We start from the raw sequence: 56,761 nt of genomic DNA on the forward strand, positions 1-56,761 counted from the left end.
ATCGTCGCCCAGCGCCGCCCGGCCCGCCTCGAGGCGGGCGACCGGGATGCGGTAGGGCGAGCAGGAGACGTAGTCGAGCCCGGCGTCGTGGAAGAAACGCACCGAGCCGGGGTCGCCCCCGTGTTCGCCGCAGACCCCCAGCGGGAGACCCGGCCGGGTGCGGCGGCCCGCGGCGGCGGCCATCCGGACGAGAGACCCCACCCCGTCGCGGTCCAGCGACTCGAACGGCGACACCGTGAACACGCCCTGCTCCAGATAGCTGGCGAAGATCTCGGCCTCGACGTCGTCCCGGGAGAAACCCCAGGTCGTCTGGGTCAGGTCGTTGGTTCCGAAGGAGAAGAACTCGGCGGCCTCGGCGATCCGGTCAGCGGTCAGCGCCGCCCGCGGCAGCTCGATCATCGTGCCGACCGGGATGTCGAGGGCCACCCCCGCGCGCTCGGCGACCTCGGCGATGACGCCATCGATCTCGCCGCGGACCAGGTGCAGCTCCATCACCGAGGCCACCAGCGGCACCATGATCTCCACCCGCGGCCGCCCGCCTGCGGCGATGCGCGCCGCGGCGGCCTCGGCGATCGCGCGCACCTGCATCGCGAACAGGCCGGGCACGACCAGCGCGAGCCGGACCGCGCGCAGCCCGAGCATGGGGTTGGACTCGTGCCGGCGCTGGACGGCGCCGAGCAGCCGCTCGTCCTGCGGATCGACCGTGCCCCCGGTCGCCTCGGCGACGGCGACCCGCACGGCGAGCTCGGTGCGGTCGGGCAGGAACTCGTGCAGCGGGGCGTCGAGCAGCCGGATCGTGGTCGGCAACCCGTCCATCGCGGTGAGCAGTTCGAGGAAGTCGTCGCGCTGCAGGGTCAGCAGGGCGGCGAGCGCCTCGGCGTGAGCGTCGGCCGATTCGGCGAGGACCAGTCGCTCGATGAGCACCCGGCGCTCGCCGAGGAACATGTGCTCGGTGCGGCACAGACCGATGCCCTGCGCACCGAGCCGCCGCGCGCGGGCGGCGTCCTCGGCGGTGTCGGCGTTGGCCCGTACCGCCAGCCGCCGGGTCTCGTCCGCATGCCGCAACAACCGGTCGACCGCGCGCACCAGGTCCGCGGCGTCGGCGTCGAGGCCCTCGACCGCGGTGTCGAGGCCGTGCTCGAGGTAGGTCACCACGGGAGAGGGGACCACGGGCCGCTCGCCGGCGAAGACCTCGCCGGTCGAGCCGTCGATCGACACGACGTCCCCCTCCGCGATCACGACATCGCCGACGCGCAGGACGCGCTGCTCGGCGTCGATGTCGATCTCCTCGGCGCCGCAGACACAGGTCCGGCCCATCCCGCGGGCCACCACCGCGGCATGCGAGGTCTTGCCGCCCCGGCTGGTGAGCACCCCGGCCGCGGCGATCATGCCCTCGAGATCGTCGGGGCTGGTCTCGCGCCGGCACAGCAGCACCCGCGCGCCGGCCGCCGCCCTGCTGATCGCCGTCGCCGAGTCGAACACCACCTCGCCCACCGCCGCGCCCGGCGACGCCGCCATCCCCCTGGTGAGCAGGGTGCCGGCGGCGCCGGGATCGAACTGCGGAAACATCAGCTGCGCCAGCTGATCGCCGGTCACCCGGGTGAGGGCCTCGTCCAGGGTGATGACGTGCTCGTCGACGAGATGGGCGGCGATGCGGAACGCCGCGGCCGCGGTGCGCTTGCCGATCCGGGTCTGCAGCATCCACAGTTTCCCGCGCTCGACCGTGAACTCGACATCGCACAGGTCCCGGTAGTGCGCCTCCAACCGGCGCATGATGCGCATCAGCTCGGCGTGCGACGCCGGGTCCTGCCTCGCCAGGTCCTGCAGCGACATCGTGTTGCGGATCCCTGCGACGACGTCCTCACCCTGCGCGTTGGCCAGATAGTCGCCGTAGCCGCCGGGGCGCCCGGTGGCCGGGTCGCGGGTGAACGCGACGCCGGTACCGGAGGTCTCGCCGAGGTTGCCGAAGACCATCGCGCAGACGTTCACCGCGGTGCCCAGATCGTGCGGGATGCGTTCGCGCCTGCGGTAGATCCGGGCCCGCTCGGTGTTCCAGGAGTCGAACACCGAGCGGATGGCCAGATCGAGCTGTTCGCGCGGATCCTGTGGGAACTCGCGCCCCGATTCGGTGGCGACGATGTGCTTGAACGTCTCGACCAGATCGCGCAGCCCGGTCGCAGGCACCTCCACGTCGGTCGCCACCCCGGCCCGGGCCTTCGCGGCCGTCAACGCGTCGTCGAAGAGCCCCCCGCGGATACCCAGCACAGTCCTGCCGAACATCTGGACCAGCCTGCGGTAGGAGTCCCAGGCGAAGCGCTCGTCCTGCGCCGCCGCCGCGAGTCCCTTGACCGAATGGTCGTTGAGGCCGACGTTGAGGATCGTGTCCATCATCCCCGGCATCGAGACCTTCGCCCCGGACCGCACGGACACCAGCAACGGCTCCTCGGCGTCGCCGAGCCTGCGGCCGAGCCTGTCCTCCAACCTGCGCAGCGCCGCCGTCACCTGCTCGCGCAGCGTCGGCGGTTCCGTGCCGCGGGCCAGATAGTGCCGGCAGGCCTCGGTGGTCACCGTGAAACCGGGCGGCACCGGCAGACCCAGCCTGGTCATCTCCGCGAGATTGGCGCCCTTGCCGCCGAGCAGGTCGGCCTGGGTGCGGTCACCCTCGGCGAAGTCGAACACCAACTGTGCAGCCCGAGACAGCGACGTCGCGGTCATCGGCGCACCACCGGACCGTGCATCCCCATGTGCGAGCCTCCCCCACTGCGACTGCCGTGACGGAATCACTCAACACCAGTACCGCGCGTTTCGGGTAGCAGATCTACTCCCGCCCCGGCGGCGACCGCAGGACGCCGCTCGACACCGAAGGCCCCAGCAGGCCGGCCGCGTTGTCCCACAGCACCGACCTGGTGGCTGCCCGGTCGAGGCCGAGGGTGCGCACCGTCTCCAGCGGGTTGCGGTCACCGAGCTCGAAGGGGTGGTCGGTGCCCAGCAGGACGTGGTCGGCCCCGACGTCCTCGATCAGCCTGCGCAGCAGCGTCGAGGAGAACACCGCGGTGTCGTAGTACAGGCGCTCGGTCAGCTCGCTGGGCGGGACCGCGGTGGTCCGCGCCACGTCCTTGCGTTCCCACCCGAGGTCGAGCCGGCCGCGCAGCGACGGCAGGCACCCGCCACCGTGCGCGAGGCAGAGCAGCAGCCCGTAGCGCTCCAGTACCCGGCCGAAGATCAGCCGGGCCACCGCGAGGGCGGTCTCCATCGGGTAGCCGACGAGCTGGGGCAGCCAGAAGTCCCGCTGGCGGTGCGGGTCCGGAATCCCGCTCGGATGCAGGAAGACGAGCACCCGCCGCTGCGCGAGGAACGACCACAGCTCGTCGTTGACCGCGTCGTCGAGCTCCCGGCCCGCGCCCCGGCTGCCGATCGCGATACCGGCCGTACCGAGCTCGTCCAGACACCGCCGGGCCTCGTCGGCCGCTCCCGGCCACCCCAGAGGCACCGAACCGAGGCCGCACAGCCGATCCGCGGCGCCGGTCACGTACACCGTGAGCTCGTCGTTGCCATGGCGCACGATGTCGGAGACGAATTGCGGCTCGTCCGCGGTCGAGCAGAACAGGAAGGGCGGGAGTGAGACGGCGTGGTTGATGACCCCCGCGTCGTCCATCTCGGCCAGTCGCGCCGCGACGTCGTACTGTGACCGGGCCAGCGGCAGCGGAGTCCCGGCGGCAACTCCGCTCACCCGCGGGTCCAGCCGCAGCACCGCGGCGGACACCCCGGACAGGTCCGCGAGGCCCCGGTCGGCGAGGCGTTCCAGCAGCGGCATCGGCATCGCGTGGGCGTGCACGTCCAGCGCCGTTCCCGGCCGCGTCGTCATGGTCGCCCTCGAGCCTCGGCACCGAACCCGCGAGCCGACATCAAGCCCTCCCGTCCTACCCGAGTTGATCAGTCACTGTGGCCCCGGTGAGCGGGCCGGGCCAGCGGCTCTCACTGGTCGGAAGCCCGACTGCCGACGCAGCGCGGTCACCCCGATGGGTGGGAGACTGTTGGCCGAAGATCCATTGGTGGGGACGCCGGCATCGGGTGGAAGTGGGCGACGCCGATGAGCCTCTATCAGCTGCACCGGTGCGTATACGACTGGGTGCGGGTCGGTGAGGTGGGCAGCGCGGCCGGCGGTGGCCGGGCGGCCTTCGACACGGCGGGCTACCAGCTGACCGACGAGGAGCGAGCGGCGTTCGAATCGCAGGATGTCGCGGCGATGTACCGGTTGGGGCTGCACCCGGTGCTGCTCAACCGTTACTGCCGGGCAGCGGGGTATGCCCGGGACGACTACCGGAAGATCCTGGAGCCGTTCGGGGTCCCACAGCAGCGGAGGGGCCGATGGCAGAGATAGTCCTGGCCTACTGCTCCTCGCACGCGCCGATGATGTCCTCGGCGCGGATGGCCGCTCCCGAGGAGCAGCGGAACAACTTCTTCGCGGCCCTCGACCAGCTGCGTGACGAGGCCGCCGCCCGCGGGGTCCAGGTCTGTGTCGTGCTGTCCAACGAGCACTTCACCAACTTCTTCCTGGAGAACTTCCCGCAGATCTGCATCGGTGTCGGCGAGCGGAACTGGGGCCCGACCGAGGAGTGGCTGCCGATCGAGAAGGTGTGGATCCCGGGGCATCCGGGGCTGGCGACGCACATCGCCGAGCACACCCTGGCGTCGGGTTTCGACCCGGCGTTCTCCCACCAGCTCGAGCTCGACCACGGGATCATGACCGTGTACCACGAGCTGGATCCCCGGATGACGCTGCCGCTGGTCCCGATCGTGCAGAACTGTGCGGTGCCGCCGCTGATGCCGGTGCGCCGGGCCTACGAGTTCGGCCGGGCGGTCGGCGATGCGATCCGCTCCTATCCCGGGCAGACCAGGGTCGCGGTGATCGGTGCCGGCGGGCTGTCGCACTGGATCGGCACCCCACGCGTCGGCGATATCGACGAGGAGTTCGACCGCTGGTTCCTCGGGCGCCTGGAGCGCGGGGAGCTGGAGCAGGTGCTGGACATGCCGGACAGCGAGATCGAGCTGGCCGGCAACGGCAGCCATGAGATCCGAAGCTGGGTCGCGGTGGCGGGGGCCGTCGAGCCGGTCCGGGCCCACACGCTAGCCTACGAACCCATCCATCCGTGGATCACCGGCATGGCCGTGGCGCACTGGGAGACACCGCGCTGACCGGCACGGGGAGGAGCGCAGCGGCGGATGGCCGGGTCACCCCCCGACTACGGCGGCGTGGCGTTCGCCGTCGGCGCCTACACCCTCTGGGGTCTGTTCCCGGCGTTCTGGCCGCTGCTGGAACCAACCGGGCCGGTGGAGGTGCTGGGTCACCGGATCGCCTGGACGCTGGTGCTGATGGCGGTCGTGCTGACCGCGGTCCGCGGCTGGTCCGAGCTGCGGAAGCTGAGCGGCCGCGGCTGGCTGCTGATCACGGCGGCGGCCGTCCTCATCGCCGCCAACTGGGGCACTTTCATCTATGGCGTGGCCATCGACCACGTCGTCGACGTCGCACTGGGCTATTACGTGAGCCCACTGGTCAGCGTCCTGCTCGGGGTGACGGTACTGGGCGAACGGCTGCGTCGCGCGCAGTGGGCGGCGCTGGCGGCGGCGCTGGCGGCCGTCCTGGTGATCAGCGTGGGGAGCGGCGTGGTGCCCTGGCTGTCGCTCGTGCTGGCCGGGACGTTCGGTCTCTACGGGCTGCTCAAGAAGACCGTCCCGCTCAGCGGGCGCGCCGGTTTGACGGCGGAGGGAATGCTCCTCGGGCCGTTGGCGATCGGTTGGCTGCTCTGGCTCGGAGCCACCGGCAGCGGGAGCTTCGGCGACCACGGTCTCGGGCACGCGCTGCTGCTGATGGCGTCCGGTCCGGTGACCGCGGTGCCGCTGCTGCTGTTCGCGGCGGGCGCCCGGCGGATCCCGCTCAGCACGATCGGGGTGCTGCAGTACCTCACGCCCACCCTCCAGTTCATCTGGGGAGTGGCGGTGGTCCGCGAGCCGATGTCGCCGTCCCGGTGGATCGGGTTCGGCCTGGTGTGGCTCGCCCTGATGATCTTCACCGCCGATCTGGTGCGGCAGGCAGGCGCGGGCCGAGGCGCCGGGGCGGGGGCCGACCTCCCGGCGGTCGCCGCCGACGCGCATTGAGCGCCGCGAGGCCGGCAACCTACAGCACAGCGATCGCCTCGATCTCGATCAGCCACTCCGGCCGGCCGAGCGCGCTGACCGCCACCTGCGTGGCGGCCGGTGTCTTCGGACCGAAGAATTCCTCGCGGATCGGGATCAGCTCCGTCCGGTAGCGGATGTCGGTGAGGTAGGTGGTGAGTTTGACGATGTCACGAAGCGTGCCGCCGCCCGCCTCGACCTGGGCCTGCAGTGCCCGGAAGACCGATCTGGCCTGGGCGGCGAAGTCCCGCCCGTGGGCAGGCTCGCCGTCGTCGTCGTAGGCGACCTGCCCGGAGACGAACAGGATCGTCCGGGCTCCGGTGACCTTGACGGCCTGGGCGTAGGACGGCGGGTCGTAGACGCCGGGTGCGGCATATTCCTCGACGGTGGCCATGTCTTCGCTCCTCGGTCGGGTGTTCCGGACGCCGAGCGTCGCCCCGCGACCCGTCGCTTCGCGCCGGGAGGGTACCCAGCGGTGCCCGGCGCCGAACTCAGCGTTTGCGTCGTCCCCGCTGCGGCGGACGAGGCAGCGGACCGGCGGCCGCTCCACTGGATGGAACTGTCCCGCCGCGAGCTAGGTGTTCCCCGGGTACCCGGCGACCCTGTTCACACCGTGTACTTCGAAGGAGGTCGGAATGACGCTGACAACGGCTTCCGGGCTCGACGCCCGGCGCCGCCGCACCGTGGCATGGGTCGTGGGTCTGGCGACGATAGGGCTGATCTTCGACGGCTACGACCTCGTCGTCTACGGCACGGTGGTCTCGACCTTCCTCCGCAACCCGGACGAGATCGGCACCGTGACCCCCGCGGTCGCCGGGGCGCTCGGCAGCTACGCGCTGATCGGAGTCCTGGTCGGGGCACTGCTCGCCGGGAGCGTCGGCGACATCATCGGCAGGCGGAAGGTGATGCTCGCCTCTTACGCCTGGTTCTCCGTCGGGATGGGTCTCACCGCGCTGACAGCCAGCACGACGCTGTTCGGGCTGATGCGGTTCCTGACCGGCCTCGCCATCGGCGCTCTGGTGGCCACGACCGGAGCCATCGTGTCCGAGTACGCTCCCGCGGGGCGGAAGAACCAGGCCAACGCGATCACCTACTCCGGGGTGCCGCTGGGCAGCCTGCTGGCCGCGCTGCTGGCCATCCTGCTGCTGGGCGTGATCGGGTGGCGCGGCATGTTCTGGATCGGAGCGTTGCCGCTGGTCACGCTGCTGCCACTGGCCTACTTCAAGATGCCCGAATCGGTGGCCTGGCTGGCCGCCCGTGGCCGTCTCGAGGAGGCCCGCGCGATCGCCGAGCGGACCGGTGTGCCGGTTCCCGAGGAGGTTCCTGCGGTCGCCGCGCAGGCCGCACCCGCGGCCGGCACCGGGCGTGCCGGGTTCGCGGGGCTCTTCCGTCCCCCGTACCTGTTGCCCACCCTGGTGCTCGGCCTGGTGAGTGCCACCGGCCTGCTACTGGTCTACTCGCTGAACACCTGGCTACCCGAACTCATGCTCCGTGCGGGCTTCAACGCGAAGGGTTCGCTGTCGTTCCTGCTGGTGCTCAACGGCGGGGCGGTACTCGGCGCGTTGGCCGGTTCCCGGGTGGCCGACCGGTTCGGGCCCAAGCCGGTGGTCGCGGCCGCCTTCCTGATCGGCGCGGTGTCCATCGCCCTGCTCACCCTGAACGTCCCGCTCGGGGTGCTCCTGCTCATCGTGGCGATCGTCGGGCTGGGCACGAGCGGCACCCAGACGCTGATCTACGGCTTCGTGGCCAACTACTACCGGACCAACGTCCGGGGCGCCGGGGTGGCATGGTGCGCCGGGTTCGGCAGGTTGGGCGGTGTCGGCGGCCCGCTGCTCGGCGGCTTCCTGCTCGCCGCCGGCCTTGCCCTGAACTCGATCTTCTACATCCTCGCCGTGCTGGGCGTGCTGGGTCTGGTCCTGACCCTGCTGGTGCCGGTCGCCCGGGCCCCGCGTGAGCTGCGTACGACCCGAATCGAGCCGACACCGCTCGTGCCGGCCGCTACCACCGGGCCCACCACCACGTGACGGAAGGGGGAGCGAGATGTACGACCGGATCCTCGTGGCGATCGACGCGACGCCCACCGAGGAGAACAGGTCCGCCCTGCAGCGCACCGAGCAGATCGGCAAGCTGACCGGGGCAACCGTGTACGTGCTGCACGTCGCGCGGGAACACATCGTCCCCGGCGACATCACCGGCGGGTCGGGTCTCGGGGTGCGGACCGCCGACGACGACATCGAAACCGTGAACCGCCAAGCCGTGCAGCAGCTGATCGACCGGCTCTGCGCCGTCGGCATCAACGCCCACGGGGAGATCGTGGGCGCGACCGAGCACGATATCGCCGAGGTCATCCTGCAGCGCGCGAAGGAACACGACGTGGACCTCATCGTGCTCGGGCATCAGCACCATCGCGGACCGGGCAACGCATTCCGGTCCAGCGTCGCCGAGCACGTGATCCGGCACCGCCCGCCGTGCTCGATCCTGCTGGCGCGGCCGCCGCAGTAGACCCGGCCGTCAGCGCCCGACGGCCGGGACGGGGCGGCAGGAGATGAGGCCACGCGGCGCGCTCCGGGAGTACCTCCGCGGATCGTTGTCGGTGCTGCCGGTCCTCGGGGCGCTCGTCGCCGTGCTGGCCGGCTCGCTGCTGTCGCTCGTCGACGTCGGGCCCCGTTTCCCGCTGGCCTTCCAGGGAACGGCAGACGACGCCCGCGCGCTGCTGACCGGCATCGTCTCGACGATGGTGACCGTCATCGCGGTGCTGCTCGGCCTGACCGTGGTCGCGTTGCAGATGGCGTCCACCCAGTTTTCGCCGCGGCTGCTGCGCAACTTCCTCCGTGACCGGCCCAACCAGCTGGTGCTCGCCGTCTTCGTCGGGACCTTCGTCTACAGCGCGGCCGGGCTGTTCACCGTCGGGGTCTCCGCCGGAGAGCGCACCGGCGATTACCCCCGGCTCGCGGTGACCGGGGCGATCGCGCTGATGTTCGCCAGCCTCACCCTGCTCGTCTTCTTCGCCAACCATCTCGCGCACTCGATCCAGATCGACACGATCATGCGGACGATCGAGGGGCACACCCTCGCGGTGATCCGAGGCGGGCTACTGCCGGGTGGGGGAGCGGTGCCGACGGTGCCGACGGTGCCGAACAGGGCCACCCCGGTCGCCGCCCGACGCTCCGGGTACGTGCAGGTGGTCGACGTCGCGGGGCTGCTGGCGCAGGCCGGGCGGCGCCGGGTCACCGTGCGGCTGCGGCCGCGGGTGGGCGACCATGTGGTGGCCGGGACCACCCTGGCGTGGGTCTGGACGGACGGGGCGGGGGCCAGGACGTCCGACGGCGTCGAGTTCGAGCCGATCCTGGACGAGACGGTGCGGATCGGCTTCGAGCGGACCTTCGAGCAGGACGCCGGATTCGGCTGCCGCCAGCTCGTCGATATCGCCTGCAAGGCGCTGTCCTCGGCGATCAACGACCCGTACACCGCGATCCAGGCGATCGACCATCTCGCCGTCGTCTTCAGCGCACTGGCCACGGCCCCGGTCGGCGATCACGTCGCGCACGCCGCCGGCGGGACGGTCGTCGTGCCCGGCCGGCGGTTCGGTTCCTACCTTGCCCTCGGCTGCGGCCTGATCCGGCGGTGTGGGATGCGGGAGCCGACCGTCGCGCACGCGATGCTGCGCATGCTGACCGCGTGCGCCGCCCGGTCCGCCGACGAGCCGGACCGGTTCACGGCGATCCGGCACGAGGCCGAGCTGATCGTCGCCGACTGCGACCGGGCCGGTCACCGGACCGGTGACCTCGCCGAGGTGCACGCCGAGGCCCGGTCGTTGCAGGCCCTGCTGGGTGCCCGCATGGCGGCTTCCGCCACCCGCGGTGCTGCGACGACATCGCCGGGCCCGGCGCCGGGGTGATCAGGGTCCGTCGGGCTGCGGCCCGGCGAGCTGGACCACGGCCGCGTCGGCCGGGAACAGGTGCTCGACGCGCGGCCGGCCGACGGTGAACTCCTTCGCCGCCTCCTCGACCGCCCGGTCGGCGCCGGTGAGCCGGCCCTCGTGCTGGCGCAGGTGCTCGGCCCAGGTCGGATACAGCGAGACCTCGACGAACCGGCTGGTGTCCGCTCCGTCCCGGTAGAGCGCGCAGCTGGTGGCGCCGGTGCGCAGCCGGGACCGGCGGACGCCCGTCCACGCCGCGAGGAACCTGTCGACGTGGTCCGCCGTCACGGTGAAGGTGCGGGTGACGAGCACCGGGCCGTCCTCGAGCGCGGGGTCGAACTCCAGGTGCGGCTGCGGCCAGTACACCGCCGGATCCCGGTTGAGACCGCTGGTGTCGTTCAGCGGCAGGACGAGGACGGAGACCGCTCCGGCGGCCAGCAGCACCCCGGCGGCCAGTAGCGCCGGGGGCAGGCCCCACAGTTGGGCGACGACGCCCCAGACGATCGAGCCGATCGCCTGCCCGCCGGCGAATGCCATCTGGTAGATCGACAGGCCGCGGGCCCGGACCCAGACCGGCAGGAACATCTGCAGGATCCCATTGAGGCTGGCGAGGACGGCGAGCCAGGCGAGACCGGCGAACACCAGGACGACCACCACGACGGCCACGTTGCGCACCAGCACACTGACCGCGGTGGCCGCGGCGAAGACGAGGCCGGCCACGAGCACCAGCCGGTTGGGGGACAACCACGCCCCGATCCGGGGCAGCACGGCCGCACCGCTGACCGCGCCGACACCGAGGGCGCCGAGCAGCAGGCCGTACCCGCCGGCGCCGAGACCGAGCAACCTGCTCGCGACCAGCGGAAGCAGCGCCCACAGCGCTGCCCCGGGCACCACGAACAGCAGGCAGCGCAGCACGATGCGACGGACCGTCGGGGAGTGCCGGACGTACCGCGCCCCGGCCCGCAGCGCACCGCCGAAGCGCTCGGGCAGCCGGTTGGGTGCGGCCTGCGGGCGGCGCAGGCCGAACAGCACGGCGCCGAATGCGGCGTAGCTCAGCGCGTTCAGGGCGAAGACGACCACAACCCCGGCCTGCGCGACGAGCACGCCGGCGATCGGCGGTCCGATCGCCCGCGCCAGGTTCATCGCCACACCGTTGAGCCCGGCGACCGACCGGAGCTGGCCCCGTGGCACCAGGTCCTGGACGAATGCCTGATACCCGGGGATCGTCAGCGTCGTCCCGCAGCCGAGCAGGAAGGTGATGGTGAGCAGGGCCGCCGGGGAGAGCCGGCCGGCGAGCGTGAGCCCGACGAGCGCCGCACCGACCGTCACCTGGAAGGCCTGAACGCCGACCAGCAACCGGCGGCGGTCCACCATGTCGGCCAGCGCGCCGGCCGGCATCGCCAGAATCAGGACCGGCAGCATCGCCGCCGCCTGGACCAGCGCGACCAGGGTCGCGGCGCCGGGCTCGTCGACCAGCAGCCACTGGGCGCCGACGTTCTGCATCCAGGTGCCGATCATGCTGCCCAGCTGCATGAGCCACAGCAGCCGGAAGGCACGGACCCGCAACGGTGCCCACGCGGACTCCGCGAACCCGGTGCTCATCCGACCCCCCGGCCCGCCGCGCAGCAGGGCCCGTTCAGGACAGCGGGAGGCCGACGTAGTTCTCGGCCAGCAGCGCCGAGCCCGCGACGGAGCTGGTCACGGTATCCAGCTCGGCGACCTGCCGTCGCAGGTCGAAGTCGTTCGCCCCGGAGAACCGGTGCAGCATCGAGGTCATCCACCAGGAGAAGTGCTGGGCCCGCCAGACCCGCCGCAGCGCGGTCGCCGTGTAGGCCTCCAGCTGATCGGTGGCCTTGGAGTCGTAGAAGGAGCCGATCGCCCTGGCGAGCACGTGCACGTCCGCGACCGCGAGGTTGAGGCCCTTCGCCCCGGTCGGCGGGACCGTGTGCGCGGCGTCCCCGGCCAGGTAGAGCCGACCGTACTGCAGCGGTTCGCAGACGAAGCTGCGGAACTGCAGGATGCTCTTCTGGAAGATGGGCCCGGTCTTGATCTCGGTGCCACCGCCGTTCACCCGGGTGGAGAGTTCGTCCCAGATCCGGTCGTCGGACCAGTCGTCCGGGTTCTCCTCGGGGTCGCACTGGAAATACAGCCGCTGCACATCGGGGGAGCGGGTGCTGACCAGCGCGAAGCCGCGCTCGTGGTGGGTGTAGATCAGCTCGTCGGACGAGGGCGGGGCGTGGGCCAGGATGCCGAACCAGGCGAACGGATACTGCCGGAAGTAGTCGGTGCGGATCTCGCCCGCCGGGATGAGAAACCGGCAGTAGGTCTGGGAGCCGTCGCAGCCGCCGACGAAGTCGCAGTCGATCTCCTGCCCGGTCCCTCCCACGGTGAACCGGATCTTCGGCGAGCTGGTGACGTGCTCGACGGTGACGTCCGAGACGCCGAAGACGAGCCGGCCGCCGTCCGCGAGCCGCTTGGCGATGAGGTCCTTGAGCACCTCGTGCTGGGCGTATACGGTGACCGCCCGGCCGCCGGTGAGGTCGTACAGGTTGATCCGGTGACCGAGGCTGTTGAACCGCAGCTCGATGCCCTGGTGGACGAAGCCCTCGCGCTTGAGCCGGTCGCCCACGCCGGTCTCGGTCATGAGGTCCACCGTGCCCTGCTCCAGCACCCCGGCCTTGATCGTCTCCTCGATGTTCTCGCGGCTCCGCTGGTCGATCACGACCGAGTCGATGCCGCGCAGATGCAGCAGATGCGACAGCATGAGACCGGCCGGCCCGGCCCCGACGATCCCGACCTGGGTACGCATGGTCCGTCCGTCCCGTGAGCGCGTGCGGCGGTGCAGGTGGACCGAGCTTAAGGTCGGCTCCGCGACACCGGCCCGCGCTTCCGGCGAGCGGGAACGGAAGGCGGTGCGCGGCCCCGGCCCGCCGGCCGGGGCCGCGGGCGGGGCTACACGTCGTAGTACAGGGCGAACTCGTACGGGTGCGGGCGCAGCCGGAGCGGATCGATCTCCGTCTCGCGCTTGAGCGAGATCCAGGTCTCGATCAGGTCGGCGGTGAACACGCCGCCCTCGAGCAGATAGTCGTGGTTCGCCTCGAGCCGGTCGATGACGGCATCCAGGCTGGAGGGCACCTGCGGGATGTCCCTGGCCTCCTCGGGCGGCAGCTCGTAGAGGTCCTTGTCGATCGGGGCGGGCGGCTCGATCTTGTTCTTGATGCCGTCGAGCCCGGCCATCATCATCGCGGCGAAGGCGAGATACGGGTTGCCCGACGAGTCGGGGCAGCGGAACTCGAGGCGCTTGGCCTTCGGGTTGTCGCCGGAGAGCGGGATGCGGATGCAGGCCGAACGATTCCGGGCGGAGTAGACCAGGTTCACCGGGGCCTCGAAGCCCGGCACCAAGCGGTGGAAGGAGTTCACCGTCGGGTTGGTGAAGGCGAGCAGGCTCGGCGCGTGGTGGAGCAGGCCGCCGATGTAGTAGCGCGCGATGTCCGAGAGCCCGCCGTAGCCGGTCTCGTCGTGGAACAGCGGCGCCCCGTCCTTCCACAGCGACTGGTGGGCGTGCATGCCCGAGCCGTTGTCCCCGAAGAGCGGCTTCGGCATGAAGGTGACGGTCTTGCCGGCGTGCCAGGCGGTGTTCTTGATGATGTACTTGAACAGCATGACGTCGTCGGCCGAGTGCAGCAGCGTGTTGAACCGGTAGTTGATCTCGGCCTGGCCCGCGGTGCCCACCTCGTGGTGCCCGCGCTCGATCGCGAACCCGCAGTTGATCAGGTTCGTGACCATGTCGTCGCGCAGGTCGGCGTAGTGGTCGACCGGGGGCACCGGGAAGTAGCCGCCCTTGTAGTTGACCTTGTAGCCCAGGTTGCCGCCGGCCTCCTCGCGACCGGTGTTCCACCAGCCCTCGACGGAGTCGATGTGGTGGTACTGCTGATGCGGGTCGGACCCGAAGCGCACCGAGTCGAAGATGTAGAACTCCGCCTCGGCCCCGAAGTACGCGGTGTCCGCGACGCCGGACGCGGTGAGGTACTCCTCGGCCTTGCGGGCGACGTTGCGCGGGTCGCGGCTGTAGGGCTCGCCCGTGATCGGGTCGTGCACGAAGAAGTTCAGGTTGAGCGTGCGGTGCTTGCGGAACGGGTCCAGCCGCGCGGTCGCCGGGTCCGGGAACAGCGCCATGTCGGACTCGTTGATCGCCTGGAAGCCGCGGACGGACGATCCGTCGAACGCGATGCCGTTGTCCAGGAGGCCCTGGTCGAAGGTCGATGCGGGGACGGTGAGGTGCTGCATGACGCCGGGCAGGTCGCAGAACCTGATGTCGACGTACTCGACCTTCTCGTCCGAGATGTACTTGAGTACCTCTTCGGAGTTGCTGAACACGCTCGCGGCTCCTTTGATCGGCTCTGGCGTTGCAGCGAAGCTATGGCCGCGTTGTTGCCCGACGGTCACCCGCGCGTTTCACGGACGTTAACGGACCCGACCAGCGGCTCACCTCACACCGACGGCCTAGGCTGTGCGCCATGACGCGCTGGATCGACTCCTGGCTGCCGGGTTCCGCAGCCGGCCCCGGCGGCGGACCGACCGGCGGTCACCGGGGGGAGCGGTTCGGCCTCCCGCGGTCCGGTCCGGGTGCGGCGGCCGGCTTCGGCCGCAGGCTCGGCGCGATCACGATCGACTGGCTGCTCGGATACCTCATCGCCACCCTGTTCGCAGGCCCGGATCCCTTCGGCACGCAGTCGAACCTGAGCTGGACGGTCTGGCTGGTGTGGTTCCTGCTCACCGCGGTCTCGACCGCGATCTTCGGCGTCACGCCCGGGATGACCGCCCTCGGCCTGCGGGTCGCCCGGATCGACAACGCCGTCCTCGTCGGGGTGCCCCGGGCGTTGCTCCGCACGGCGCTGCTGGGCCTGGTCGTCCCGGCCCTCGTCCGCGACGACGACGGCCGTGGCTGGCACGACCGCGCGACCCGGACGGTCGTGATCCGCACCCGCTGAGCGGCTGCGGCATGTGCGCCGCTCAAGTGCCGGTGCTCAGCGGCGGCGGACCGTCCGCTGCACGCTGCGCATCTTGGCCCCGGTGGGCATCGGGCCCTTAGGCAGCGCGGCGGCGCGCGAGCCGAGCGCGGCCAGCCGGGTCTCGATCGCGTCCATCTGTTTGGCGTCGATGTTGCGCGGCAGCCTCATGACGTGCCGCTGCAGCTTGCTCAGCGGCACCTGCCCCTCCTCGTTGCCGACGATCACGTCGTAGATCGGCACGTTGCCGACGACCCGCGAGGTGCGCTTCTTCTCCTGGGCGAGCAGGCTCTTGACCCGGTGCGGCGCGCCCTCGGCCACCAGAATGACCCCGGGACGGCCGACCACCCGGTGCACGGCATCGAGGTGGGTGGTGCCGGCGACCCCGGGGGTGACGCGCCACGAGCCGCGCATGTTGTCCAGCGCCCAGCCCGCGGCCCCGGGTTGTCCCTCGGCCTTGCGGTAGACCGAGCGCTGTACCCGCCGGCCGAAGATGCTGATGGCCGCCAGCACGCCGATCGCGATACCGAGCGGCAGGACGACCCAGTGCAGCCCCCAGATCAGCCCGAGCCCGAAAACGACGGCGACCGACAGCAGCAGGACGCCCACCATGATCGGGATGAGCGCCTTGTCCTCTCGGCGCTGCATCTTGAACGCCTCGAAGATCTGCCTGCGGCGCTGCTTCGAGGCCTCGCGCTTCTCGCGCTTGGCTTGCTGCTGCGTCGCCTTCTGCGCTGCCTTGTCGGGCTTGCCGGCCATACACCCCAGGATACGGGCTAACCGCGGGCGAGCAGGGAGCGTGCCTCCTGCGCGGCGGCGGGCTCGGCGGCCAGATGCGCCAGCTGCGGGGACAGCCGCTCGCCGCGGTGCGCGATGGTCTGGGCATACAGCCGCCCGGCCCGATACGACGAGCGCACCAGCGGGCCGGCCATCACCCCGGCGAACCCGATCTGTTCGGCCACCTCGGCGTGCTCGACGAACTCCTCGGGCCGCACCCACCGCTCCACCGGATGGTGCCGCTTCGAGGGCCGCAGGTACTGGGTGATCGTGACGATCTCGCAGCCGGCCTCGTGCAGCTCCCGCAGCGCCGCGACGACCTCGTCGGGGGTCTCACCCATGCCCAGGATCAGGTTGGACTTGGTGACCAGCCCGGCCGCCCGCGCCTTGGTCAGCACCTCCAGCGAGCGGCGGTAACGAAATCCGGGACGGATCCGTTTGAAGATCCGCGGCACGGTCTCCAGGTTGTGCGCCAGCACCTCCGGCACCGCGCCGAACACCTCGCCCAGCTGCGCGTCGTCGCTGTTGAAATCCGGGATCAGCAGCTCCACCCCGGTGCCGGGGTTGCGCGCGTGGATCTGCCGGACGGTCTCGGCATACAGCCACGCCCCGCCGTCGTCCAGATCATCGCGGGTCACCCCGGTGACCGTGGAGTAGCGCAACCCCATTGCGGCCACCGACTCGGCGACCCGGCGGGGCTCGTCGCGGTCCAGCGCGGCCGGGCGACCGGTGTCGATCTGGCAGAAGTCGCAGCGGCGGGTGCACTGCTCGCCGCCGATGAGGAAGGTGGCCTCCCGGTCTTCCCAGCATTCGTAGATGTTGGGGCAGCCGGCCTCCTCGCAGACGGTGTGCAGCCCACCGGAACGCACCAGCGCCTTCAGCTCGGTGTACTGCGGGCCGGTGCGCGCCCGGGTGCGGATCCACGGCGGCTTGCGCTCGATCGGGGTCTCGGCGTTGCGGACCTCGAGGCGCAGCAGCTTGCGGCCTTCGGGTGCGATCGTCACATCGGTCAGGCTACGCCGTGACGGCGCCGCCACAACGGGGCGTCGCGTGGCTAGCCTCGTCTACCTGGCCGTGGGCAGCGCCGCGGAGCGCGGCGGCGAGCCGGGGCCGACCGACGCCTGGCTGATCCTCGCCGGCCTGGCCCGTGACACCCGGGCGGTGCGACTGGGCGTCCTCGTGACCTCGGTGACCTTCCGACTGCCGGGTCCGCTCGCGATCGCGGTCGCACAGGTCGACCAGATGTCGGACGGTCGCGTCGAGCTGGGCCTCGGCGCCGGCTGGTTCGAGGCCGAGCACCGCCCCTACGGCATCCCGTTCCCACCGCTGCGCGAGCGGTTCGACCGGTTCGCCGAGCAGCTTGCGATCGTCACCGGGCTGTGGGAGACGCCGCCCGGCGACCGCTTCTCCTTCGACGGCGGGCACTACACGCTGACCGACTCCCCGGCGCTGCCCAAGCCGGTGCAGCGCCGCGCCCGCCGGTGATCGTCGGAGGTCACGGCAGGGCGGCGCACCCCGCAGCTCGCCGCGCGTCACGCCGACGAGTTCAACGTGGCGTTCTCCTCGATCGACACGGTCGCCGATCAGTTCGCCCGGGTCGATGCGGCGTGCAAGGAGATCGGCCGCGACCCCGCCGAGCTGGTCCGATCGATCGCGCAGACGGTCTGCGTCGGCCGCGACGACGCGGAGGTCGCCCGACGCGCGCTGGCCATCGACCGCGACGTCGCGGACCTGCGTGCGAACGGGCTGGCCGGAACGCCGGCCGAGGTGGTGGAGTGGCTCGGGACCTGGCGTGAGCGCACCGGCGCCGATCGCGTCTACCTGCAGCTGCTCGATCTGGACGATATCGACCAGATCGAGCTGATCGCATCCGAGATGTTCCCTCAGCTGCGGTAGCGCGCCTGTGAGTGCGTAACAGTGTTCTAACACTGTTACGCACTCACAGGCGCGGTTGACTAGCGCAAATGGAGGTCGAGACCGGCGGGAGCACCCTGTTCCGGCACCGCGTGCTCACGGACGGGCAGCGTTCCGTCCAGCGCAGCGGCCACCGCCTCGGCGGCGACCGTGCGAACCTCGGGGACGGTGATCCGGCGGCCGAGCTCCGCAGTCAGCGAGCTGACCCCGGCATCGCTGATCCCGCAGGGGACGATGCGATCGAACTCGCGCAGGTCGGGGTCGCAGTTCAGCGCGAACCCGTGCATCGTCACCCCGCCCTGCACCCGCACCCCGATCGCGGCGAGCTTGCGCTCCGGCCGGGTGGCGCCGGCGGGCAGCCACACCCCGCTGCGGCCCTCGATCCTGCCCGCGGCGGTGACCCCCAGCCCGGCGCACACGGCGATGAGCGCCTCCTCCAGCCGGCGCACGTAGTCCACGACGTCCAGCGGCTCGGCGAGCGCGACGATCGGGTAGCCGACGAGCTGTCCCGGTCCGTGCCAGGTGATCCGGCCGCCGCGGTCGACGTCGATCACCGGCGAGCCGTCGATCGGCCGGTCCTCGGGGCGGGTGCGCTTGCCCGCGGTGTAGACCGACGGATGTTGGAGCAGCATCAGCACGTCCGGCCCGGTGCCGTCGCGGCGGGCCTGTGCGTGCGCACGCTGGGCGTCCCAGGCGGCGAGGTAGTCGATCGAGTCGATGACCTCGACGCGCAGCGGCTCGTCGCTGCCGCGCCGGCAGGAGCGGGTGCGGCCGGCCGCGGGCACGGTGGTCGACGCGGTGTTCGCCATGCCGCTCACCGTACGCCCGCCGTCGGCGGCCGCCGGGGGTTGCCGCCGCCGCGGCGCCGCGGGGGTAGGAATCGCAGACGCCGCGGAGGTTCCCCGACTCGGTCGCGGAAATGCCCGACTCGCGCTCGGAAATACCGCGACCCGCGGATTAGTGGGGGATCGCGGCGGCGAGGGCCTCCTCGATCGTGTGGTGCCAGAACGAGAAGCTGGTCCGGAGCAGTACGCCGGGCACCGCCCGAGGCCCGGTCAGCACCGTCTCCTGGGCCATCTCACCGAGCAGCGCGCGCAGCACGAATCCCGGCACGACGAACGGGGCCGGCCTGCCGACGGCGGCGGCGAGGGCCCGGGTGAACTCCGCGTTGGTCACAGGATGGGGCGCCGTCAGATTCACCGGCCCGCGCACCCCGGCGTTCTCCAGCGCGAAGCGGATCGCACCGACCTCGTCGTCCAGGGAGATCCACGGCATGAACTGCCGGCCGTCGCCGAGGCGCGCGCCCAGCATGCAGCGGAACAGCGGGCGCAGCTTGCCCAGCAGCCCGCCGGACGGGGAGAGCACGGGTGCCGAGCGCAGCAGCACCACCCGGGCGCCCGCGGCCACGGCCGGTGCGGTGGCGGCCTCCCAGTCACGACAGACCCCGGCGAGGAACCCGGTGCCCGGCGGCGCGGTCTCGTCGACCTCGCGGGCTCCGGTGTCGCCGTAGTAGTTGATCCCGGATGCGTTGGCGAACACTGGGACGCCGTGTTCGGCGACGGCGCCGGCCAGGACGTCGGTGGGAACGTTGCGGCTGTCGCGGATCAACTGCTTGCGCGAACCGCTCCAGGGGCGATCGCCGATGCCCGCCCCACACAGGTTCACCACCGCGTCGACGCCGTCGAAAGTGCCCTCGTCGATGCGGCCCGCGGGCGGGTCCCAGCCGCGTTCGTCCGGCGCCGCCGGCCTGCGGCGGACCAGGCGCAGCACCTCGTGCCCGGTCTGCCGCAGGGCGGAGACCAGGGCGGTTCCGATGAGGCCGGACGAGCCGGCGACGACCATACGCACGACGATGATCCTCCCGGACGCCGTCCGGGCCCGCGACCCGAACCCGCCTACGCGACCGGCTCGGGTCAGCGCAGGACTTCGGTGTCGAACGCCCCCTCCTCGAGGCGGGCCTTGACGGTGCTGACGAACCGGCCGGCGACGGCGCCGTCGACCAGGCGGTGGTCGTAGGTCAGCGGCAGGAAGCACACCGACCGCACGGCGATGACGTCGTCGCCGTCGGGGCCGGGGACGACCCGCGGCTCCTTGCTGATCGCGCCGGTGCCCAGGATCGCGACCTGCGGCTGGTTGATGATCGGCGTGTCGAACAGCGCGCCGGCGCTGCCGATGTTGGTGATCGTGAACGTGCCGCCGGAGAGATCGTCCGGCCCGATCTTGGCGTCGCGGGTCCGCGCCGCGACGTCGGCGATCTTGCGCGCCAGTCCGGCGACGCTCAGCTCCTCGGCGTTCTTGATCACCGGGACGAGCAGGCCGCGGGGGGTGTCGACCGCGATCGCCAGATGCACGGCGGCGTGGTACGTCACCTCTTTGGTCTCCTCGTTGATCGATGCGTTGAGCTGCGGGAACGCCTGCAGCGCCTCGACGGTGGCCTTGGCGAAGAACGGCAGGTAGGTGAGCTTGACCCCCTCGCGGGCCGCGAACTCGTCCTTCGCCTTGGCGCGCAGCTTGACGATCCTGGTGACGTCCACCTCCTGCACGGTCGTCAGCTGGGCCGAGATCTGCAGGGACTCGAGCATCCGCTGGGCGATGACCTGGCGCAGCCGCGGCATCTTGATCGTGGTTCCCGGCTGCGGGCCGTCGGCGGCCGGGACCGGAACAGTGGTCGGCTTCGCGGGCACGCCGGCCGGGGCGGGCGCGGACGGCTGCGCGGGCGCCGCGGGCTGTGCAGCAGGCTGCTGCGTGGCCTCGGCGGCGGCGAGCACGTCCTGTTTGCGGATCCGGCCGCCGACCCCGCTGCCCCGCAGGGACCCCAGGTCCACGCCGTGCTCGGCGGCCAGCCTGCGCACCAGCGGGGTGACGTACGGGGCGCCGGCGCGGCCGTCGACCTCGGCCGGGCGTCCGGTGGCGCCGGCCTCCTCCGGTTCGGGGCGGGCCTCGGCGGGAGGCTGGGCCGGTGCGGCGGGCTCGGCCGGGGCCGGCGGAGTGGGCTCGGCCGGGGCGGGTGCGCTGGGCACCGCGCCCGCATCGCCGACGATGGCGAGCTGCCCGCCCACCTCGACCGTCTCGTCCTCGGCCGCGACGATCTCCAGCACGGTGCCGGCGACGGGCGAGGGGATCTCGGTGTCGACCTTGTCGGTCGAGATCTCCAGCAGCGGCTCGTCGACCGCGATGGTGTCCCCGACCTGCTTGAGCCAGCGGGTGACGGTGCCCTCGGTGACGCTCTCGCCCAGTTCGGGCATGACGACCGGGGTTCCGGACGCGGCCGAGGGTGCGTCGGCGACCGGGGCCTGCTGCGGCTCGGGGACCTGCGCGGCCGCCCCGACGGGCTCGGGTTCCGGCGCGGCCTCGGCCTCGGGCCGGGCCTGCGCGGCGGCGTCCCCGCCGGCCTCGGCCGTGTCCTGCGAAGCCTCGCCGATCACCGCGAGCTCACCGCCCACCTCGACGATCTCGTCCTCCGCGGCGATGATGCGTTGCAGGATGCCCGCGGCCGGCGAGGGGATCTCGGTGTCGACCTTGTCGGTCGAGATCTCCAGCAGTGGCTCGTCGACCTCGACCCGGTCGCCTTCCTGCTTGAGCCAACGGGTCACCGTCCCCTCGGTCACGCTCTCGCCGAGGGCTGGCATCTGAACGGAGAAGGCCATGGCGGGTCGGAGCTCCTCTTCGTGCGGTTCGCGTTGTCGGCGGTCGGCAGCCGTCAGCCGTGGGTGTGCAGGGGCTTGCCGGCCAAGGCGAGGTGCGCCTCGCCGAGGGCTTCGTTCTGGGTCGGATGGGCGTGGACGAGGGAGGCGACGTCCTCGGCCTGCGCGTCCCAGTTGTAGATGAGCTGAGCCTCGCCGATCAGCTCGCCGACGCGGGCTCCGACCATGTGGAGGCCCACCACAGGGCCGGGGGTGCCCGCCGCGCCGGTCTTGACGAGCTTGATCGCGCCGGAGGTCCGGAGGATCTGCGACTTGCCGTTGCCGCCGAGATCGTAGGTGAGGGTCTGGATCTCGCCGTGACGCTCGCGAGCCTGCTGTTCGGTCAGCCCGACGGAGGCGACCTCGGGCTCGCAGTAGGTGACCCGCGGGATCCCGGCCTCGTCGATGACCGGCGGGTTGAGCCCGGCGATCTCCTCGGCGACGAAGATCCCCTGGCCGAAGCCGCGGTGGGCGAGCTGCAGACCGGCCACGATGTCGCCCACGGCGTACACCCCTGGCAGGTTCGTGCGGAGCCGTTCGTCGACCCGGATGAACCCGCGTTCCATGGCCACCCCGGCCTGCTCGTAGCCGTGCCCGGTGGTGTTCGGGCCACGCCCGACGGCGACGAGCAGCAGATCGGCCTCGATCTCCTCGCCGGACTCCAGGCTGACGGTGACCTGCGAGTCGGTCTGCTTGGCGCCGGTGAACTTCACCCCGGTCTTGAACGCGATCTTGCGACGGCGGAACGCGCGCTCGAGCTGCTTGGAAGCGAACTCGTCCTCGGCAGGCACCAGATGGGGCAGCGCCTCGACGATGGTGACCTCGGCGCCGAAGGAGCGCCACACGCTGGCGAACTCGACGCCGATCACGCCGCCGCCGAGCACGACGACGCGCTGCGGCACCTCGTCGAGGGTCAGCGCCTGGTCCGAGGTGATGACCCGGCCGCCGATCTCCAGGTCCGGCAGGCTGCGGGCGTAGGAACCGGTCGCCAGTACGGCGTGCCGCCCGACGTAGCGGTCGTCGCCGACCTCGATGGCGGTGGGCGCGACGAACGTCCCGGCGCCGGCGACGAGCTGGATCTTGCGGGCGGCCACCAGGCCCTGCAGTCCCTTGTAGAGCCTGCCGACGATGCCGTCCTTGTAGGCGTTCACCCCGGCCATGTCGATACCGGCCACCGAGCTGCGGATCCCGATCTTCTCGCCCTCCCGCGCGGCGTCGGCGACCTCCGCCGCGTGCAGGAGCGCCTTGGTCGGGATGCAGCCGCGGTGCAGGCAGGTTCCGCCCAGTTTGTCCTTCTCCACCAGCACCACGGACAGGCCCAGTTCCGCGGCCCGCAGAGCGCAGGCATAGCCACCGGATCCGCCACCGAGAACGACCATGTCGACGTTGTGCTCGGGCACCTCAGGCTCCTCCTCGCGGCTCGTCCGCGCGGGTCTCGCGCGGCGGCGGCGCCCATCTTGTCACCCCGGCGGCGCCCGTGCGGGGCTGGGCCGATCGGGAGAAATCCGGCGCTCCCCGACGTTGGTCACGATGACAGGATGTGCCGCGGGCCGCGGTATCGACGCGAAGGTGGCTGCGATGGGGCTGTTGCGCAGGTTCGGCAGGAGCAGACCAGGAATGTTGCGCCGGGCGCGCGGCGCGGACGAGGAGCACCTGCGCTCCTGGGCGGCGGCCCGCGAGGGCGTCGAGGCGTTCGTGGAGCCGCGGACGACCGTGACCGACACAACGATGTTGCTCGTCGCCGCCGACGGCGAGTGGACCCGGCGGCGGGTGTCCGGGCCGGACGGCGCGCGCAAGCTCGCGCGGTCGCTGCGCATTCCGGTCTACGACGTCCAGCTCGTCGGATACCCCCAGCGGATGCGCGACCATGACGCCCGGCAGCGGGTGCTGCGCGACCGGCAACGCCGCCGCGACCTCGGGGCCTGACCGGGCGGCGGCGGCCCGCCGAATCCGCCCGCCCAGCCGGTTGACCTGCGCGCCCACCGCCCCGACACTCGGCTTCCTTCGACCGCCGAACGGAGGGCGAGATGGCCGAGCACCCGAACGAAGCGTTGGTCCGCCGGGGCTACGCCGCCTTCTCCAGTGGGGACATGGTGGGGCTGGCCGAGGTGATGGCGCCGGATGTGGTGCACCACGTCCCGGGGAACAACCCGCTGGCCGGTGGCCACACCGGCCGTGACGCCGTGTTCGCGCTCTACGGCAGGCTCGCCGAACTGAGCGGCGGCACGCTCCGGGTCGAGCTGCGAGAGGCGGTCGCGAAGGGTGAGAACCAGGTGGTGACGACGCACCGCGCCACCGCCAGCCGCGGCGACCGGAAGCTCGACGTGATCGAGCACATCACCTTCACCATCCGCGACGGGCAGGCGGTGGATCTCGACGAGACCGTCGAGGACCAGGCCGCGGCCGACGCGTTCTGGTCGTAGCCCGCCGGGCCGGGCGCGCGCCCGGCCCGCGACCGACGACTCAGCCGTTCTCGGCGATATCGCTGAGCACCGCGAAGAGCGTCCGCACCGGGACACCGGTGCCGCCCTTGCCGGTGTAGCCCCACGGGCTGCCGGTGTTGAACGCGGGCCCGGCGATGTCGATATGGGCCCATTCCAGCCCCTCGCCCACGAACTCGCTCAGGAAGACCCCGGCCACGAGCATCCCACCGAAGCGGTTGCCGGTGACGTTGGCGATGTCGGCGATCCGGGAGTCCAGCTCGGGGCGCAGGTGGTCGGGCAGCGGCATCGGCCAGCCACCCTCGCCGGTGGCCTGGGCATGTCCGGCGACGCGGTCGCGGAACCCGTCGGAGCCCATGATCCCCGCGGTGCGGGTGCCGAGCGCGACCAGCTGCGCGCCGGTCAGCGTCGAGGTCTCGACGAGGTAGTCGGGAGAGTCCTGCACGGCGCGCACGATCGCGTCGGCGAGGATCAGCCTGCCCTCGGCATCGGTGTTGAGCACCTCGACGGTCTTGCCGCCGTACATCCGCAGCACATCGCCGGGGCGGTAGGCGGTGTCGCTGGGCATGTTCTCGGCCATCGGCACGGTCGCGGTGACCGCGACCGGCAGCCCGAGCTGCGCGGCGAGCACCGTCGTCGCGACGACGGCGGCGGCACCGGACATGTCCGAGGTCATCTGGTCCATGTTCGCGGCGGGTTTGATCGAGATCCCGCCGGTGTCGAACGTGACGCCCTTGCCGACCAGCGCGACCTTCGCCCGTGGCGAGTCGCCGCCGCTCCAGGAGAGCCGGACCAGCCGCGGCTTGCGCGAGGAGCCCTTGCCCACCCCGAGCAGGCCGCCGTAGCCGGCCTCGGCGAGCGCGGCGTCGTCGAGCACCTCGACCTGCAGGCCCACGGCCTCGCCGAGGGCGCGGGCGCGGTCGGCGAAGGAGGCCGGATAGAGATCGTTCGGCGGGGTGTTGACCAGGTCGCGGGCGGTACAGACGGCGCCGGCGACGGCGCTCGCGCGGCGCAGCTGCTCCTCATGGGCGGCTGCGTCGTCGGTGCCGGCGCCGCCGCTGAGCAGATCCACCCGCGCGACCGGCTTCTTACCGTTCCCGTTCCCCTTGTACGCGGCGAAGTCGTACGCGCCGAGCAGGGTGCCCTCGGCCGCGGCGGGCAGGTCGATGCGGCTCAACGTGCTCGCCGCGTACCCGGTGCCCGCCAGCGCCCGGGCCGCCGCGCCGGATGCGCGGCGCACCTGCTCGGGCTCGATGGCGCCGTCGTCGTTGGGCTTGCCGAGGCCGACGGCGACCACGACCGTCGCGGCGACCACCCCGCGCGAGGCCAGCTTGACGACCTCCTCGGCCTTACCGGTCGCGCCCAGCAGCGCGAGCTCGGTGGCGAGACCGCCGTCGAATGCCGCGTCGACCTCCTCGGCACCCGCGGCCAGCACCGGGTTCTCACTGCCCTCCGGTGCGGGCAGCAGCCCGACGACGATCGCGTCGGCCTCGGCCGTCGCGGCCGATTCGTTCCGGATGCGAAGCTCGGTGGACACGTGACTCCTCGGGCAGACGATGCGGGACGTTGCGCGATTCGAGGTGCGGTACCTGCGAGATCGAGCGGCGTCGGATGGTGAGACCGCTTCGAGATGGTAATGACACCGCCGCGGGTCTTCAGGCACCGGCCCGGATGCGACGCTGGGTGCATGCCCCACTCCTTATCGCGGCGCCTGAGCACCGCGGACGCGGTCGTGCTCGGTCTGGCGGCGATGCTGGGGACCGGTGTCTTCGTCGTCTTCGCGCCTGCGGCCGCGGTGGCGGGGCAGTGGCTGTTGCTCTCGGTCGTGCTGGCGGGTGTCGTGGCCGCGTGCAACGCGGCCTCGACCGCCGACCTCGCCGTCGCGCATCCGGAGAGCGGCGGGGGGTACGTCTACGGCCGGGAGCGGCTAGGCCCGGGGGCGGGCCGGCTGGCCGGGGTCGCGTTTCTCCTCGGCAAGATCGCGTCGGCGGCCGCGGCGGCGGGCGTCGTCGGCAGCTACGTGCTGCCGGCGCATCCGCGTGTCACGGCGGTGGTCGTGATCATCGCCGCGACCGGGCTGAACATCGCCGGGGTGCGGGCGACGGCGCGCTCGGCGTGGCTGCTGGTCGGGGGCACGCTCGCGGTGCTGCTCGTCGTCGCCGTGGTCGGGTTCTTCGGACCGGGGGAGACGGCGCCATGGTCGGCATCGGCGACGGTCAGCGAGAACCCGCCGGCGCCGGTGACCTTCAGCGGCCCGCTCGGCGTCCTCACCGCGGCCGGGCTGATCTTCTTCGCGTTCGCCGGGTATGCGCGCGTCGCGACTCTCGGCGAGGAGATCCGCGATCCCGACCGCTCGCTGCGCAGGGCAATCGCGATCGCGCTGGGCATCACGCTGGTGGTGTACCTCGTGGTGGCCGGTGCGTTGCTGGTCGGGCTGGGGGTCGACCGGCTCGCCGCCGAACGCTCGCCGCTGGTCGCCCTCGTCGATACCGGGCAGGCACCCGCGCTGGGGGTGCTGGTCCGGATCGGTGCGGCGGTCGCGGCGGGATCGGCGCTGCTGTCGGTGCTGGTCGGGGTCAGCCGGACCGCGCTGGCGATGGCGCGCAGGCGCGAGCTGCCCGCGGTCCTGTCCGCGATCGGGCCGAGGGGGACGCCGTGGCGGGCCGACCTCGCCGGGGGAGCGCTGGCGATCGTGGTCGCGGTGCTGGCCGGGCCGATCGCCGCGATCGCGCTGTCGGCGTGCTCGGTGCTCGTGTACTACGCGGTGATCAACACGTCGGCGCTGCGGCTTCCCGCGCGGCAGCGTCGGTGGCCCGCCTGGATGTCGGTGCTCGGGCTGGCGGGGTGCGTCGGGCTGGCCGTGCTGCTGCCACTGCGGTCGGTGCTGATCACCGCGATCGCCCTGGCCGTGGGCTGGCTGGCCGTCACGGTGCTGGGCTGGTGGGCGGCGACCCGCACGCGGCAGACCGGCTGAACCAGGCGCCCGCCCGCCGCCGGGTACGGTGCCGGCCGTGAGCGCTATCGGGGATGACCTGCGGACCAGCCCGCTGCACGACCGGCACGTCGCGCTGGGCGCAACCATGGGGGCGTTCGGCGGCTGGTCGATGCCGTTGTCCTACCCCGACGGCACGGTGGCCGAACACACCGCGGTGCGGGAGAGCGTCGGCGTGTTCGACGTGAGCCACCTCGGCAAGCTGGCGATCACCGGGCCGGGCGCGGCCGAGTTCATCAACCGCTGCCTCAGCGCCGATCTCGCCCGGATCACCCCCGGCCACGCCCAGTACACGCTGGCGTGCGCGGACTCCGGCGGGGTCGTCGACGACCTGATCGTCTACCTGGTCGGGCCGGATGAGGTCCTCGCGATACCCAACGCGGCCAACGCGGCCACCGTCGCCGAGCTGCTGCGGGCGGCGGCGCCGGACGGGATCGCGATCACCGATCGGCACCATGAGCTCGCCGTCATCGCCGTCCAGGGTCCGCGCTCGGGCGAGCTGCTCGGCACGTTCGCCGAGTTCGCCGGGCTGACGGAGCTGGACTACATGGCCTTCGCCGACGCCGGTCAGACCCGGGTCTGCCGCACCGGCTACACCGGCGAGCACGGCTACGAGCTGCTGGTTCCCGTCGCGGCGGCGCCCGGCCTCTGGGATGTGCTGCTGGCCGGGGCGGCCGCGCTGGGTGGACGACCGGCGGGGCTTGCCGCCCGGGACACCCTGCGCACGGAGATGGGCTACCCGCTGCACGGCCAGGACCTCTCGCCGCAGATCACCCCCGTGCAGGCGGGCAGCGGCTGGGCGGTCGGCTGGGTCAAGCCCGAGTTCTGGGGCCGGGCGGCGCTGCTGGCCGAGAGGCAGGCGGGTCCGGCGCGGCGGCTGCGCGGCTTGCGGGCCGTCGGGCGCGGCGTGCCCCGCCCGGGCATGGACGTGCTGCGGGCGGGCGAGCGGGTCGGCGTCACCACGTCCGGCACGTTCTCCCCGACGCTGCGGACCGGTATCGCGCTCGCCCTCCTGGACAGCTCCGCCGGGGTGTCGCCGGAGGACACGGTCACCGTCGACGTGCGAGGACGGGTCCTGGAGTGTGTCGTGGTCAAGCCGCCGTTCGTGCCGTCGCACGTGCGGTGACCCCGTCCGCGGGCCCGGAGATCGGACGTCCGACAGTTGGTCTTGCCCGACGGGTTACCGTCAGCACATGAGCGCGCCGCAATTCGCCCGGAAACGAAACCCTGCGCCGGTGCCGGAGTCCCGGCGCGCGGAGATCCTGGCCGACCCCGGATTCGGTCGGCACTTCACCGACCACATGGTGACGATCCGCTGGTCGCGGGATACCGGATGGCGAGACGCTGCGGTGGTGCCCTACGGGCCGATGTCCTTCGACCCGGCCACGATGGTGCTGCACTACGGGCAGGAGATCTTCGAAGGTCTGAAGGCCTACCGGCAGCCCGACGGCTCGATCGCCTCGTTCCGGCCCGAGGCCAACGCGGCGCGGTTCCGGGCCTCGGCGAGCAGGCTGGCGATGCCGCAGCTGCCCGACGAGCTGTTCCTGGCCTCGCTGCGCGAGCTGCTCGACGTCGATCGGGACTGGGCCCCGCCCGCGGGCGGGGAGGAGTCGCTCTACCTGCGCCCGTTCATGCTCGCCACCGAGGTGGGGCTGGGCGTGCGCCCGGCCGCGGAATGCCTGTACGTGCTGATCGCCTCGCCCGCCGGGCCCTATTTCACCGGTGGGATCAAGCCCGTCGACGTGTGGCTGTCCACCGACTACACGCGGGCGGCGCTCGGCGGGACCGGCACCGCGAAATGCGGCGGCAACTACGCGGCCTCGTTGCTCCCCCAGGCCCAGGGCACCGAGCACGGCTGCGCCCAGGTGCTCTACCTCGACGCCGAGGAGCGGCGCTGGATCGACGAGATGGGCTCGAACAACGTGTTCTTCGTGTTCGGCTCCGGCGATCACATCGAGATCGTGACCCCGGTGCTGACCGGCAGCATCCTCGCCGGAGTGACCCGCGACTCGCTGCTCGTGCTGGCCAAGGAGATCGGCTGCCAGGTCACCGAGCGGCGGATCTCCTGGGAGGAGCTGGTCGAGCGGGGGGCCGACGGGCGGATCACCGAGGTCTTCGGCTGCGGCACGGCCGCCGTCATCACCCCGATCGGGCGGGTCCGTCACGCGAACGGCGAGGTCGTGGTGGGCGACGGCGAACCCGGACCGATCACCCAGCGGCTGCGCACGCTGCTCACCGACATCCAGCGTGGGGCCGCCCCGGACACCCACTCCTGGATGCGCACGCTCGTCGCCCCCTGACGACCGGCCCCCGTACGGCTATCCGGTGGCGAGCACGACCAGTGCGGCGGTGCCGCCGAGTTCGGACGCCGCGCCCAGCACATCGCCGGTCATCCCGCCGAAACGGCGCCGGGTGTGCCAGGAAAGGCCGACGACGAGCACCGCGGCCAGCCCGACCGCGAGCGGCCCGAGCCATCGGCCGGGCACGGCGAACGCCGCGGCGCAGGCCAGCACCGCCCACCACGCCACGGCGACCCAGACCGGCTGCGACCCGGCGACCGTCGAACCCAGCCCGCCGGGCCGGGCGGCCGGGACGCCGCGCCGCGCGCACCACGCGAACCCGGCCCGCCCGACCGCCCCGGAGAGCCCGGCGGCCGCGAGCAGCGTGGCAACGGGTGCCGTGGCCAACGCCGCCAGCGCCGCCGCCTGGGTTCCCACCACCACGAGCAGCGTGACCACGGCGAACGGCCCGGCGCCGCCCTCGCGCATGACCGTCAGCGCGCGTTCCGGCGGGCCGTAGCAGCCCAGCCCGTCCGCGGTGTCGGCCAGCCCGTCGAGGTGCATGCCGCGGGTGGCCAGTGCGGCGGCCCCGGCCGCCAGCAACCCGCCGACCAGCGGCGGGACGCCGGCGGCGGTGAGCCCCAGCACGACCGCGCCGGTGCCGCCGCCGATCAACCCGCCGACCACGGGTGCCCACCGGATCGCCGCGGCGGCCGTCCGCGGGTCGAGTGCGGACCCGAGCGGCACCGCCCGCACCGGGAGCACGGTCAGCCAGCTCAGCGCCAGCGCGAGCCCGCGCATCTCAGCCGCGCCCGCCGCCGACCGGCACGATCCCGCTGTCGGCCATGGTCGCGGTCTCGGCGAGTAGCCGAGCCGCCATCTGCAGCAGCGGAAGCACCGCGAGCGCGCCGGTCCCGTCGTCGAGCCGCAGCTGCAGGTCGAGGACCGGGCGCAGCCGCAGCCGGTCGAGCACGAGGGCCATCGCCGGTTCGGGGGAGCGCTGGGTCACCAGCCACCACTCGCGGGCGCCGGGCGCGAGCCGCTCGGCCAGCAGCGCGGCGGCGCCGACCACCAGCCCGTCGAACAGCACCGGGGTGCGGCGCAGCGCGGCCTGCACGAGGAACCCGGTGAGCGCCGCGAGATCGGCACCGCCCGCGGCGCGCAGCAGCGCGAGCGGGTCGTCGCGGTGCGGGCGGGTGCGGCGCAGCGCGTCGCGGATCGCGGCGGCCTTGCGCATCCAAGCGGTGTCGTCGATCCCGCTGCCGCGTCCGACCACGGCCACCGGCTCGGTCCCCGTCACCGCCGCGACCAGCGTCGATGCCGGAGTGGTCGCCCCGATCCCGAGCGCGGCCGGGATGAGCAGGTCGGCGCCGGCGTCGACCTCCTCGTCGACGAGCGTGCGCCCGATCGTCAGGGCGGTGGTGGTCTCCAGTGCGGTCAGCGCATCGACCCGGTCGATCCGGCCGGATCCGCGCCGGACCCGGTAGCGGCCCTCGCCCGGTTCGGTGTCCAGCGCGACATCGACGACCCGCACCGACGCCGCGGCGACCGGGGCCAGCACGCTCACCGGGAGGGCCTGCTCGCGGGCGACCGCGACCTGGCGCGCCGTGGTGCCCGGCGGGTAGGCCGACACCCCGGCCTCGGCGATCCCGTGATCGGCGGCCACCGCCACCACCCGGGCCCGGGCCGGCGGCCGCGGCGGGCAGGCGCCCTGGGCGGCCGCGAGCCAGCAGCCGAGCTCGGCGAGCCGGCCGAGCCCGCCGGCGGGGACCGCGAGCGAGCCGTGCCGTGCGACGGCGGCGCGCCGGGCCTCGACGTCCGGGGCGGGAACGGCGGGGAGAGCGAGGGCGTCCACGGCGCCTTCCTACCCCGCCGCTACTTCAGCCGAAGCGGCAACCCGGCCACGAACAGCAACACCTCGTCACAGACCATGGCCAGTGCGGCGTTCGCGGCGCCCAGCTCGTCCCGGAACAGCCGGCCGGCCCGGGTCGCGGGCACCACGCCCAGGCCGACCTCGGCGGACACCAGCACGGCCCGGCCGGGGCAGGCCGCGACCGCGGCCACCAGGGCGTCGACCCGTTCCCCGACCGTGGCCGGCGCCTCCGGCAGCTCCCACGCCCCGGCGTCGTCGAGGACACCGGTCAGCCACGTCGCGACGTCATCGATGATCAACGGTCCGGTCCCGCGCAGCTCCGCGACCAGGTCGGGGTCCTCCACGGTGGTCCAGGCGGCCGCGCGGCGGGACCGGTGGACCGCGATGCGGGCCGCCCACTCGGCGTCGTCGTCATCCCGCCGGGCGGTCGCGCAGTAGCGTACCGGGGCGTCGTCGGGCAGCAGGTCCTCGGCGTAGCGCGACTTGCCCGAGCGAGCGCCGCCCAGCACCAGGGTGCGGTGGGGGGAAGCGGTCACGAGTCGCCCACGTCGCGGCACTACGGGTTCGCGCCGCGCTGCACCCGCGGCTTGGGCACCCGCAGCTTGCGTAGCTGGCTGGCCCGGGTGAAGGCGTACCAGCCCGTGCCCAGGCCGCTGACCGCCTCGTCCGGGAACTTCGCGCGCACCTTGCGGGTGATGCGCCGCCCCAGCAGCACGCCCTCGATGATCATCGAGAGCAGCACGATCAGGCTGAACAGGCTCAGGTACTGCTGGGCGGACGGGATCGGCAGCAGCACCGAGATCAGCACCACCAGGGCGAGCGGCATGAACAGCCCCATCAGGTGGGGCCGGGAGTCGACGAGGTCGCGGATGTGGGCCTTGACCGGGCCGCGGTCACGCGGCAGCAGGACCCGGTCGTCGCCGGCGTCCATCCGGGCCCGCCGCTCGGCGGCCAGCCTACGGCGTTCGTGCTTGTCGGGACGGTTGGCCCGGGCGTACCGGGCGGCCTCCCGCTGGGTGCGCGGCGGGGGCGGCGCCGGGCCACGACGCCTGGTCTCGGCCTCACGCCGCTTCGGCGTCGGCCGGCCCTTGCCGGGGGTGCGGCTGCCGTCGCTCGCCGGACCGGTGTCCTGAGCCTGCTCGGACGCGTCGCTGCTCCCCGCGGCGGTGTTCTGGTCGGAACGGCGCAGGAACCTCACGAACACAGCCTACGGGCGTTGACGTGCGGCAGATGCAGGAGGTTGCGCCGGCCGCTCCGGGGGTTACCGTGGTGGTGCCGATCACCGGAGCGGGGTCGGTTGCCGCTGTCGGGCGAACGGTTCCGGCGGTAGGGCCTACACTGGACGACGAGCGAACCGCACTGGAATCAGCGCTATGGAATCCGCACAGCCTCGCGGGTTGTTGGGAGAGTCATGACCGTCGATAACTCCGTCCAGACCGACGCCATCGAGACCCACGGTGTCGAGCTGACCGACGCCGCCGCGCTCAAGGCTCGCAACCTCTTGGAGCAGGAGGGTCGCGACGACATGCACCTGCGCATCGCCGTGCAGCCCGGAGGCTGCGCCGGCCTGCGCTACCAGCTGTTCTTCGACGACCGCACCCTCGATGGCGATCTCTTCCGCGACTTCCAGGGGCTCAAGGTCGGTGTCGACCGGATGAGCGCGCCGTACGTGCAGGGTGCGGTCATCGACTTCGTCGACACGATCGAGAAGCAGGGTTTCACCATCGACAACCCCAACGCCGGCGGCTCGTGCGCCTGCGGCGACTCGTTCAACTGATCCGACCCTGAGGACGACCGAACCCCCTGGTCCCACCGGAGTCCAGGGGGTTCCTCGCCTGTGCGGGTAACATGATTCGCTGTGCGTATCGCCGTCACCGGTTCCATTGCCACCGACCACCTGATGCACTTCCCCGGGAAGTTCAACGATCAGTTGCTGGCCGAGCAGCTGAAGCGGGTGTCGCTGAGCTTCCTCGTCGACGATCTGGTGGTCAAGCGCGGAGGGGTGGCCGGCAACATCTCCTACGCCCTGGGCGTCCTCGGGTTGCGTCCCGTGCTGGTGGGGGCGGTGGGCATGGACTTCGCGGACTACCGCTCGTGGCTGGAGCGGCACGGCGTCGACTGTTCCGGCGTGCACGTTCACGACGACGTGCACACCGCCCGGTTCGTCTGCACGACCGACGACGACATGTGCCAGATCGCGTCGTTCTACGCCGGCGCGATGGCCCGTGCGCGCGATATCGAGCTCGGCCCGGTCGCCGAGCGCGTCGGCAACCTGGACCTCGTGCTGATCGGGGCCAACGACCCCGAGGCGATGCTGCGGCACACCGACGAGTGCCGTCAGCGCGGGTTCGCGTTCGCCGCCGACCCGTCCCAGCAGCTGGCCCGGATGGACGGCCCGCAGATCCGCCGCCTGGTCGAGGGCGCGACGTACCTGCTCACCAACGACTACGAGTGGGGCCTGCTGCTGCACAAGACGGGCTGGACCGCGGAGCAGGTGCAGGAGAAGGTCGAGACCCGGATCACCACGCTCGGCGAGCACGGCGTGCAGATCGTCGCCCGCGACGGCAGCGAGCTCAAGATCGGCGTCGTGTCCGAGACCGCCAAGGTCGATCCCACCGGTGTCGGGGATGCGTTCCGGGCCGGTTTCCTCGCCGGGGTCGCCCGCGGCCTCGGCCATGAGCGGGCGGCGCAGCTCGGTTCGCTCATCGCCGTCATCGTGCTGGAGACCGATGGCGCCCAGGAGTGGCGCTGGGAGCGCGACCGGGGACTCGAGCGGCTCGCCGGCGCCTACGGCCCCGCCGCCGCCGAGGAGATCGCCTCGGCCCTTCCCACCGTCTGACCCTCCCCGCGACCCGCGGGTTAGAGCTTGACCGGGTATATGGGGGCGGGGATCTCCGGGCGGATCCGCTGTTCCACGAAGATCCCGTGCCAGAGCAGGAACACCAGCAGCGTCCAGATCCGCCGGCTGTGGTCGATCGGGCCCTCGCGGTGCGCATCGAGCATCCGCTGCACCGCCGCGAGGTCGACGAGGTGGTCGGCCTGGGAGTCGCGGATGATGTCGCGAGCCCAGGGATACATCTCCTCGCGCAGCCACAGCCGGATCGGCACCGGGAAACCCAGCTTGCGGCGGTTCAGCACGTGCCCGGGGACGATGCCCGCCAGCGCCCGGCGCAGCGCGTACTTGGTGGTGCCGTTGCGGTCGGAGCCGGTCAGCTTCTCGGCCAGCGGCAACCCGGACGCGACCGCGAACACCTCGGGATCGAGGAACGGGACCCGCAGCTCCAGGGAGTTGGCCATGGTCATCTTGTCGGCCTTGACCAGGATGTCGCCGCGCAGCCAGGTGAACAGGTCGACGTGCTGCATCCGGGCGACCGGGTCGTCCCAGCCCGCGGAGTCCGCATAGTGTGCCGCGGTGATGTCGGTGTGCGAGCGCCGCGGGTCGTACTGCCGCAGCACTCCGGCGAGCTGGTCGTCGCGGAAGATCCGCGCGTTGCCGTAGTACCGCTGCTCCAGCGACAGCGCCCCGCGGCGCAGCAGGTCCTTGCCGCGCATTCCGTCGGGGAGCCGGGTCGACGCCCGGCCCAGCAGCCCGCGCAGGGAACCGGGCATCCGCTCGAACGGGGCGAGCGAGAGCGGCTCCCGGTAGATCGTGTACCCGCCGAACAACTCGTCGGCGCCCTCCCCGGACAGCACGACCTTGACGTGCTGGCGGGCCTCCCTGGCGATGAACCACAGCGGGACGAGCGCGGGGTCGGCGACCGGGTCGTCGAGATACCACACGATGAGCGGCAGCGCGTCCATCATCTCGTCGGCCTTGACGGTGCGCACGACGTGCCGGACCCCGATCGCGGCGGCGGATTCGGCCGCGACGTCGACCTCGGAGTATCCCTCGCGCTCGAACCCTGTGGTGAACGTGATCAGGTCCGGGTTGTGCTCCTTGGCCAGCGCGGCGATCGCCGTCGAGTCGATGCCGCCGGACAGGAACGCCCCGACGGTCACGTCCGCGCGCATGTGCTTGGCCACGGAGTCGCGCAGCGCGCCGGCGATCCGGGCGTGCACTCCCGCGCCGGATCCGGAGCCGGCGCGGAAGGTCGGGGTGAAGTAGCGTTCGTGCTCCACCTCACCGCCGGGGCGGAGGGTCACGTGCGTGCCGGACTCGACGCGGCGGATCGCCCGATGCAGCGTGGCAGGCTCGGGAACGTACTGCAGCAGCAGATAGTGTTGGAGCGCGGCGGGGTCGAGATCGCTGGTCAACCCCAGCGACGGCGCCAGCGCGAGCAGGCTCTTCTTCTCGCTCGCGAACGCCGTACCGGCCGGCCCGGTGGCCAGGAACAGCGGCTTGATCCCGAACGGATCCCGTGCGCCGAACAGCACCCGCTCCTGGGCGTCCCAGATCAGGAACGAGAACATCCCGCGCAGCCGGGAGACCGCCGCGGGCCCCCAGTGGTGGTAGGCGGCGACGATGGCCTCGGTGTCGCCGTGGGTGGTGAACCTCGCGCCGTGGCGCTGCGCGAGCTCGGCCCGCAGCTCGAGATAGTTGTAGATCTCGCCGTTGAAGACGATCGTGTAACGGACGTCCTGCCCGGGCCCGGGGGTCCAGTGCAGTGGCTGGTGCGACCGGTCGACATCGATGATCGACAGCCGGTTGAAGCCGAACACCACGTCGGCGTCGTTCCAGGTTCCGCTCTCGTCCGGCCCGCGGTGACGCATGCAGCGCAGGGCAGCGCTGATCGAATTGATCGGTTCAGCCCGGTCGGCGGCATCCGCCCCGGCGGTCAGCAGCCCCAGCAGTCCGCACACAGCGAGCCAGTATGCCGACGCCTCCCGCGGACCCGGCGACAGCACCCTGAGCGGTGAATCTGCGATCAGCTCAGTTACTCTCTACGCCGGGTCGAAGAACGTGCGCGCACGGACTCGGCCATGGGCTGGTCAGGAGCGCGTGAGCCATGGGTACCAAAGCAGGAAGGCGGCGAGCAGTGGGCCGAGCACAACGCGGGGCAGACCGCCGCCGCACCGGTTGGAAGCGTGCGGCGAAGCTGGCCGGGTTGGGCGCCCTGGTCATCCCGCTGACGACGGGCTGCTCGGTCGAGGAGGTGCTCCGCTTCGGCTGGCCGGAGGGTGTCACCCCGCAGGCCAGGGCGATGCAAACCTTCTGGACCTGGTCGGCCGTCGCGGCACTGATCGTGGGCGCCATCACCTGGGGTGCGATGTTCTGGGCGGTGGCCTTCCACCGCAAGCGCAAGGGTGACGACGACACCCCGCCCCGTCAGACCCAGTACAACCTGCCCGTCGAACTCGTCTTCACGATCGTGCCCACGATCATCGTGGCGGTGCTGTTCGGTTTCACCGTGAACGTGCAGAACTACGTGGACCGGGACGAGCCGAACCCGGATGTGCGGGTCGCGGTGACCGCGTTCCAGTGGAACTGGCGGTTCGACTACACCGGCACCAGCACCCCGGCGGGTGGCCCGATCGAGACGCTGGGTACGTCCTCGACGATTCCGGTTCTGGTGCTGCCGACCGACCGCAGCGTCGAGTTCACCCTGGAGTCCGAGGATGTCGTGCACAGCTTCTGGGTGCCGGAGTTCCTGTTCAAGCGCGACGTCTTCCCGGTTCCGGACAAGAACGACACCGATAAGGCGTTCGTGATCGACAAGATCGATCGCGAGGGCGCGTTCGTCGGGCGTTGCGCCGAGCTGTGCGGTGCGTACCACTCGGCTATGAACTTCGAGGTCCGGGCGATCGAGCCGGCGCTGTACGACCGCTACATCGGACTGCGCAGCCAGGTCAACCCGGCGACCGGGGCGCCGTACACCAACGGGGAGGCCTTGGCGGCCCTCGACTGCGGCGAGTGGTGCGCGCCGGAGGCCATCACCACCTACCCGTTCGCGACCGACCGGACCCAGCGTTCGGCGTCGCTTCGGACCAGCGGCTGACGGAGGAGCTGACACAGATGAAGGTCGAATCACGGATCTTCGAGCTCATTATGGTCTTCTTCTTCGTGGCGGGGACCATTTACGCGATCTTCGCGAAGGAACCGGTCGGGATTGCCGCGCTGTTCCTCACCGGCGGCCTGGCGATGATCATCGGCACGTACTTCCGGTTCGTGTCCCGCCGGCTGGAGGCCCGCCCCGAGGACAACCCCGACGCGGAGGTCTCGGACGGGGCCGGTGACGTCGGCTTCTTCCCGCCGGGAAGCTACTGGCCGATCGCGCTGGCCGCGTCGTGTGCGCTGGTCGGGATCGCGCTGGCCTTCTGGTACATCTGGCTGCTGGTGATCGCATGGATCACCGTGTTCATCGCGGTCGGTGGGCTGGTCTTCGAGTACCACATCCGGCCCGCGAAGCACTGAGAGGGGCACCACGCCGCCCGGCGAGGGTCAGAGGGGCCGGTACATGATGTGCAACCCCACCTCGCCGGCACCGGGTGCCGGAACGCACCGGGAACCGTGCCGATGATGCGGAAACCGAGCGACTGCCACAGCGCGATGGCCCGCGAGTTCACCTCCACCACGGCGTTGAACTGCATCGCCCGGTAGCCGCGGCGGCGGGCCTCGTCGAGGACGTGCTCGGCGACGAACACAGCGGCGGGCGGCGGGGCCATCCACGTGGTGCGGGCGGTCTTCTCGTCGGTCGCCGGATCCCAGACGTAGGTCTCGCCCGCGGCCACGACGCGGTGCCAGATCGGCCAGATGGCCGACCAGTCGTCCGCGGTGGCGGCGCGCAGGCGCAGGTCGGTGTGCACCCGATCATCATGCTCCGGCGCCCGCCCTGCCCCGTCCCGGGTGCGGCTACCCGCGGGCGGCCTCGCCGAGGGCGTTGCGCGCGATGATGACCTGCTGGATCTGGCTGGTGCCCTCGTAGATGCGGAAGAGCCGGGCGTCGCGGTAGAACCGCTCGACCGCGACTCCGCGCATGTACCCGGCGCCGCCGTGGACCTGTACGGCGCGGTCGGCGACGCGCCCGACCATCTCCGAGCAGAAGTACTTCGCCGCCGCGGGACCGGCGATCCTGTCGGTGCCGTCGTCGAAGGCTCTCGCGGTTTCGACAACCAGTGCCCGGCCGGCGTAGCAGTCGGTGACCGAGTCGGCGATCAGGCCCTGGACCAGCTGGAACCTCGCGATCGGCCGGCCACCGGCCTGCCGGGTCTGCGCGAAGGTGACCGATTCGTGCACCAGCCGGTTCGCCATCCCGACGCACAGTGCGGCGATATGGACGCGGCCGTGGGCCAGGCATTTGGCCGCGATGCGAAACCCGTTGTCGATGCCGTCGGCGCCACCGATCACGGCGTCGGCGGGCATCCGCACGTCGTCGAGGTAGACATCGGCGGTCCAGGCGCCGAACTGACCCATCTTGTGGTCCTTCGGGCCGATCGAGAGCCCGGGTGCGTCGGCGGGGACGAGGAACGCGGAGATGCCGCGGTTGCCCGGAACGTCGGGGTTGGTGCGGGCGAACACCATGATCACGTCGGCGGTGGGGGCGTTCGTGATGTAACGCTTGGCGCCGTTGATGACCCAGTCCGAGCCATCGCGGCGGGCCGTTGTCGTCAGCGAGGACGGGTCGGAGCCCGCGTCGGCCTCGGTAAGTCCGAACGAGGCGGTGATCTCACCGGAGGCCAGCCGGGGCAGCCAGGTCTTCTTCTGTTCCTCGCTCCCGCCCTCCAGCAGCACATGCCCGGCGATCCCGTTGTTCGTGCCGAACAGCGACCGCAGCGCCGGCGTCGTCCAGCCGAGCTCGAAGACGAGCCGGACCTCCTCGGTGGTGTTCAGGCCGAGGCCGCCGTGCTGCTCCGGAATGGCGAAGCCGTACAGCCCCATCGACTTGCACTGTTCGACGAGCCGGGTGGGAATCTCGTTCCGCTCGTCGATCTCCTCCTCGAGCGGGACGACCTCGGCCCGGATGAACTCGCGCACGGAGGCCAGCACATCGGCCAGGTCTGAAGGGTCCACGCGATCTCTTCTCTCTCGGAAACCGGGGGTTGCGGGGCACCCGCGGCCGACGGTCAGCCGTCGAGCACCACCGCGAGCGCGAAGCCGTCGTGACCCTTGCTGCCGACGGTCTGGATCTCCGTCGCGCTCACCCTGGGCTCGGTGGCGAGCATCTCGGTGAACCGGCGGGTGCCCTGCACGGCGGCGTCGTCACTGTCCGACTCGAGAACCCGGCCGCCGCGGATGACGTTGTCCACGACGATCACGCTGCCGGGCCGGGACAGGCGCAGCGCCCACTGGAAGTACTCGGGGTTCGACGGCTTGTCGGCATCGACGAACACGAAGTCGAACGGGCCGGACAGCTGCGGGAGGCTCTCCAGCGCCGGACCCTCACGGACCTCGACGAACTCGCCGAGGCCGGCCCGGTCGATGTTCTCCCGGGCCACCTTCGCGTGCACCGGGGAACGTTCGAGGGTGACCAGTCGCCCCTCGGCCGGCAGCGCACCGGCGAGCCAGATCGTGCTGTAGCCGCCGAGGGTGCCGATCTCGAGGATGCTGCGGGCGCCGATGGCGCGTGCCAGCAGGTGCAGCAGCTTGCCCTGTGCGGGCGAGACGTCGATGGCCGGCAGGCCGGCGCGGGCGTTGGCCTCCAGGGCGGAGTCCAGCGCCGGGTCGGGGCCGACGAGGAGCCCGCTGATGTAATCGTCGACGGCGCTCCAGCGTTCCTGCTCGTCACTCATCCCTCCAGCTTGTCACTCGATTCCCGGACCGGCGTGACGGGCGCTGGAGTTCTACGGGTTCGGTCTGCCGGATGCAGGAGGGACTCGCGGCGCAGCGCGAGAAGCGGGCGCCGAGCTTCACCGGACGGCGACTACGGGATGGCCGCCCTGGTCGATGACCTCGTCGCGGTCGTCGCCGCACTCGGCGAGCGGCCGGTGCTGGCCGGTGCCTTGATGGGCGGGATGACCTCGCTGTTCGGGCAGAGCGATCGTGGCGACCTCGCCCGCGCGCTGATCCTGGTGGACATCGTGCCCCGGGTCGGACCCGGTGGGATCGAGCGGATCAAAGCGTTCATGACCGGCGACCCGAACGGGTTCGGCTCGCTCGAGGAGGTCGCCGAGGCGGTGCGCGCCTACAACCCGCACCGCACCCGGCCGCCCAGCCCCGAGGGGCTGCGCAAGAACGTCCGGTTGCACGAGGACGGCCGCTGGTACTGGCACTGGGATCCCGCGTTCCTGCGCATCGACGGCGAACCGGCCAGGGCCGCGACGCACGAACAGGCGCGTGCTGCCGCGGCGCGGGTGCGGGTGCCGACGCTGCTGGTCCGCGGGGAGCAGTCCGACATCGTCAGTGACGAGGGCGTCGCCGAGCTGCTGGAACTCATCCCCGGCGCACAGCACGTGGATGTCTCCGGGACCGGGCATGTGGATGTCTCCGGGACCGGGCATATGGTCGCCGGCGACGACAACGACGTGTTCCCCCGCCGGTTGCTGGGCTTCCTCACCGATCTCCGCGATCTCAGCGCGGGCGCGTAGCGCGTTATGGCTCCATAACGCGGGGAAGGCTCGGGCCCGGAGCGCGTTATGGCTCCATGACGCGGCGGCGCTACCGTAGTCGCCCAGAGATCCACGGCAGATCGGGAGTCGCCGAATGCTCGAACAGCCCCTGCCCCTCGCCGGGATGCGCGTCGTCGAGGTGTCCTCCTTCGTCGCGGCGCCGCTGGGCGGGATGACGCTCGCCCAGCTCGGCGCGGAGGTGATCAGGGTCGACCCGATCGGCGGGGCGCCGGACCACCGCCGCTGGCCGCTGGCCCCGTCGGGTACCTCGCTGTACTGGGCCGGGCTGAACAAGGGGAAGAAGTCGGTGTCGGTGGACTTCCGGTCCACCGAGGGACGGGCGCTGGTCACCCGGCTGGTCACCGACTCCGGGCCGGACGGCGGGATCGTGCTGACCAATGCGGTCGGCCGGCGGTGGCTGGAGTACGACGCCCTGGTCGAGCACCGCCCCGACCTCATCCACGTGCAGATCGAGGGCCATTACGACGGCACCCCCGCGGTGGACTACACGGTCAATGCCGCGATCGGGTTCCCGATGGTGACCGGCCCCGAAGGGCACGCCGACCCGGTCAACCATGTGCTGCCGGCCTGGGACATCGCCTGCGGGCTGTACTCCGCGCTGGGAATCCTCGGCGCCGACCGGCAGCGCCGGGTGACCGGGCGCGGCCAGCGGATGAGCGTCGCGCTCTACGACGTGGCGCTCGCGGCCGCCGGAAATCTCGGCTTCCTCGCCGAGGCACAGATCAACCGGGTGGTCCGGCGACGGTACGGCAACTACCTCTACGGCGGGTTCGCGCGCGACTTCACCACCCGCGACGGCGGCCGGGTGATGGTCGTCGCGCTGACCAAGCGGCATTGGGCCGACCTGCTCGTCGCCACCGACCTCGTCGACGTCGTCGACGCGCTGGAGAAGAGTCTCGGCGTCGACTTCTCGACCGAGGACGACCGCTTCGAGTACCGCGAGGTGCTCGCCGGGCTGCTCTCGCGGTGGTTCTCGCGCACCGATCTCGTCGACGTGAAGACTGCGCTGACCGGCACCTCCTTGCTCTGGTCGACCTACAACACGTTCGCCGAGCTGGTGACGGAGGACAGCCCCAGCCGGGCGATGGTTGCGGAGAACCCGATGATGGGCGTCGTCGACCAGCCCGGGGTTGGCCGCCACCTCGCGCCCGGCCTGCCGGTGGCGATCGAGGGCGCCACCCGGGAACCGGTGCGCGCGCCGGTGCTGGGCGAGCACACCGACAGCGTGCTGGGCGGCCTCGGGCTGTCGACGGCCGAGCTCGCCGACCTGCATTCCCGCGGCGTGATCCGCGGCAACGCCCAGTAAGGACCGGTGCAGTAGCGGCCGGGCGGCTCAGCTCCCGGTGGGGCACCCCGCCGCCGCCGCGGCCGGGGCATCGGCGATGATCTTCGCGCTCCCTCCCGCCCGGCTCCGCACAGCCCAGCGACGGTGGTCTCGCGACCGGGCGGGAGGGAGCGGTCCGGGTTTGCCCTACCGCCGCGTTGGGGAACACCGCCAACTTCGTGGTCACCGAGGCGCTCACCAACGTGGCCAAGGATTCCGGCGCGTCGCAGGCCACGGTGCTCGTGCGGGCCGACGATGCTCACGGCAAACTCGGGCTGCCGCCGTCGAGTGACGATCACCGACGCGTCATGGCCGTTCTGACCTGGCTGCGAGCCTGAGCCCCACCGCTGGGTGACGCCAGACTGGAGGCATGCCCGAGCTACCGGAGGTGGAGAGCGCGCGCCAGGTGCTGCGCTGCGCGCTGCATCGTGAGATCGCCGCCGTCGACGACACCGACGAATGGGTCTGCCGCCCGCACCGGCCCGGGGAGATCGCCGGCGCGCTGGCCGGTGGCAGGCTCGTCGCGGCCCACCGGCGCGGCAAGACGATGTGGTGCGAGACCGAGGACGGCGCGGGCGAATCCGGCCCGCGGCTGGGGATCCACCTCGGAATGAGCGGGCGGATCATCGTCAGCGGCGACGACGGGGTGCGCGGCGGCGGCGAGCCCGAGCGTCCCGACCGGCAGCCGGCCAAGCCCGAATGGGACCGGTTCGTCATCACCTTCGCCGACGGCGGGCAGCTGCGGCTGTTCGACAAGCGCAGACTCGCCAGGGTCCGTCTCGAACCCGACCTCGACGCGCTGGGCCCCGACGCCGCGGAGATCGGCGCGGCCGAGTTCGCCGAGCGGATCGGCCGCGGGAGATCCGCGGTGAAGGCGCGCCTGCTCGACCAGGGCGTGCTGGCCGGGATCGGCAACCTGCTCGCCGACGAGACGCTCTGGCAGGCGCGGGTGCATCCGGCCAGGCCCGCCGACGAGCTGAAGCCCGGCGAGCTCGAGCGGCTCCACCGCAGCCTGCAGGCGGCGTTGGCGGCGGCGACCGCCGGCGGCGGCGTGCATACGGGCACGATCATCGAGCACCGGAACGCCGGGGCCACCTGCCCGCGCTGCGGCGCCTCGATGGCGCACGGCTCCGTCGGCGGCCGTTCGACGTGGTGGTGCAGCGCCGAACAGGCCTGGCCCAGGCCAGCCGCAGCGTCGTGCACAGCGCCAGCCAGGTCGCGCCGACCAGCCAGCCGGCGAGAACGTCGGTGAGCCAGTGCACGCCCAGATACACCCGGCTCGCGCCGACCGCGACGATCCACACCGCCGCGGCGGCGACGATCGCCACCCGGTACGCGATCGACCGGTTCGACCAGGCCAGTACGACCAGCGCACCGATCACCACGAGCGACACCGTGGCGTGCCCGGACGGCAGCGACTGGTTCGTCTCGGTGACCAGCTGGTCCGCGACCGGTGGGCGGACGCGGCCGAAGATCAGCTTCAGTGTCTGGAACACCACGTTCGCCCCGGCCGTGGCCACCACCAGGTACACCGCGTCGACGCGGTGTACCGGGGGGTGGCGGAACCACAGCCGGCCCGCGGCCAGCACCGCGAGCAGCGACATCACCAGCGTGCTGCCGAGGGTGGTGACCACGATCGCCGCCATCGTCAGGTTCGGCGAGCGGATGCGCAGGACGTCGGCGAGCACCGGCCCGTCGGCCGTCCCCGCGCCGGTCCCGCTGTCGCCGGAGCACAGCAACCAGGCCGCGGCGACGGCGAGCGCGGTGACGAGGAGGAACCCAGATCTCGGGGCCGGCCCGCGGCGAGAGGCCATCGGGACGCGCCGGCTACGGGGTGGTGCGTCCGCGCAGCGCCCGGTAGCGGCGGATGAGCGCGGCGGTGGAGGCGTCCAGGTCCTCGGGGTCCGGCCCGTTCTGGCTGAGCACCGGGACGAGCCGGTTGGCCAGCACCTTGCCCCGCTCGACGCCCCACTGGTCGAAGGAGTCGACGCCCCAGATGGTGCCCTGCACGAACGTGACGTGTTCGTAGAACGCGATCAGCTGGCCCAGTACCGCCGGGGTCAGCTTCGGGGCCAGGATCGTCGAGGAGGGCCGGTTGCCCGGCATCACCTTGTGCGCCACCAGCGCGGCCGGGGTGGCCTCGGCGGCGATCTCCTCCGCGGTGCGGCCGAACGCCAGCGCCGCGGTCTGGGCGAACAGGTTGGCCATGAACAGGTCGTGCATGTCCGCCGCGCCCTCGCCGGGCAGCGCGTGGTGGGGTTCGGCGAAGCCGAGGAAATCGGCCGGCACCAGCCGGGTGCCCTGGTGCAGCAGCTGGTAGAAGGCGTGCTGGCCGTTGGTGCCCGGCTCGCCCCACCAGATCTGTCCGGTCGCGGACTTGACCGGCACCCCGTCGCCGCGCACCGACTTGCCGTTGGACTCCATCGTGAGCTGCTGCAGGTAGGCGGGCAGCCGGTGCAGGTACTGGCTGTAGGGCAGCACTGCGTGGGTCTCGGCGCCGAAGAAGTTCGCATACCACACGCCCAGCAGCCCGGCGATCACCGGTAGGTTCGCCTCGAGCCGGGCGGTGCGGAAATGCTGGTCGAGCGCGTGCATCCCGGCCAGGAACTCGGCGAACCGGGCGGGCCCGATCGCGACCATCAGCGACAGCCCGATCGCGGAGTCGAGCGAGTAGCGCCCGCCCACCCAGTCCCAGAACCCGAACATGGCGGCCTCGTCGATGCCGAACCCGCGCACCTTCTCGGCATCGGTCGACACCGCGACGAAGTGGCGGGTCACCGCGGCCTGGTCGCCGAGGGCGGCCAGCAGCCAGGCGCGGGCGTGGCCGGCGTTGGTCAGCGTCTCCAGGGTGGTGAAGGTCTTCGACGCGACGATGAACAGGGTGGTGGCCGGGTCGAGGTCGCGGAGGGTCTCGGCGAGGTCGGTGGGGTCGATGTTGGAGACGAACCGGCATTCCAGGTCGCGCCGGGCATAGTCCTTGAGCGCCTCATACGCCATCACCGGGCCCAGGTCCGAGCCGCCGATCCCGATGTTGACCACGGTGCGGATCCGCTCCCCGGTGTGCCCGGTCCAGGCTCCGGAGCGGACCGCCTCGGCGAAGCCGGCCATCCGGTCGAGCACCGCGTGCACGTCGGCGACGACGTCGCGGCCGTCGACGACCAGCCGGGCGTCGCGGGGCAGCCGCAGCGCGGTGTGCAGCACGGCGCGGTCCTCGCTGGTGTTGACGTGCGCGCCGGTGCACATCGCCTCGATCCGGGCGGGCAGCCCGGCGCGGTGGGCCAGCGCGACCAGCAGCGACAGCGTGTCGCGGGTGATCCGGTGCTTGGAGTAGTCCAGGACCAGATCGGCGCCGGTCGCGGTCATCGCCTCGGCCCGGCCGGGGTCGGTGGCGAACAGGTCCCGCAGGTGGAGCGGCGCGATCTCGCGATGGTGCGCGACGAGCGCGGACCACTCCCGGGTGGCGGTGATATCGGCATGCTCGGCTGCGCTGCTGCTGTGGGAGCTCACGATCTCATCATGCCCATCCTGCGCGGTCGAGGGCGGAACCCCGACCCGCCGTCGCTGCCGCTCGTCTCACGCGTTACACCGCTGGGTGATCCGATCGGCAGCTCAGCGTGCTCCGACGTCCGATTGGCGCAATTTTCCCCCGTTCGGCGGAGAAGCATGCAACCATAGGGCCCTCCTTCGCGTCACTCGACTGCGCTTCCCTGTCACCGCTCGTCACTGGAGGGTGTCATGTCCCGTTCGCTCAGCGGCCCGTTCCGCGATGTCGCGCTGCTCGTGGCCCGCGTGGCGATCGCCGTGATCATGGTTGCGCATGCGTGGCAGAAGCTGTTCACGATGGGGGTCTCCGACACCGCCGTGGTCTTCCACCGGTTCGGCATCCCGCTGGCGATCGTGGCGGCGTCGTTCACGATCGTCGTCGAGTTCGTCGCGTCCGCGCTGTTCGTGGTCGGTTGGCAGATGCCTGTCGCGGGATCGTTCCTCGTGTTCGTGATGGTCGGTGCGATCGTGTTCGTACACGGCTCCAAGGGAATCTTCGTCGCGGACGGTGGGTGGGAGCTGGTCGGCGTGATCATCGCCGCGACCCTGGGGCTGATGGCTACCGGTCCCGGCCGGATCAGTCTCGACCACGTGCTGGCGCTGCGCCGGGCTCGGGACGCGGCGGTGATCCGCCGGCCGATCCCCGCCTGAACCACCGGCCGGTGCCGGACATGCTCTTGACCCCGGCTCCGGCCGAGGCCAGGCTGGCCGTCGAGCTCTTGAGCAGGAGCCGACATGGCCACCGAGACAATTCAGACGGGTCGGCGGAGCGCCGACCGCGTGCGCCGAACCGTCGCGGCTTGGGAGCGTTTCGTCGCGGGCGACGATGACGTCGACGGCATCCCACCGGTCATCCTGATCTCCTGGCACCGCAGCCGCGATCTCTACCGCGTCGACCCGATCCGCACGAGTCCACCGCCCGCCGTGGGCGCCGGCACCGGTTCGCTGCTGCACGACAGCATCCTGACTCAGCTCGGCGGGCTGGCGGCGTCGGTCGCCGAGCGCGGGGATGGCGCCCTCACCACGGTCACCGACGGCACGGGGCAGATCCTCGGCGCATGGGGACCGCGTGACATCCTGCGCCGCGCGGCCGACAGCCACCTCGCGCCGCTGTTCACCTGGTCGGAGCGCGCAACCGGGACCAACGGGATGGGAACCGCACTGGGGCGGCGCGGCCCGGTGACCGTCCGTGGGCCGGAGCACTGGTGCGCGGCGCTGCACGGGTGGAGCTGCAACGGAACCGCCATCGATGATCCGGTCAGCGGCGAACCCATCGCGGTGCTGAACGTCTCCGTTTTCGACCCCGACCTCCCGAGTCCGCTGCCGCGCCTGCTCGAGCATGAGGTGGCGCCGCTGCGCCGCGACCTGCGGCTGCGCGCCGACCGTGATGGCATGCAGCTGGTGGAGGCGTTCGTCGCGGCCCAGGCCGCCGCGCCAGGAGCGACACTCATGGTCATCGATACCGCGGGGCAGGTCGTGATCGCGAACGAACGCGCCCGTGCCCGCAACGGTCAGCTCCCGGTGCACCCCGCTGTCGACCCCGGTGAACGGTGGCAGCCCACGGCGCCGGGGCTGCGCGACCTCGTGCGGGAGGCGGTCGGGCGGGTCCAGGCCGATCACCGCTGGGTGGGGGTCGCCGACCTCGATCTCCTCTCCGAGGAGACGACGACGTTCGAACTGCGTCCGATCGTCTCGGCGAACGGGTTGATCGGGCTGCTGCTGGTCGGCTCCGATCGCCCGGACGGCGAGCCGATCGGGCGCGGGACCCGGCGGTCCAGCGGTATCGGACCGGAACGCATCGTCGGGATCCGCGACGAGCGGCTCATCATTCTCGTCCCGGCCGAGATCCGCTACGCCGAAGCCAGTAAGCACGCGGTCTGGCTGATCACGGATCAGGGGCGGGTGCGGGCCGCCGGGCGCGGGATGGACAGCGTCGAACGGGAGCTGGAGCCGTTCGGCTTCCTGCGGGTTCACCGGAGCTACCTGGTGAAGGTCCATCGGATCAGGGAGGTCGAGCGCGGCTTCTCCAAGGGCACGCTCACGGTGAGCACCCAGCATCACGGCCGGGAGGGGATCCCGGTGGCGCGACGGCAGGCGGCGGAGCTGCGCCGGAGGCTGGGAATCTGACGGTGCTCGAACGCGACGGCGCTTGAGCGGCGCAAGCGTCGCGCTGGGACGCTTGCGCCGCTCAAGTGGCGCTGGGGAGGCGCTGGGCAGGCGCTACGCGGGCGCCAGGTGGTCGCCCCCGATGCGCTGGACGGTGTCGACCATCTCCATGTCCTTGACGAAGTGGACGAACTCGTTGTCCATCAGCGCGCGCGGGTTGAAGGTCGGGCTGGCCAGCACACCGTGCACGCGGCGGCGCTGCATCCCGAAGTTGCCGCCGTCGTAGATCGGGAAGATCGCGGCCTCCCGCAGGTACTTCTCGAACATGTGCTTCTTGTCGGCGCTGTTCACCCCGACGACCTGCATGCACTTGTAGACGCTGTCGAACAGCAGCTCGGTGCAGAACACCTTGTTCATCGCGCCGATCAGCTCGCCGTGATAGCCGTGCTGGTCGATGTAGTGGGCCGCCTTCCAGCAGAAGTAGCGGCAGGCCTCGATCTTGGCCGCCACGTCGCCCAGCACGTAGCCGACGTTCTGGAAGTGGATCATCGGATGCGAAGCGCCCGCGGTGTAGGTCTTGGACCACGAGAGCGCGGCCTCGTAGGCGGCCCTGGCCACTCCCACCGCGGCGATTCCGGCGACCGGGCCGGACCATGCGAAGTTGCGGTTGATCAGCAGGTCACCGTTGCCGTAGGTGCCCTCGACGAGGTTCTCGGCGGGAATCCGGGCGTCCTCGAAGATGATCTCCGAGTTCGGCGTGAGCCGGTGCCCGAAGCTGTCGATGATGTTGTAGGTGACGCCCGGGGCGCCGCGTTCGACGAGAATCGCCGACAGCCCCTCGGTGCCGCCCTTGCTCGGGTCGGTCCGGACCACGACGAGGTTGATGTTGGCGCCCTGCCCGTCCCAGCCGCCGACGTTGCACGGCCAGTACTTGCGGCCGTTGAGCACGTAGCTGTCGCCGTCGCGGCGGGCCGTGACACCGATGCCCGCCGGATGCGGGGCCGGGGAGTCGAAGTTCGCGGTGCCACCGGGTGTCCCCGGCGGCTCGCTCGCGGCATATCCGGCGATCCATTCGCCGGACGAGTCGGAGGTCGCGGCCCCCATGACCCGCCGCTTCTGTTCCTCGCTTCCCCAGTACCACACGGGCAGCAGGGCCAGACCGTTGACCAGCAGGGTGCAGGCGAATCCGGGGTCCACCGCGCAGATCTCCTCGGCCGCGAGGATCAGCTCGATATTGGTCACGCCCCCGCCGCCGTACTCCTTGGGCAGCATCCCGAACGCGAGTCCGCGCCGGTACGCCTCGATATAGGCCGGTTTGGTCAGCTGGAACGCCTTGAGCGCATCGGGTTCGCGGTCGGCCTCGCGGACCACGGGCGCGAGCACGTTCTCGGCGAAGTCTCGTGCCGCGAGCTGGAGGTCCTTCTGGTCAGTGGAGAGAGTGAAGTCGATGGCCATGGTGATCGTCCTCCCGTTCTTTCCGATGAGCGCGCGCTCGCAGCCGGGTTGCGGCAGGCGCGTACGAGCACCATGCGCCGAGGGGATGGGCGGGTGAAGGGAGATGGCACCAACGGCGGCCGGCCCGGGGCGGGCGGCGACGTGGGGGGCCCGAGCGGTACGCGGAGTGCACCCTTACCATGGGGCGGGTTTGCCTGGCCGGGTGATAGGAAATGCTAACCTGCGTTCAGCGTTTCTGAACGATCACAGGAGGACGCCCGTGTGGCGCAGCCGGCTCGGTGCGGTACGCACCGGCAGAACCCGGATCCGGACCATCGTCGCATCCGTCGCGGCGATCACGCTGGCGGCCACGCTGGGCGCATGTGGGAGCGCCAGCGGCTCCTCGGAACCGACGATCACGCTGTACAACGCCCAGCACAAGGAGCTCGGCCGGGAGTGGGTCGACGGTTTCACCAAGGAGACCGGGATCAAGGTCGAGGTGCGCGACGGCAAGGACTTCGAACTGGCCAACCAGATCCTGGCCGAGGGTGACGCCTCGCCCGCGGACGTTTTCCTCACCGAGAACTCCCCGGCGATGTCGCTGCTGTCGAGCAAGGGCGTGCTCGCGCCGCTCGACGCGGCCACGATCGCGCAGGTCCCGGCCCGGTACCGGTCCGGGGCGGAGGACTGGGTCGGGATCGCCGCCCGCTCCACCGTCCTGGTCTACAACCCCTCGCTCCTGCCGGCGGACCAGCTGCCGAACTCGATCATGGAACTGTCCCAGCCGCAGTGGAAGGACCGGATCGGGATCGCCGCGGGCGGCGCCGACTTCCAGGCCATCGTGAGCGCGGTGTACGCGGTGAACGGTGACGCCGCGGCGGGGGAGTGGCTCGCCGGGCTCAAGCAGAACGCGCGGGTCTACCAGGGCAATATCCCGATCATGAACGCGGTCAACGCCGGGGAGATCCCAGCCGGGGTGATCTACCACTACTACTGGTACCGGGATCGTGCGGAGTCCGGGCAGGACAGCAAGAACACCGAGCTGAAGTACTTCGGCGACAAGGACGCGGGCGCGTTCGTCTCGGTCTCCGGCGGCGGCGTTCTGAGGTCCGCGAAGCATCCCGCCGAGGCCCAGCGGTTCATCGCCTATCTGACCAGCAAGTCCGGCCAGCAGGTGCTCGCCGAGTCCTATGCCCTCGAGTACCCCGTCGGCTCCGACGTCCCGGCGAACAAGGCACTCAAGCCGCTCTCCGAGCTCGACCCGCCCGCCATCGATCCGAACACGCTCAACGGATCGAAGGTGATCTCCGAGATGCAACGGGTCGGGTTGTTGTGAGCACCGGGGTCGCAGCGGCGATCCGGCCGCGTGTCGGCTCCCGGCGGGCCTATCCGCCGGTCCGGCTCGCGGCGGCGGTGGTCGTCGCCGCTCTGACCCTGATCCCCCTGGGCTACGTGCTGGTCTTCGTGATCGCCGAGGGGCCCGCACAGGCCGCCGAACTGCTGCTGCGCCCGCGGGTGGGGGAGTTGCTGCGCAACACTTCCGCGCTGGTGGCGGCGGGCTGCGCGGCGTCCGCGGTGGTCGGCACCGGCGCGGCGTGGCTCGTCGAACGCACGAGCCTGCCCGGCAGGCCGGTGTGGACCGCCCTGATGGCCGCGCCGCTGGCCGTCCCCGCGTTCGTCAACAGCTATGGCTGGGTCTCGGTGACCGCCGCCGTCGAGGGCTTCGCCGGTGCGGTGCTGATCACCACGCTGTCCTACTATCCGCTGGTCTACCTTCCGGTGACCGCGGTACTGCGGGGGATGGACCCGGCCTTCGAGGAGCTCTCCCGGACGCTGGGCAACGGCCCGTGGCGCACGTTCTTCCGGGTCGTGCTGCCGCAGCTGCGTCCGGCGCTGCTGGGTGGGGTGCTGCTGGTCGGGCTGCACCTGCTCGCCGAGTTCGGCGCGCTACAGGCGTTGCGCTTCCCGACCTTCACCACCGCGATCTACGACCAGTTCGAGTCCACGTTCAACGGGGCGGCCGCCACGATGCTCGCCGGGGTCCTGGTGCTGGGCTGCCTGTTGCTGCTGGTCGGGGAGCTGCGGCTGGCCGGCCGGGCCCGGGTCTCGCGGGTCGGCGGCGGCGCCGCCCGCACCGCCGTGCCGCACCGGTTGGGTGCGCTCACGCCGTTCGCCCTGCTCGCGATGGCCGCTCTCGCCGGGCTCGCGCTGGGTGTGCCGCTGGTCATCCTCGGTCGCTGGCTCGTCGTCGGCAGCTCGACGGCATTCCCGATCGGCCAGATCACCGAGATCACGCTGACCTCGATCGGGTTCGGCCTCGCCGGCGCCGCCCTGACCTGCGTGCTCGCGGTACCGGGGGCGTGGCTGTCGGTGCGCCATCGCGGCTGGGTGAGCCGGGTGCTGGAGCGCAGTACCTATATCGCCGGTTCGCTGCCCGGTATCGTCGTCGCGCTCGCGTTCGTGACGCTCGCCGTCGGCTACCTGCCGGTGGTGTACCAGACGTCCATCCTGCTGGTCGCGGCGTACGCGGTGCTGTTCATGCCGCGCGCGATGGTCAGCCTGCGGGCGGCACTCGCCCAGGTTCCACCCGAGCTCGACGACTCCGCGCGGGCGCTGGGGGCCCGGCCCTCGGGTGTGCTGTGGCGGGTCACCTTGCCGCTGGTGCTCCGCGGGCTCGGCACCGGCGCCGCGCTGGTGTTCCTCGCCGTGGTCACCGAGCTGACCGCGACGCTGCTGCTGGCACCGACCGGGACGGCGACGCTGGCCACGGAGTTCTGGTCCAACAGCTCCAGCCTCGCGTACGGGGCCGCGGCCCCGTACGCGCTCATGATGATCGTCATTTCGGCGCCGGCGGCGTGGCTGCTCACCCGGGAGTCACGGCGGGAGATGGGGAGAGCATGACGCAGACCAGCGAGCGCACCCAGCAGCAGGCGGTGGCCACCGACGGGCTGCGCGTGACCGGCGTGCGCAAGTCCTACGGTCCGGTCCCGGTCCTGCGCGACGTCGACCTCGCGGTGCCCGCCGGGGCGCTGACCGCGGTGGTCGGCCGCTCGGGCTGTGGCAAGACGACCCTGCTGCGCCTCATCGCCGGGTTCGACCGGCCCGACGCCGGCACCGTCACCATCGACGGACGGCCGGTCGCGGGGCCGGCCGGGGTGCTCTCGCCGGAGGCGCGCCGGATCGGCTACGTGACCCAGGAGGGCAACCTCTTCCCGCACCTCACGGTGGCCGCGAACATCGCCTTCGGGTTGCCGCGGCGTGCCCGCCGCGCCCGGGGGCGGGTCCTCGAGCTGCTCGAGCTCATCGGCCTGGACGCCGGCCACGCCAAGCGCTACCCGCACGAGCTCTCCGGTGGTCAGCAGCAGCGGGTCGCGCTGGCCAGGGCGCTGGCTCCGGAACCGGGGATCCTGCTGCTCGACGAGCCGTTCTCCTCCCTGGACGTCGAGCTGCGGGAGAGCACCCGGCGCGCCGTGGCCGACGCACTCGCCGCCGCCGGCACCACCACCGTGCTCGTCACCCACGACCAGACCGAGGCGCTCTCGCTGGCCACCAGGGTCGCGGTGATGCGGGATGGGCGGATCGTGCAGGAGGCCAGTCCCGCCGAGCTGTACCGGCATCCGGTGGACCGGGGGGTCGCCGCGTTCGTCGGGGACGTCGTGGTGCTGCCCGCCACCGTCTGCGGGGGCGTGGCGCAGTGCGCGCTCGGCGGGCTGCCGGTGGCCGCCCCGGCCGCCGAGGGGCCCGCGACCGTGCTGTTGCGTCCCGAGCAGATCGCGCTCGACGGCGGGGACGACGGGGTGCCCGCGCATGTCGTCGACGTCGAGTACTACGGCCACGACGCCGTCGTCCGGCTGACCCTGGGCGCTGCCTGCCAGGTCACCGCACGCTGCCCCGGCTATGCGCTGCCCGCCGTGGGGGCGCAGGTTCGGCTGGCGGTGCGCGGCGAGGTCGGCGTGGAGACGGGGCTGGGATGAACCGGTGCCGGACCACCCGCGGCGGCTGAGCACGCTCGCCGCCGAAAAACTTCCGGATCGGAATCGAATTCGGCGCATATCTCGCCAGACGGGCGAAACGTCCTCATTCGATCGTGGAATTGAGCGGCGCGTCGCTACGCACTGTGTTCTGTCTGGGCCGATGAGCCGTGATCTGTCGGGATGGTGAATGCTGAATGGCGCGCAGTTGACCCACGGGAGACAACCTGTTCGTATGACGGGAAAGCCACCCGGGGAGACGGAACGCAGCGACCTTGGCAGCGGGGGAATTGATGAACGGTTTGCCTGACGGCCCTGTGCCGGTGTATGACGTGGAGCTGAGCGCGCGACTGCCGCGCGTCGCGTCGGCAGGGCCGGTGGGCTCGACGGACGCTCCGTCCCATGCGCGGCTGCTGCTGCGGCTGCATACCCGGCCGCTCTCCGACGTCGTCGTCCCGCTCACCCCGGACGGGCTGGAACCCGAGCAGCTCGCCGGGGTTCTCACCGATGTCGTTCCCCTCGCCGAAGCCCACCTCGAGCGCGACGGGCTTCCGGCGCCGGCCAGGCTCACCGCACGCGGTCTGGACGATGCCGGGGTGCTCCCGCGCTGCCTGCAACGCCGCCAGGAGCTGGAGGCGGAGGGGCCGTGGGCGACGGTCCTGATCGCGACCCACAACCGGCCCGAGTCGCTCGTCCGCTGCCTGGACTCGATCGCCCGGCTGCGGTACCGGCGGTTCGACGTCGTCGTCGTCGACAGTGCCCCGGCCTCCGATGCCACCGCCCGCGCGGTCGCGGCCTGGCAGCAGAACCACGCGTTCCCCGCGGTGTGCTACCTGCGCGAGAGCCGCCCGGGGGTGGCGCTGGCCCACAACCGCGGGCTGGAGGCGATCACCGGCTCGTGGGTGGCGATCACCGACGACGACGTGGTGGTCGATCCGTACTGGCTGAGCGGCATCGTCGAGGCCGCCACCTCGGGCCCCGGGGTCGGCTGCGTGACCGGGTTGATCCTCCCGGCCGAGGTGAACACCGCCGCGCAGAACCTGCTGGAGCAGTTCGGCGGGTACGCCCGCGGCTACCAGCGCCGCAGCGTCAACCTCAACGGCCACCGGCCGGACGACCGGCTGTTCCCGTTCACCGTCGGACGGCTGGGCAGCGGCGCGAACATGGCCTTCGAGACGGCCCTGCTGCGCGAGCGCGGCGGCTTCGACCCGGCCATGGGCACGGGCACGGCGGCCCGCGGCGGGGACGACCTGCTCGCCCTGCTACGGGTGATCACGGGCGGGCGCACCCTCGTCTACGAGCCGACCGCACTGGTCTGGCACTGGCATCGGCCGGACTACGCCAGCCTGCGGCGTCTGGTGCACGACTACGGCGTCGGGCTCGGCGCCTATCTGACGAGCGCGATCGTGCATGAACCGCGGCTGCTTCCGGACATGGTGCGCAGGGTGGCGCAGGGCGCCTGGCACCTGGTCGGGCGGTCGTCGGAGAAGAATCGCCACAAGCAGGTGGGCTACCCGCGGGAGCTGGAGATCATCGAGCTGGCCGGCCTGGCGCGTGGCCCGCTGGCCTATGCGGTCAGCCGGTGGCAGCACCGGCGGATCAGCCGATGACCGAGGTGCTGCCCGCCGCCGGCCTTGCGCACTCCGAGCTCGTCATGGCCGATCTGCTGATGGAGCTGCGCGAGATCGCGGACCGGCTGGTCGAGCGGCTGGCGGTGGCCGACATGCTGGACGGGTTCCTGCTGGCCGCGGGTGCGGTGCAGATCGCCGAGGACCATCTCCACCGCGACTCGTCGCTGCCGCGCCGGGCCGCCGGTTACCTGCGGGGTCGCGGGGTCGCGAAGATCGGGACGCGGGCGCTGGACACGATGGCCACGACGGCCGACCGGGCCCGGCAGCTCGGGCCCGCCCGGCGGGCGGCCGCGCGCTGGGCCGGCGAGGCCGCCACGGTGCGGGACGCGCTCGCCCGCGGCCTCCTCGACGCCGGGCTCTCCGGGGCCCGGCAGCGGGAGCTGCGCGACCGCGCGGCCCGGCTGCGCGCCGGCCTGGCCGGACTGCCGGCCGGGCTGGTCGGCGAGATCCTCCGGCTGCCCTCCTGCTTCCGCAGCTTCGACCAGCAGCCCGCCGACATGGTCCGGCTGGCCGGGGCCTACGCGGACGCCCAACCCGACCGGGATCGGCCGACCATGGTGGTGGGCGTGCGGACCTCGGGTAGCTACCTCGGCCCGCTCGTCGCCGCGGCCCTGCGCACGGCCGGCTTCGGCCGGGTGAGCGTCTCGACGATGCGTCCTGGCGTGCCGCCGACCCGCGAGCAGCGGCGGGCACTGCGGGCGCTGCGGCGCGCGGGGGGCGCGGTCGTGGTGATCGACGATCCCCCGGGCAGCGGGTCGGCGCTGCGCGCGGTCGCCGAGCAGGTGCGCGCCTGCGGCCCGGACCGGGCGGCGATCACGCTGCTGGTTCCGCTGTTCGGGCCGCGGCCGCCGGCGAGCCTGGCGGCCTACCGGACGCTGACCCTGCCGTCCGAACGGTGGGCGGTACACGACCTGTTCGCCCCCGCCGCCGTCGCCGACGTGCTGACCCCGATGCTCGGCGTGCGGGTCGTCGAGGTCCACCGCATCCCGGCGCCGGGTCCCGAGCTCGGCCGAGGCCACCTGCGGGCGGTCTTCCGGGTGGACACCGCGGACGGCCGCAGCCGGCTGGTCGAGGCCCGCGGCGCGGGGATCGGGTACCTCGGCCGGCACGCGCTGGCGGTGGCCCGCGCGGTTGCCCGACACACCCCCGCGACCTACGGCTTCGCGAACGGGCTGGTCTTCCGCGAATGGCGCCCCGATGCCCGGTCGCTCGAGGCGGTGCGGCCGGCGCAGGTGCCCGCGATCATCGAGTACCTCACCGACCGGGCCGCCGCGATGCCCGCCATCGACCGGGCGCAGGCCCTCACCGGCCGGCAGCCGGCCTGGGAGGTGGCCAGCAGGCTGCTCGGGCGCGGCTTCGGCAGGTTCGGCCTTCCGCTGCGCTCGGGACTGATCGACCCCGCCGTCCGCGGGCTGTGCGCCGTTGCGCATCCGTCGGTCGTCGACGGCGCGACCGCGGCCGCGGACTGGGTCTCCTCCGGCGGCACGCTGTACAAACCCGATCCGGACGTGCGGGCCTTCGCCAACACCGACCGGGTCTGCTACGACCCCGTTTACGACGTCGCGGGCATCGCCCCGGGGGCGAGCGACCCGGCGCTGGCGGCCGCGCTGCGTTCGGCGTGGCCGTGCGACGACGAGCGCTTCCTGCTCTACGAGCTGGCCCACCTCGAGGACCGGCTGGGTAGCGACCCACGCGCCCGGTGCGCCGCGTCCCGCGCCGTGCGGCGTTATCTGGTGGCGCGGTTCCCGGGCGCCCCACCGCCCACCGGGGGAGCGCTCTGCGCCCTGGATGTCGACGGCGTGCTGGAGTCCGATGCGCTGGGCTTCCCGATCGCCACGCCGACGGCCGTGGCCGCGCTGCGCGCGTTGCAGCACCACGGTCACCGCCCGGTGCCGGTGACCGGGCGCAGCCTGGGCGAGGTCCGCGACCGGTGCACGTCCTACGGGCTGGCCGGCGGGGTGGCCGAATACGGCGCCGTGGCCTACGACCACACCCGCGGACGCGTCGTCGAGCTGGTCGAACCGTCCGACGGCGAGGTGCTGGAGACGCTGCGGCGCCGGCTGCGCGAGACGCCCGGCGTACAGGTCGACGAGGACTTCCGCTACTGCGTGCGCGCCTACCGGGTGGGTGGGCGGCCGCGCGGCCTTCCGGCCGAGCTCGTCGATGGTGTGCTCGCCGGGCTGGGCC

49 protein-coding genes and 2 pseudogenes (2 of these 51 running past the window's edge) are annotated in these 56,761 nt (G+C 72.1%); 28 read left to right on the forward strand and 23 right to left on the reverse strand.

The annotated features are described in order from the left end of the window. Positions 1–2,715: the 5' portion of a pyruvate, phosphate dikinase gene (ppdK, locus tag G567_RS0101110; RefSeq protein WP_028928512.1), read on the reverse strand. 21 nt of this gene lie to the left of the window's left edge; only the first 2,715 of its 2,736 coding nucleotides appear in the window; the start codon lies at positions 2,713–2,715; the stop codon falls past the left edge of the window. A gap of 103 nt (positions 2,716–2,818) precedes the next feature. After that, the gene (locus tag G567_RS26090; RefSeq protein ID WP_084795643.1) at positions 2,819–3,865 is read right to left on the reverse strand and encodes an amidohydrolase family protein; all 1,047 of its coding nucleotides are present in this window, start codon (positions 3,863–3,865) and stop codon (positions 2,819–2,821) included. Positions 3,866–4,090: 225 nt separating this feature from the next. Here G567_RS26090 and G567_RS0101120 point away from each other — a divergent pair, with 225 nt between their 5' ends. The 3 genes from G567_RS0101120 to rarD are packed head-to-tail and all read left to right on the forward strand — an operon-like array spanning position 4,091 to position 6,156. Then, complete coding sequence (locus G567_RS0101120) at positions 4,091–4,381, forward strand: hypothetical protein (protein WP_028928513.1); 291 nt, start codon at positions 4,091–4,093, stop codon at positions 4,379–4,381. Then, the gene (locus G567_RS26095; RefSeq protein WP_084795645.1) at positions 4,369–5,196 is read left to right on the forward strand and encodes a DODA-type extradiol aromatic ring-opening family dioxygenase; all 828 of its coding nucleotides are present in this window, start codon (positions 4,369–4,371) and stop codon (positions 5,194–5,196) included. The genes G567_RS0101120 and G567_RS26095 overlap by 13 nt, the downstream gene beginning before the upstream one ends. Positions 5,197–5,223: 27 nt before the next feature. After that, positions 5,224–6,156, forward strand: coding sequence for an EamA family transporter RarD (gene rarD / locus G567_RS26100; protein WP_084795647.1), 933 nt, complete (start codon positions 5,224–5,226; stop codon positions 6,154–6,156). 19 nt (positions 6,157–6,175) lie between these two features. On the opposite strand, the gene G567_RS0101135 is transcribed toward rarD, so the two are convergent. Next, positions 6,176–6,568: a RidA family protein gene (locus G567_RS0101135; RefSeq protein WP_028928514.1), complete on the reverse strand. Its 393-nt coding sequence runs from the start codon at positions 6,566–6,568 to the stop codon at positions 6,176–6,178. Between the two features lie 241 nt (positions 6,569–6,809). Between G567_RS0101135 and G567_RS26105 the strand changes: the two genes are divergently transcribed. Genes G567_RS26105 through G567_RS26110 form a run of 3 tightly spaced genes read left to right on the forward strand, consistent with a single transcriptional unit; the run spans position 6,810 to position 10,072 of the window. Continuing rightward, positions 6,810–8,198, forward strand: coding sequence for an MFS transporter (locus G567_RS26105; RefSeq protein ID WP_084795648.1), 1,389 nt, complete (start codon positions 6,810–6,812; stop codon positions 8,196–8,198). A 16-nt stretch (positions 8,199–8,214) separates the two neighbouring features. Continuing rightward, complete coding sequence (locus tag G567_RS0101145) at positions 8,215–8,676, forward strand: universal stress protein (protein WP_028928515.1); 462 nt, start codon at positions 8,215–8,217, stop codon at positions 8,674–8,676. A gap of 43 nt (positions 8,677–8,719) precedes the next feature. Next, entirely contained in the window at positions 8,720–10,072 is a 1,353-nt protein-coding gene (locus G567_RS26110) for a DUF2254 domain-containing protein (RefSeq protein ID WP_037055253.1), read from the forward strand. Here the strand turns inward: G567_RS26110 and G567_RS26115 are convergent, their stop codons facing one another. From G567_RS26115 to glnA, 3 genes are all read right to left on the reverse strand, one after another. Then, entirely contained in the window at positions 10,073–11,695 is a 1,623-nt protein-coding gene (locus G567_RS26115; RefSeq protein WP_051232020.1) for an MFS transporter, read from the reverse strand. A gap of 34 nt (positions 11,696–11,729) precedes the next feature. Next, entirely contained in the window at positions 11,730–12,902 is a 1,173-nt protein-coding gene (locus tag G567_RS0101160) for a 4-hydroxybenzoate 3-monooxygenase (protein WP_028928516.1), read from the reverse strand. Positions 12,903–13,045: 143 nt separating this feature from the next. After that, on the reverse strand, positions 13,046–14,470 hold the full coding sequence (gene glnA / locus G567_RS0101165; protein WP_028928517.1) for a type I glutamate--ammonia ligase: 1,425 nt from the start codon (positions 14,468–14,470) through the stop codon (positions 13,046–13,048). 140 nt (positions 14,471–14,610) lie between these two features. On the opposite strand from glnA, the gene G567_RS0101170 reads away from it, so the two are divergent. Continuing rightward, complete coding sequence (locus tag G567_RS0101170; RefSeq protein WP_028928518.1) at positions 14,611–15,084, forward strand: RDD family protein; 474 nt, start codon at positions 14,611–14,613, stop codon at positions 15,082–15,084. A 36-nt stretch (positions 15,085–15,120) separates the two neighbouring features. On the opposite strand, the gene G567_RS0101175 is transcribed toward G567_RS0101170, so the two are convergent. Together G567_RS0101175 and lipA are read right to left on the reverse strand one after the other, a co-directional pair. Next, on the reverse strand, positions 15,121–15,861 hold the full coding sequence (locus G567_RS0101175; RefSeq protein ID WP_028928519.1) for a DUF4191 domain-containing protein: 741 nt from the start codon (positions 15,859–15,861) through the stop codon (positions 15,121–15,123). 17 nt (positions 15,862–15,878) lie between these two features. Further along, positions 15,879–16,883, reverse strand: coding sequence for a lipoyl synthase (gene lipA / locus G567_RS0101180; protein WP_028928520.1), 1,005 nt, complete (start codon positions 16,881–16,883; stop codon positions 15,879–15,881). A gap of 70 nt (positions 16,884–16,953) precedes the next feature. Between lipA and G567_RS26120 the strand changes: the two are divergent. Further along, positions 16,954–17,775: pseudogene (locus tag G567_RS26120) on the forward strand (LLM class flavin-dependent oxidoreductase). A 59-nt stretch (positions 17,776–17,834) separates the two neighbouring features. Here the strand turns inward: G567_RS26120 and lipB are convergent. The 4 genes from lipB to lpdA all read right to left on the reverse strand — a co-directional run bounded on the left by lipB (position 17,835) and on the right by lpdA (position 22,855). Beyond that, positions 17,835–18,602 (reverse strand): lipoyl(octanoyl) transferase LipB, encoded by a 768-nt coding sequence (gene lipB, locus G567_RS0101190; RefSeq protein WP_051232021.1) that lies wholly within the window; start codon positions 18,600–18,602, stop codon positions 17,835–17,837. Positions 18,603–18,750: 148 nt separating this feature from the next. After that, the gene (locus G567_RS0101195; protein WP_028928522.1) at positions 18,751–19,641 is read right to left on the reverse strand and encodes a TIGR01777 family oxidoreductase; all 891 of its coding nucleotides are present in this window, start codon (positions 19,639–19,641) and stop codon (positions 18,751–18,753) included. A 65-nt stretch (positions 19,642–19,706) separates the two neighbouring features. Further along, the gene (gene sucB, locus G567_RS0101200) at positions 19,707–21,440 is read right to left on the reverse strand and encodes a 2-oxoglutarate dehydrogenase, E2 component, dihydrolipoamide succinyltransferase (RefSeq protein ID WP_028928523.1); all 1,734 of its coding nucleotides are present in this window, start codon (positions 21,438–21,440) and stop codon (positions 19,707–19,709) included. A gap of 53 nt (positions 21,441–21,493) precedes the next feature. Next, positions 21,494–22,855 carry a dihydrolipoyl dehydrogenase gene (gene lpdA / locus G567_RS0101205; RefSeq protein WP_084795736.1) on the reverse strand — a complete coding sequence of 454 codons (1,362 nt, stop codon included), beginning with the start codon at positions 22,853–22,855 and terminating at the stop codon, positions 21,494–21,496. A 199-nt stretch (positions 22,856–23,054) separates the two neighbouring features. Between lpdA and G567_RS0101210 the strand changes: the two genes are divergently transcribed. Then, positions 23,055–23,402 carry a hypothetical protein gene (locus G567_RS0101210; RefSeq protein WP_028928525.1) on the forward strand — a complete coding sequence of 116 codons (348 nt, stop codon included), beginning with the start codon at positions 23,055–23,057 and terminating at the stop codon, positions 23,400–23,402. A gap of 101 nt (positions 23,403–23,503) precedes the next feature. Continuing rightward, positions 23,504–23,899 (forward strand): nuclear transport factor 2 family protein, encoded by a 396-nt coding sequence (locus tag G567_RS0101215; RefSeq protein WP_028928526.1) that lies wholly within the window; start codon positions 23,504–23,506, stop codon positions 23,897–23,899. Positions 23,900–23,939: 40 nt separating this feature from the next. Here the strand turns inward: G567_RS0101215 and G567_RS0101220 are convergent, their stop codons facing one another. After that, the gene (locus tag G567_RS0101220; RefSeq protein WP_037055254.1) at positions 23,940–25,454 is read right to left on the reverse strand and encodes a leucyl aminopeptidase; all 1,515 of its coding nucleotides are present in this window, start codon (positions 25,452–25,454) and stop codon (positions 23,940–23,942) included. Positions 25,455–25,604: 150 nt separating this feature from the next. On the opposite strand from G567_RS0101220, the gene G567_RS0101225 reads away from it, so the two are divergent. The 3 genes from G567_RS0101225 to G567_RS0101235 all read left to right on the forward strand — a co-directional run bounded on the left by G567_RS0101225 (position 25,605) and on the right by G567_RS0101235 (position 29,209). Next, positions 25,605–26,891 (forward strand): APC family permease, encoded by a 1,287-nt coding sequence (locus tag G567_RS0101225; protein WP_037055257.1) that lies wholly within the window; start codon positions 25,605–25,607, stop codon positions 26,889–26,891. A 37-nt stretch (positions 26,892–26,928) separates the two neighbouring features. Continuing rightward, a complete protein-coding gene (gene gcvT / locus G567_RS0101230; RefSeq protein ID WP_245585490.1) occupies positions 26,929–28,035 on the forward strand; it encodes a glycine cleavage system aminomethyltransferase GcvT in 1,107 nt (368 codons plus the stop codon). 67 nt (positions 28,036–28,102) lie between these two features. After that, a complete protein-coding gene (locus G567_RS0101235; RefSeq protein WP_028928530.1) occupies positions 28,103–29,209 on the forward strand; it encodes a branched-chain amino acid aminotransferase in 1,107 nt (368 codons plus the stop codon). 18 nt (positions 29,210–29,227) lie between these two features. Here the strand turns inward: G567_RS0101235 and G567_RS0101240 are convergent, their stop codons facing one another. The 4 genes from G567_RS0101240 to G567_RS0101255 are packed head-to-tail and all read right to left on the reverse strand — an operon-like array spanning position 29,228 to position 32,259. Then, entirely contained in the window at positions 29,228–29,989 is a 762-nt protein-coding gene (locus G567_RS0101240; RefSeq protein WP_028928531.1) for an adenosylcobinamide-GDP ribazoletransferase, read from the reverse strand. 1 nt (position 29,990) lies between these two features. Further along, on the reverse strand, positions 29,991–31,043 hold the full coding sequence (locus tag G567_RS0101245) for a nicotinate-nucleotide--dimethylbenzimidazole phosphoribosyltransferase (protein ID WP_028928532.1): 1,053 nt from the start codon (positions 31,041–31,043) through the stop codon (positions 29,991–29,993). 20 nt (positions 31,044–31,063) lie between these two features. After that, entirely contained in the window at positions 31,064–31,597 is a 534-nt protein-coding gene (locus G567_RS0101250) for a bifunctional adenosylcobinamide kinase/adenosylcobinamide-phosphate guanylyltransferase (RefSeq protein WP_028928533.1), read from the reverse strand. A 20-nt stretch (positions 31,598–31,617) separates the two neighbouring features. After that, positions 31,618–32,259 (reverse strand): DUF3043 domain-containing protein, encoded by a 642-nt coding sequence (locus G567_RS0101255; protein ID WP_028928534.1) that lies wholly within the window; start codon positions 32,257–32,259, stop codon positions 31,618–31,620. Positions 32,260–32,472: 213 nt separating this feature from the next. On the opposite strand from G567_RS0101255, the gene G567_RS0101260 reads away from it, so the two are divergent. Next, positions 32,473–32,838, forward strand: a complete 366-nt coding sequence (locus G567_RS0101260) for a HesB/IscA family protein (RefSeq protein WP_028928535.1) — start codon at positions 32,473–32,475, stop codon at positions 32,836–32,838. 123 nt (positions 32,839–32,961) lie between these two features. Beyond that, positions 32,962–33,900: a carbohydrate kinase family protein gene (locus G567_RS0101265; RefSeq protein ID WP_051232103.1), complete on the forward strand. Its 939-nt coding sequence runs from the start codon at positions 32,962–32,964 to the stop codon at positions 33,898–33,900. A gap of 20 nt (positions 33,901–33,920) precedes the next feature. Here the strand turns inward: G567_RS0101265 and asnB are convergent, their stop codons facing one another. Then, positions 33,921–35,861, reverse strand: a complete 1,941-nt coding sequence (gene asnB / locus G567_RS0101270; protein WP_028928537.1) for an asparagine synthase (glutamine-hydrolyzing) — start codon at positions 35,859–35,861, stop codon at positions 33,921–33,923. A 176-nt stretch (positions 35,862–36,037) separates the two neighbouring features. Between asnB and ctaC the strand changes: the two genes are divergently transcribed. Next, positions 36,038–36,997 (forward strand): aa3-type cytochrome oxidase subunit II, encoded by a 960-nt coding sequence (ctaC, locus tag G567_RS0101275; RefSeq protein WP_028928538.1) that lies wholly within the window; start codon positions 36,038–36,040, stop codon positions 36,995–36,997. Positions 36,998–37,014: 17 nt separating this feature from the next. After that, entirely contained in the window at positions 37,015–37,413 is a 399-nt protein-coding gene (locus G567_RS0101280; protein ID WP_028928539.1) for a cytochrome c oxidase subunit 4, read from the forward strand. A gap of 438 nt (positions 37,414–37,851) precedes the next feature. Here the strand turns inward: G567_RS0101280 and G567_RS0101290 are convergent, their stop codons facing one another. Then, positions 37,852–39,009, reverse strand: a complete 1,158-nt coding sequence (locus G567_RS0101290) for an acyl-CoA dehydrogenase family protein (protein WP_028928540.1) — start codon at positions 39,007–39,009, stop codon at positions 37,852–37,854. Positions 39,010–39,062: 53 nt separating this feature from the next. After that, positions 39,063–39,728, reverse strand: coding sequence for an O-methyltransferase (locus G567_RS0101295; protein WP_028928541.1), 666 nt, complete (start codon positions 39,726–39,728; stop codon positions 39,063–39,065). A 138-nt stretch (positions 39,729–39,866) separates the two neighbouring features. On the opposite strand from G567_RS0101295, the gene G567_RS26125 reads away from it, so the two are divergent. The 4 genes from G567_RS26125 (at position 39,867) to G567_RS32650 (ending at position 43,141) form a co-directional block, all read left to right on the forward strand. Continuing rightward, positions 39,867–40,523, forward strand: coding sequence for an alpha/beta fold hydrolase (locus G567_RS26125; RefSeq protein WP_051232022.1), 657 nt, complete (start codon positions 39,867–39,869; stop codon positions 40,521–40,523). Positions 40,524–40,638: 115 nt separating this feature from the next. Continuing rightward, entirely contained in the window at positions 40,639–41,871 is a 1,233-nt protein-coding gene (locus tag G567_RS0101305) for a CoA transferase (RefSeq protein WP_028928542.1), read from the forward strand. Positions 41,872–42,068: 197 nt separating this feature from the next. Continuing rightward, positions 42,069–42,227, forward strand: a complete 159-nt coding sequence (locus tag G567_RS35290) for an ATP-binding protein (RefSeq protein WP_211223808.1) — start codon at positions 42,069–42,071, stop codon at positions 42,225–42,227. A 32-nt stretch (positions 42,228–42,259) separates the two neighbouring features. After that, entirely contained in the window at positions 42,260–43,141 is an 882-nt protein-coding gene (locus tag G567_RS32650; protein WP_028928544.1) for a DNA-formamidopyrimidine glycosylase family protein, read from the forward strand. On the opposite strand, the pseudogene G567_RS36775 reads toward G567_RS32650, so the two are convergent. Both G567_RS36775 and pgi read right to left on the reverse strand, forming a co-directional pair. Further along, positions 43,137–43,703: pseudogene (locus tag G567_RS36775) on the reverse strand (phosphatase PAP2 family protein); the annotation flags it as partial. The gene G567_RS32650 and the pseudogene G567_RS36775 overlap by 5 nt on opposite strands. Before the next feature lie 13 nt (positions 43,704–43,716). Beyond that, positions 43,717–45,396, reverse strand: a complete 1,680-nt coding sequence (gene pgi / locus G567_RS0101325) for a glucose-6-phosphate isomerase (protein ID WP_037055260.1) — start codon at positions 45,394–45,396, stop codon at positions 43,717–43,719. Positions 45,397–45,624: 228 nt separating this feature from the next. On the opposite strand from pgi, the gene G567_RS35840 reads away from it, so the two are divergent. Then, positions 45,625–46,083, forward strand: a complete 459-nt coding sequence (locus tag G567_RS35840) for a DoxX family protein (RefSeq protein WP_028928546.1) — start codon at positions 45,625–45,627, stop codon at positions 46,081–46,083. 84 nt (positions 46,084–46,167) lie between these two features. Further along, entirely contained in the window at positions 46,168–47,559 is a 1,392-nt protein-coding gene (locus tag G567_RS0101335; RefSeq protein ID WP_051232025.1) for a DNA-binding protein, read from the forward strand. 93 nt (positions 47,560–47,652) lie between these two features. Here the strand turns inward: G567_RS0101335 and G567_RS26135 are convergent, their stop codons facing one another. After that, a complete protein-coding gene (locus G567_RS26135; protein WP_084795655.1) occupies positions 47,653–48,993 on the reverse strand; it encodes an acyl-CoA dehydrogenase family protein in 1,341 nt (446 codons plus the stop codon). A 259-nt stretch (positions 48,994–49,252) separates the two neighbouring features. Between G567_RS26135 and G567_RS0101345 the strand changes: the two genes are divergently transcribed. From G567_RS0101345 to G567_RS0101365, 5 genes are all read left to right on the forward strand, one after another. Continuing rightward, positions 49,253–50,308 carry an iron ABC transporter substrate-binding protein gene (locus G567_RS0101345; RefSeq protein WP_211223809.1) on the forward strand — a complete coding sequence of 352 codons (1,056 nt, stop codon included), beginning with the start codon at positions 49,253–49,255 and terminating at the stop codon, positions 50,306–50,308. Next, on the forward strand, positions 50,305–51,873 hold the full coding sequence (locus G567_RS0101350) for an ABC transporter permease (RefSeq protein WP_211223810.1): 1,569 nt from the start codon (positions 50,305–50,307) through the stop codon (positions 51,871–51,873). The genes G567_RS0101345 and G567_RS0101350 overlap by 4 nt, the downstream gene beginning before the upstream one ends. Further along, positions 51,870–52,946 carry an ABC transporter ATP-binding protein gene (locus G567_RS0101355; RefSeq protein WP_051232026.1) on the forward strand — a complete coding sequence of 359 codons (1,077 nt, stop codon included), beginning with the start codon at positions 51,870–51,872 and terminating at the stop codon, positions 52,944–52,946. The genes G567_RS0101350 and G567_RS0101355 overlap by 4 nt, the downstream gene beginning before the upstream one ends. Positions 52,947–53,266: 320 nt before the next feature. Continuing rightward, positions 53,267–54,553 (forward strand): glycosyltransferase family 2 protein, encoded by a 1,287-nt coding sequence (locus G567_RS26140; protein ID WP_161631654.1) that lies wholly within the window; start codon positions 53,267–53,269, stop codon positions 54,551–54,553. Next, positions 54,550–56,761: the 5' portion of an HAD hydrolase family protein gene (locus tag G567_RS0101365; protein ID WP_028928551.1), read on the forward strand. Its footprint extends 476 nt past the window's final position; 2,212 of the gene's 2,688 nt are visible here — the first part of the coding sequence; its start codon is at positions 54,550–54,552; the stop codon falls past the right edge of the window. Before G567_RS26140 ends, G567_RS0101365 begins: the two co-directional genes overlap by 4 nt.

This window comes from Pseudonocardia asaccharolytica DSM 44247 = NBRC 16224 (genome assembly GCF_000423625.1).
In the GTDB taxonomy this organism is placed as follows: domain Bacteria; phylum Actinomycetota; class Actinomycetes; order Mycobacteriales; family Pseudonocardiaceae; genus Pseudonocardia; species Pseudonocardia asaccharolytica.

What these genes read in the sequence shown, in the direction of transcription:
- G567_RS26090 (WP_084795643.1), bottom strand. Translation starts at nt 3,865, where the DNA reads ATGACGACGCGGCCGGGAACGGCGCTGGACGTGCACGCCCACGCGATG.
- G567_RS0101215 (WP_028928526.1), top strand. Translation starts at nt 23,504, where the DNA reads ATGGCCGAGCACCCGAACGAAGCGTTGGTCCGCCGGGGCTACGCCGCC.
- G567_RS0101265 (WP_051232103.1), top strand. Translation starts at nt 32,962, where the DNA reads ATGCACTTCCCCGGGAAGTTCAACGATCAGTTGCTGGCCGAGCAGCTG.
- G567_RS26095 (WP_084795645.1), top strand. Translation starts at nt 4,369, where the DNA reads ATGGCAGAGATAGTCCTGGCCTACTGCTCCTCGCACGCGCCGATGATG.
- G567_RS0101175 (WP_028928519.1), bottom strand. Translation starts at nt 15,861, where the DNA reads ATGGCCGGCAAGCCCGACAAGGCAGCGCAGAAGGCGACGCAGCAGCAA.
- G567_RS35840 (WP_028928546.1), top strand. Translation starts at nt 45,625, where the DNA reads ATGTCCCGTTCGCTCAGCGGCCCGTTCCGCGATGTCGCGCTGCTCGTG.
- G567_RS26105 (WP_084795648.1), top strand. Translation starts at nt 6,810, where the DNA reads ATGACGCTGACAACGGCTTCCGGGCTCGACGCCCGGCGCCGCCGCACC.
- G567_RS0101120 (WP_028928513.1), top strand. Translation starts at nt 4,091, where the DNA reads ATGAGCCTCTATCAGCTGCACCGGTGCGTATACGACTGGGTGCGGGTC.
- G567_RS0101160 (WP_028928516.1), bottom strand. Translation starts at nt 12,902, where the DNA reads ATGCGTACCCAGGTCGGGATCGTCGGGGCCGGGCCGGCCGGTCTCATG.
- G567_RS26115 (WP_051232020.1), bottom strand. Translation starts at nt 11,695, where the DNA reads ATGAGCACCGGGTTCGCGGAGTCCGCGTGGGCACCGTTGCGGGTCCGT.
- G567_RS0101305 (WP_028928542.1), top strand. Translation starts at nt 40,639, where the DNA reads ATGCTCGAACAGCCCCTGCCCCTCGCCGGGATGCGCGTCGTCGAGGTG.
- G567_RS0101260 (WP_028928535.1), top strand. Translation starts at nt 32,473, where the DNA reads ATGACCGTCGATAACTCCGTCCAGACCGACGCCATCGAGACCCACGGT.
- G567_RS0101170 (WP_028928518.1), top strand. Translation starts at nt 14,611, where the DNA reads ATGACGCGCTGGATCGACTCCTGGCTGCCGGGTTCCGCAGCCGGCCCC.
- G567_RS0101135 (WP_028928514.1), bottom strand. Translation starts at nt 6,568, where the DNA reads ATGGCCACCGTCGAGGAATATGCCGCACCCGGCGTCTACGACCCGCCG.
- lipB (WP_051232021.1), bottom strand. Translation starts at nt 18,602, where the DNA reads ATGGCGAACACCGCGTCGACCACCGTGCCCGCGGCCGGCCGCACCCGC.
- rarD (WP_084795647.1), top strand. Translation starts at nt 5,224, where the DNA reads ATGGCCGGGTCACCCCCCGACTACGGCGGCGTGGCGTTCGCCGTCGGC.
- G567_RS32650 (WP_028928544.1), top strand. Translation starts at nt 42,260, where the DNA reads ATGCCCGAGCTACCGGAGGTGGAGAGCGCGCGCCAGGTGCTGCGCTGC.
- G567_RS0101235 (WP_028928530.1), top strand. Translation starts at nt 28,103, where the DNA reads ATGAGCGCGCCGCAATTCGCCCGGAAACGAAACCCTGCGCCGGTGCCG.
- G567_RS0101295 (WP_028928541.1), bottom strand. Translation starts at nt 39,728, where the DNA reads ATGAGTGACGAGCAGGAACGCTGGAGCGCCGTCGACGATTACATCAGC.
- G567_RS0101280 (WP_028928539.1), top strand. Translation starts at nt 37,015, where the DNA reads ATGAAGGTCGAATCACGGATCTTCGAGCTCATTATGGTCTTCTTCTTC.
- G567_RS0101240 (WP_028928531.1), bottom strand. Translation starts at nt 29,989, where the DNA reads ATGCGCGGGCTCGCGCTGGCGCTGAGCTGGCTGACCGTGCTCCCGGTG.
- sucB (WP_028928523.1), bottom strand. Translation starts at nt 21,440, where the DNA reads ATGGCCTTCTCCGTTCAGATGCCAGCCCTCGGCGAGAGCGTGACCGAG.
- G567_RS0101145 (WP_028928515.1), top strand. Translation starts at nt 8,215, where the DNA reads ATGTACGACCGGATCCTCGTGGCGATCGACGCGACGCCCACCGAGGAG.
- G567_RS0101335 (WP_051232025.1), top strand. Translation starts at nt 46,168, where the DNA reads ATGGCCACCGAGACAATTCAGACGGGTCGGCGGAGCGCCGACCGCGTG.
- lpdA (WP_084795736.1), bottom strand. Translation starts at nt 22,855, where the DNA reads ATGGTCGTTCTCGGTGGCGGATCCGGTGGCTATGCCTGCGCTCTGCGG.
- G567_RS0101225 (WP_037055257.1), top strand. Translation starts at nt 25,605, where the DNA reads ATGCCCCACTCCTTATCGCGGCGCCTGAGCACCGCGGACGCGGTCGTG.
- G567_RS26125 (WP_051232022.1), top strand. Translation starts at nt 39,867, where the DNA reads ATGGCCGCCCTGGTCGATGACCTCGTCGCGGTCGTCGCCGCACTCGGC.
- G567_RS0101210 (WP_028928525.1), top strand. Translation starts at nt 23,055, where the DNA reads ATGGGGCTGTTGCGCAGGTTCGGCAGGAGCAGACCAGGAATGTTGCGC.
- G567_RS26135 (WP_084795655.1), bottom strand. Translation starts at nt 48,993, where the DNA reads ATGGCCATCGACTTCACTCTCTCCACTGACCAGAAGGACCTCCAGCTC.
- G567_RS0101355 (WP_051232026.1), top strand. Translation starts at nt 51,870, where the DNA reads ATGACGCAGACCAGCGAGCGCACCCAGCAGCAGGCGGTGGCCACCGAC.
- G567_RS26110 (WP_037055253.1), top strand. Translation starts at nt 8,720, where the DNA reads ATGAGGCCACGCGGCGCGCTCCGGGAGTACCTCCGCGGATCGTTGTCG.